At 59.6% G+C, this 55,913-nt stretch carries 54 protein-coding genes and 2 pseudogenes (2 of these 56 cut by a window edge); 21 read left to right on the top strand and 35 right to left on the bottom strand.

Annotation, left to right across the window (positions count from 1 at the left end; all coding sequences use genetic code 11):
• A protein-coding gene (locus AB4N43_RS23905; RefSeq protein ID WP_027923889.1) for a multidrug/biocide efflux PACE transporter crosses the window boundary here: on the bottom strand, nucleotides 1–208 show its start. It extends 230 nt beyond the left edge of the window; only the first 208 of its 438 coding nucleotides appear in the window; it begins with the start codon at nucleotides 206–208; the stop codon falls past the left edge of the window.
• Nucleotides 209–298: 90 nt separating this feature from the next.
• Here AB4N43_RS23905 and AB4N43_RS23900 point away from each other — a divergent pair, with 90 nt between their 5' ends.
• Nucleotides 299–1,153, top strand: a complete 855-nt coding sequence (locus tag AB4N43_RS23900) for a LysR family transcriptional regulator (protein WP_059182283.1) — start codon at nucleotides 299–301, stop codon at nucleotides 1,151–1,153.
• Nucleotides 1,154–1,175: 22 nt separating this feature from the next.
• On the opposite strand, the gene AB4N43_RS23895 is transcribed toward AB4N43_RS23900, so the two are convergent.
• The 4 genes from AB4N43_RS23895 to AB4N43_RS23880 form a co-directional block, all read right to left on the bottom strand.
• Nucleotides 1,176–2,411 carry an RNA polymerase sigma factor gene (locus AB4N43_RS23895; protein ID WP_027923887.1) on the bottom strand — a complete coding sequence of 412 codons (1,236 nt, stop codon included), beginning with the start codon at nucleotides 2,409–2,411 and terminating at the stop codon, nucleotides 1,176–1,178.
• Nucleotides 2,411–2,854, bottom strand: a complete 444-nt coding sequence (locus tag AB4N43_RS23890; RefSeq protein ID WP_460154226.1) for an SRPBCC family protein — start codon at nucleotides 2,852–2,854, stop codon at nucleotides 2,411–2,413. The genes AB4N43_RS23895 and AB4N43_RS23890 overlap by 1 nt, the downstream gene beginning before the upstream one ends.
• Nucleotides 2,855–2,928: 74 nt before the next feature.
• On the bottom strand, nucleotides 2,929–3,273 hold the full coding sequence (locus AB4N43_RS23885) for a YciI family protein (RefSeq protein WP_194940643.1): 345 nt from the start codon (nucleotides 3,271–3,273) through the stop codon (nucleotides 2,929–2,931).
• Between the two features lie 67 nt (nucleotides 3,274–3,340).
• Nucleotides 3,341–3,766, bottom strand: a complete 426-nt coding sequence (locus AB4N43_RS23880; protein WP_460152006.1) for a YybH family protein — start codon at nucleotides 3,764–3,766, stop codon at nucleotides 3,341–3,343.
• A gap of 139 nt (nucleotides 3,767–3,905) precedes the next feature.
• On the opposite strand from AB4N43_RS23880, the gene AB4N43_RS23875 reads away from it, so the two are divergent.
• Nucleotides 3,906–4,391, top strand: coding sequence for a GNAT family N-acetyltransferase (locus tag AB4N43_RS23875; RefSeq protein ID WP_460152005.1), 486 nt, complete (start codon nucleotides 3,906–3,908; stop codon nucleotides 4,389–4,391).
• Nucleotides 4,392–4,525: 134 nt separating this feature from the next.
• Here the strand turns inward: AB4N43_RS23875 and AB4N43_RS23870 are convergent, their stop codons facing one another.
• The 3 genes from AB4N43_RS23870 to AB4N43_RS23860 form a co-directional block, all read right to left on the bottom strand.
• A complete protein-coding gene (locus tag AB4N43_RS23870; RefSeq protein ID WP_059182280.1) occupies nucleotides 4,526–5,014 on the bottom strand; it encodes a GNAT family N-acetyltransferase in 489 nt (162 codons plus the stop codon).
• Nucleotides 5,015–5,329: 315 nt separating this feature from the next.
• Nucleotides 5,330–5,818, bottom strand: a complete 489-nt coding sequence (locus tag AB4N43_RS23865; protein WP_460152004.1) for a GyrI-like domain-containing protein — start codon at nucleotides 5,816–5,818, stop codon at nucleotides 5,330–5,332.
• A 67-nt stretch (nucleotides 5,819–5,885) separates the two neighbouring features.
• Complete coding sequence (locus AB4N43_RS23860) at nucleotides 5,886–6,548, bottom strand: LysE family translocator (RefSeq protein ID WP_027923880.1); 663 nt, start codon at nucleotides 6,546–6,548, stop codon at nucleotides 5,886–5,888.
• Between the two features lie 139 nt (nucleotides 6,549–6,687).
• Between AB4N43_RS23860 and alaC the strand changes: the two genes are divergently transcribed.
• The gene (gene alaC / locus AB4N43_RS23855; RefSeq protein ID WP_194940640.1) at nucleotides 6,688–7,899 is read left to right on the top strand and encodes an alanine transaminase; all 1,212 of its coding nucleotides are present in this window, start codon (nucleotides 6,688–6,690) and stop codon (nucleotides 7,897–7,899) included.
• Nucleotides 7,900–8,054: 155 nt separating this feature from the next.
• On the opposite strand, the gene AB4N43_RS23850 is transcribed toward alaC, so the two are convergent.
• Together AB4N43_RS23850 and AB4N43_RS23845 are read right to left on the bottom strand one after the other, a co-directional pair.
• On the bottom strand, nucleotides 8,055–9,407 hold the full coding sequence (locus AB4N43_RS23850) for a GntP family permease (protein ID WP_027923878.1): 1,353 nt from the start codon (nucleotides 9,405–9,407) through the stop codon (nucleotides 8,055–8,057).
• A gap of 82 nt (nucleotides 9,408–9,489) precedes the next feature.
• A complete protein-coding gene (locus AB4N43_RS23845) occupies nucleotides 9,490–10,023 on the bottom strand; it encodes a gluconokinase (protein ID WP_027923877.1) in 534 nt (177 codons plus the stop codon).
• 214 nt (nucleotides 10,024–10,237) lie between these two features.
• Between AB4N43_RS23845 and gntR the strand changes: the two genes are divergently transcribed.
• On the top strand, nucleotides 10,238–11,269 hold the full coding sequence (gene gntR, locus AB4N43_RS23840) for an HTH-type transcriptional regulator GntR (RefSeq protein WP_027923876.1): 1,032 nt from the start codon (nucleotides 10,238–10,240) through the stop codon (nucleotides 11,267–11,269).
• 100 nt (nucleotides 11,270–11,369) lie between these two features.
• Here gntR and AB4N43_RS23835 read toward each other — a convergent pair whose 3' ends face one another.
• Nucleotides 11,370–12,245 carry a LysR family transcriptional regulator gene (locus AB4N43_RS23835; RefSeq protein WP_460152003.1) on the bottom strand — a complete coding sequence of 292 codons (876 nt, stop codon included), beginning with the start codon at nucleotides 12,243–12,245 and terminating at the stop codon, nucleotides 11,370–11,372.
• Between the two features lie 121 nt (nucleotides 12,246–12,366).
• Between AB4N43_RS23835 and AB4N43_RS23830 the strand changes: the two genes are divergently transcribed.
• The 3 genes from AB4N43_RS23830 (at nucleotide 12,367) to AB4N43_RS23820 (ending at nucleotide 14,139) form a co-directional block, all read left to right on the top strand.
• Nucleotides 12,367–12,798: a PACE efflux transporter gene (locus AB4N43_RS23830; RefSeq protein ID WP_027923874.1), complete on the top strand. Its 432-nt coding sequence runs from the start codon at nucleotides 12,367–12,369 to the stop codon at nucleotides 12,796–12,798.
• Between the two features lie 15 nt (nucleotides 12,799–12,813).
• Complete coding sequence (locus AB4N43_RS23825) at nucleotides 12,814–13,446, top strand: glutathione S-transferase family protein (protein WP_027923873.1); 633 nt, start codon at nucleotides 12,814–12,816, stop codon at nucleotides 13,444–13,446.
• A 138-nt stretch (nucleotides 13,447–13,584) separates the two neighbouring features.
• A complete protein-coding gene (locus AB4N43_RS23820; protein ID WP_027923872.1) occupies nucleotides 13,585–14,139 on the top strand; it encodes a hypothetical protein in 555 nt (184 codons plus the stop codon).
• A gap of 116 nt (nucleotides 14,140–14,255) precedes the next feature.
• Here the strand turns inward: AB4N43_RS23820 and AB4N43_RS23815 are convergent.
• Nucleotides 14,256–14,423: pseudogene (locus AB4N43_RS23815) on the bottom strand (fatty acid desaturase); the annotation flags it as partial.
• A 338-nt stretch (nucleotides 14,424–14,761) separates the two neighbouring features.
• Here AB4N43_RS23815 and AB4N43_RS23810 point away from each other — a divergent pair.
• The gene (locus tag AB4N43_RS23810) at nucleotides 14,762–15,196 is read left to right on the top strand and encodes a GNAT family N-acetyltransferase (RefSeq protein ID WP_059182273.1); all 435 of its coding nucleotides are present in this window, start codon (nucleotides 14,762–14,764) and stop codon (nucleotides 15,194–15,196) included.
• A gap of 18 nt (nucleotides 15,197–15,214) precedes the next feature.
• Here AB4N43_RS23810 and def read toward each other — a convergent pair whose 3' ends face one another.
• From def to AB4N43_RS23795, 3 genes are all read right to left on the bottom strand, one after another.
• Entirely contained in the window at nucleotides 15,215–15,754 is a 540-nt protein-coding gene (gene def / locus AB4N43_RS23805; RefSeq protein ID WP_027923869.1) for a peptide deformylase, read from the bottom strand.
• Nucleotides 15,751–16,710 carry a YihY/virulence factor BrkB family protein gene (locus tag AB4N43_RS23800; RefSeq protein WP_027923868.1) on the bottom strand — a complete coding sequence of 320 codons (960 nt, stop codon included), beginning with the start codon at nucleotides 16,708–16,710 and terminating at the stop codon, nucleotides 15,751–15,753. The genes def and AB4N43_RS23800 overlap by 4 nt, the downstream gene beginning before the upstream one ends.
• A 173-nt stretch (nucleotides 16,711–16,883) precedes the next feature.
• Complete coding sequence (locus tag AB4N43_RS23795; protein WP_027923867.1) at nucleotides 16,884–17,075, bottom strand: CsbD family protein; 192 nt, start codon at nucleotides 17,073–17,075, stop codon at nucleotides 16,884–16,886.
• Nucleotides 17,076–17,275: 200 nt separating this feature from the next.
• Between AB4N43_RS23795 and AB4N43_RS23790 the strand changes: the two genes are divergently transcribed.
• Entirely contained in the window at nucleotides 17,276–17,653 is a 378-nt protein-coding gene (locus tag AB4N43_RS23790; RefSeq protein ID WP_027923866.1) for a hypothetical protein, read from the top strand.
• A gap of 89 nt (nucleotides 17,654–17,742) precedes the next feature.
• Here the strand turns inward: AB4N43_RS23790 and fadD1 are convergent, their stop codons facing one another.
• Nucleotides 17,743–19,443 (bottom strand): long-chain-fatty-acid--CoA ligase FadD1, encoded by a 1,701-nt coding sequence (fadD1, locus tag AB4N43_RS23785; RefSeq protein ID WP_059182272.1) that lies wholly within the window; start codon nucleotides 19,441–19,443, stop codon nucleotides 17,743–17,745.
• Between the two features lie 361 nt (nucleotides 19,444–19,804).
• A complete protein-coding gene (gene fadD2, locus AB4N43_RS23780; protein WP_059182271.1) occupies nucleotides 19,805–21,493 on the bottom strand; it encodes a long-chain-fatty-acid--CoA ligase FadD2 in 1,689 nt (562 codons plus the stop codon).
• Nucleotides 21,494–21,738: 245 nt separating this feature from the next.
• On the opposite strand from fadD2, the gene AB4N43_RS23775 reads away from it, so the two are divergent.
• Together AB4N43_RS23775 and AB4N43_RS23770 are read left to right on the top strand one after the other, a co-directional pair.
• Nucleotides 21,739–22,683 carry an alpha/beta hydrolase gene (locus AB4N43_RS23775; protein ID WP_460152002.1) on the top strand — a complete coding sequence of 315 codons (945 nt, stop codon included), beginning with the start codon at nucleotides 21,739–21,741 and terminating at the stop codon, nucleotides 22,681–22,683.
• Between the two features lie 42 nt (nucleotides 22,684–22,725).
• Complete coding sequence (locus tag AB4N43_RS23770; RefSeq protein WP_027923862.1) at nucleotides 22,726–23,196, top strand: MaoC family dehydratase; 471 nt, start codon at nucleotides 22,726–22,728, stop codon at nucleotides 23,194–23,196.
• Nucleotides 23,197–23,253: 57 nt separating this feature from the next.
• Here the strand turns inward: AB4N43_RS23770 and AB4N43_RS23765 are convergent, their stop codons facing one another.
• Nucleotides 23,254–23,721 carry a ferritin-like domain-containing protein gene (locus AB4N43_RS23765; RefSeq protein ID WP_027923861.1) on the bottom strand — a complete coding sequence of 156 codons (468 nt, stop codon included), beginning with the start codon at nucleotides 23,719–23,721 and terminating at the stop codon, nucleotides 23,254–23,256.
• Nucleotides 23,722–23,925: 204 nt separating this feature from the next.
• On the opposite strand from AB4N43_RS23765, the gene AB4N43_RS23760 reads away from it, so the two are divergent.
• Both AB4N43_RS23760 and AB4N43_RS23755 read left to right on the top strand, forming a co-directional pair.
• Nucleotides 23,926–24,162: a DUF3820 family protein gene (locus AB4N43_RS23760; RefSeq protein ID WP_092278897.1), complete on the top strand. Its 237-nt coding sequence runs from the start codon at nucleotides 23,926–23,928 to the stop codon at nucleotides 24,160–24,162.
• Between the two features lie 18 nt (nucleotides 24,163–24,180).
• Nucleotides 24,181–25,362 carry an aminotransferase class V-fold PLP-dependent enzyme gene (locus AB4N43_RS23755; RefSeq protein WP_027923860.1) on the top strand — a complete coding sequence of 394 codons (1,182 nt, stop codon included), beginning with the start codon at nucleotides 24,181–24,183 and terminating at the stop codon, nucleotides 25,360–25,362.
• Nucleotides 25,363–25,364: 2 nt separating this feature from the next.
• Here the strand turns inward: AB4N43_RS23755 and AB4N43_RS23750 are convergent, their stop codons facing one another.
• From AB4N43_RS23750 to zwf, 4 genes are all read right to left on the bottom strand, one after another.
• A complete protein-coding gene (locus AB4N43_RS23750; protein ID WP_027923859.1) occupies nucleotides 25,365–26,090 on the bottom strand; it encodes an intradiol ring-cleavage dioxygenase in 726 nt (241 codons plus the stop codon).
• A gap of 213 nt (nucleotides 26,091–26,303) precedes the next feature.
• Entirely contained in the window at nucleotides 26,304–26,969 is a 666-nt protein-coding gene (locus AB4N43_RS23745) for a bifunctional 4-hydroxy-2-oxoglutarate aldolase/2-dehydro-3-deoxy-phosphogluconate aldolase (protein ID WP_007949453.1), read from the bottom strand.
• 17 nt (nucleotides 26,970–26,986) lie between these two features.
• Nucleotides 26,987–27,700 (bottom strand): 6-phosphogluconolactonase, encoded by a 714-nt coding sequence (pgl, locus tag AB4N43_RS23740; protein ID WP_027923858.1) that lies wholly within the window; start codon nucleotides 27,698–27,700, stop codon nucleotides 26,987–26,989.
• Nucleotides 27,687–29,156, bottom strand: a complete 1,470-nt coding sequence (zwf, locus tag AB4N43_RS23735; RefSeq protein WP_027923857.1) for a glucose-6-phosphate dehydrogenase — start codon at nucleotides 29,154–29,156, stop codon at nucleotides 27,687–27,689. The genes pgl and zwf overlap by 14 nt, the downstream gene beginning before the upstream one ends.
• Nucleotides 29,157–29,382: 226 nt before the next feature.
• Between zwf and AB4N43_RS23730 the strand changes: the two genes are divergently transcribed.
• Complete coding sequence (locus AB4N43_RS23730) at nucleotides 29,383–30,243, top strand: MurR/RpiR family transcriptional regulator (RefSeq protein WP_172825977.1); 861 nt, start codon at nucleotides 29,383–29,385, stop codon at nucleotides 30,241–30,243.
• A 79-nt stretch (nucleotides 30,244–30,322) separates the two neighbouring features.
• On the opposite strand, the gene AB4N43_RS23725 is transcribed toward AB4N43_RS23730, so the two are convergent.
• From AB4N43_RS23725 to edd, 11 genes and pseudogenes are all read right to left on the bottom strand, one after another.
• Entirely contained in the window at nucleotides 30,323–31,177 is an 855-nt protein-coding gene (locus tag AB4N43_RS23725; protein ID WP_027923856.1) for a D-hexose-6-phosphate mutarotase, read from the bottom strand.
• A 113-nt stretch (nucleotides 31,178–31,290) separates the two neighbouring features.
• On the bottom strand, nucleotides 31,291–32,637 hold the full coding sequence (locus AB4N43_RS23720) for a carbohydrate porin (protein WP_059182500.1): 1,347 nt from the start codon (nucleotides 32,635–32,637) through the stop codon (nucleotides 31,291–31,293).
• 123 nt (nucleotides 32,638–32,760) lie between these two features.
• The gene (locus AB4N43_RS23715; protein ID WP_460152001.1) at nucleotides 32,761–33,921 is read right to left on the bottom strand and encodes an ABC transporter ATP-binding protein; all 1,161 of its coding nucleotides are present in this window, start codon (nucleotides 33,919–33,921) and stop codon (nucleotides 32,761–32,763) included.
• Nucleotides 33,922–33,923: 2 nt separating this feature from the next.
• Entirely contained in the window at nucleotides 33,924–34,769 is an 846-nt protein-coding gene (locus AB4N43_RS23710; RefSeq protein WP_027922971.1) for a carbohydrate ABC transporter permease, read from the bottom strand.
• Nucleotides 34,762–35,670: a carbohydrate ABC transporter permease gene (locus tag AB4N43_RS23705; RefSeq protein ID WP_027922970.1), complete on the bottom strand. Its 909-nt coding sequence runs from the start codon at nucleotides 35,668–35,670 to the stop codon at nucleotides 34,762–34,764. The genes AB4N43_RS23710 and AB4N43_RS23705 overlap by 8 nt, the downstream gene beginning before the upstream one ends.
• Before the next feature lie 149 nt (nucleotides 35,671–35,819).
• The gene (locus AB4N43_RS23700; RefSeq protein WP_027922969.1) at nucleotides 35,820–37,112 is read right to left on the bottom strand and encodes an ABC transporter substrate-binding protein; all 1,293 of its coding nucleotides are present in this window, start codon (nucleotides 37,110–37,112) and stop codon (nucleotides 35,820–35,822) included.
• Nucleotides 37,113–37,229: 117 nt separating this feature from the next.
• Nucleotides 37,230–38,489, bottom strand: a complete 1,260-nt coding sequence (locus tag AB4N43_RS23695; RefSeq protein WP_027922968.1) for a D-mannose isomerase — start codon at nucleotides 38,487–38,489, stop codon at nucleotides 37,230–37,232.
• 152 nt (nucleotides 38,490–38,641) lie between these two features.
• Nucleotides 38,642–40,111, bottom strand: coding sequence for an ATP-binding protein (locus tag AB4N43_RS23690; RefSeq protein WP_027922967.1), 1,470 nt, complete (start codon nucleotides 40,109–40,111; stop codon nucleotides 38,642–38,644).
• Nucleotides 40,101–40,832 carry a response regulator gene (locus AB4N43_RS23685; RefSeq protein WP_027922966.1) on the bottom strand — a complete coding sequence of 244 codons (732 nt, stop codon included), beginning with the start codon at nucleotides 40,830–40,832 and terminating at the stop codon, nucleotides 40,101–40,103. Before AB4N43_RS23685 ends, AB4N43_RS23690 begins: the two co-directional genes overlap by 11 nt.
• Before the next feature lie 176 nt (nucleotides 40,833–41,008).
• Entirely contained in the window at nucleotides 41,009–41,959 is a 951-nt protein-coding gene (locus AB4N43_RS23680; protein ID WP_027922965.1) for a glucokinase, read from the bottom strand.
• Nucleotides 41,956–43,783 (bottom strand): annotated as a pseudogene (gene edd, locus AB4N43_RS23675) (phosphogluconate dehydratase). Before edd ends, AB4N43_RS23680 begins: the two are co-directional and overlap by 4 nt.
• Nucleotides 43,784–44,002: 219 nt before the next feature.
• Here edd and gap point away from each other — a divergent pair.
• From gap to AB4N43_RS23655, 4 genes are all read left to right on the top strand, one after another.
• Nucleotides 44,003–45,004, top strand: coding sequence for a type I glyceraldehyde-3-phosphate dehydrogenase (gene gap, locus AB4N43_RS23670; RefSeq protein ID WP_027922963.1), 1,002 nt, complete (start codon nucleotides 44,003–44,005; stop codon nucleotides 45,002–45,004).
• A gap of 17 nt (nucleotides 45,005–45,021) precedes the next feature.
• Nucleotides 45,022–45,486, top strand: a complete 465-nt coding sequence (locus AB4N43_RS23665) for a methylglyoxal synthase (RefSeq protein WP_027922962.1) — start codon at nucleotides 45,022–45,024, stop codon at nucleotides 45,484–45,486.
• A 324-nt stretch (nucleotides 45,487–45,810) separates the two neighbouring features.
• The gene (locus AB4N43_RS23660; RefSeq protein WP_027922961.1) at nucleotides 45,811–47,955 is read left to right on the top strand and encodes a methyl-accepting chemotaxis protein; all 2,145 of its coding nucleotides are present in this window, start codon (nucleotides 45,811–45,813) and stop codon (nucleotides 47,953–47,955) included.
• 111 nt (nucleotides 47,956–48,066) lie between these two features.
• On the top strand, nucleotides 48,067–49,398 hold the full coding sequence (locus AB4N43_RS23655; protein ID WP_460152000.1) for a CoA transferase: 1,332 nt from the start codon (nucleotides 48,067–48,069) through the stop codon (nucleotides 49,396–49,398).
• Between the two features lie 46 nt (nucleotides 49,399–49,444).
• Here AB4N43_RS23655 and AB4N43_RS23650 read toward each other — a convergent pair whose 3' ends face one another.
• Both AB4N43_RS23650 and arcD (AB4N43_RS23645) read right to left on the bottom strand, forming a co-directional pair.
• Nucleotides 49,445–50,308, bottom strand: coding sequence for a DNA-3-methyladenine glycosylase family protein (locus tag AB4N43_RS23650; protein WP_460151999.1), 864 nt, complete (start codon nucleotides 50,306–50,308; stop codon nucleotides 49,445–49,447).
• The gene (arcD, locus tag AB4N43_RS23645; protein WP_059182267.1) at nucleotides 50,305–51,732 is read right to left on the bottom strand and encodes an arginine-ornithine antiporter; all 1,428 of its coding nucleotides are present in this window, start codon (nucleotides 51,730–51,732) and stop codon (nucleotides 50,305–50,307) included. Before arcD (AB4N43_RS23645) ends, AB4N43_RS23650 begins: the two co-directional genes overlap by 4 nt.
• Before the next feature lie 462 nt (nucleotides 51,733–52,194).
• Between arcD (AB4N43_RS23645) and arcD (AB4N43_RS23640) the strand changes: the two genes are divergently transcribed.
• The 3 genes from arcD (AB4N43_RS23640) to AB4N43_RS23630 form a co-directional block, all read left to right on the top strand.
• Complete coding sequence (gene arcD / locus AB4N43_RS23640; protein ID WP_460151998.1) at nucleotides 52,195–53,622, top strand: arginine-ornithine antiporter; 1,428 nt, start codon at nucleotides 52,195–52,197, stop codon at nucleotides 53,620–53,622.
• 35 nt (nucleotides 53,623–53,657) lie between these two features.
• Nucleotides 53,658–54,914 carry an arginine deiminase gene (arcA, locus tag AB4N43_RS23635; protein WP_027922956.1) on the top strand — a complete coding sequence of 419 codons (1,257 nt, stop codon included), beginning with the start codon at nucleotides 53,658–53,660 and terminating at the stop codon, nucleotides 54,912–54,914.
• A gap of 81 nt (nucleotides 54,915–54,995) precedes the next feature.
• Nucleotides 54,996–55,913, top strand: partial view of an ornithine carbamoyltransferase gene (locus tag AB4N43_RS23630; protein WP_027922955.1) — the 5' portion only. 93 nt of this gene lie beyond the right edge of the window; the window shows 918 of its 1,011 coding nt (coding positions 1–918); the start codon lies at nucleotides 54,996–54,998; the stop codon falls past the right edge of the window.

Raw genomic sequence — 55,913 nt, 5'->3', positions numbered from 1 at the left:
TGTAGTGCTTGAGCACACGGTCGAACAGGCCGTTGAAGACCACGTTCCAGGCCAGGGCCAGGGCTGCAATGAACAGGGTGACCATGCCCATGTCGAGCAGCGGTTTGTCCATGATCCAGGCCAGTAACGGGGTACAGATCAGGATGGCCAGCAGTTCGAAACCAACGGCTTGGAAAATACGTTCAGTGATGGATTTGTTGGCGCTCATGGCCAGGTTCCTCTGAGTGACTGTGGTTGCCATGATCCTTCATCACATCGATACTTCATAACCAATAACCATCGATCAAGGCGATAGTTCATGGCCTCTCACGAAGTGTTGCTGGCGTTTGTCCAGGCGGCGACTCAAGGCTCGTTTTCCGCAGCGGCGCGCAAGCTGGGCCGTAGCCAGTCGACCATCAGTGCGGCGGTGGCCAGTCTTGAAATCGATTTGAATCTGGTCCTGTTCGACCGCAGCAGTCGTAAACCCAGCCTGACCCCGGCCGGGCACGTGATGCTGCAACGGGCCGAGGAGATCCTGGCCGCCACCAGCCGCCTGGAAATGACCGCCAGCCAGTTGTCACAAGGCGTCGAGCCGAAACTGACCGTGGCGATTTCCGATACCTATCAATCCGACCGCTTCGAAGCGGCGCTGGGTGCGTTTGAACAGCGTTATCCGGACCTGGAGCTTGAGTGCCTGATTGCTGAATGCGATGACTTGATTGCGCTGGTGCAACGGGGGCGGGCGCAGGTGGCGTTCGCCGAAATGCAGGACAGTTATCCGCCGGATCTGGTGAGTTCGACGGTTGAGGAGCGCACGGAAATTGCGTTGTTCGTCTCCCCGGCGCATCCATTGGCGGCGCTTCATCATATTGATCAGGATGTCCTGCAACAGCACCGGGAATTGCGCCTGGCGACCATCGTCAATCCGTATGAAAGCCGGGCGAAGGGGCGTGTGTGGTCGGCGCCGAGTTATTTGATGCTGCTGGAAATGGCTCAGGGTGGCTTTGGCTGGGCGCCGTTGCCGCGCTGGCTGGTGGAGCGGTTTGGGCCGGGGTCGTTACAGGAACTGAAAGTGCGCGGCTGGCCGAAACCAGTGTTTGTCGATGCGCTGTGGTCGCGCCAGCATCCACCGGGGCCGGCGGGGAGTTGGTTGTTGCACAAGATGCTGGAATAGCGATGGGGCCCTCCAGATCACATCACTCCAACGCCTTGATCCGCGCTTCAAGAAACCGCCGCTCCGGCATTTGCTGGGTCAACTCCAAGGCTCGCTCATACGCCGCCCGCGCCTCCTCCACCCTGCCCAACTGCCGACAAAACTCCGCCCGCGCCGAATGCGCCAGGTGGTAGTCCTGCAATTCACCTCGATCCAGAATCGCTTCAACCAGGGCCAAACCCGCCAACGGTCCATCGCGCCTGGAGATCGCTGCCGCCCGGTTCAACTCGATCACCGGCGACGGCACCACCCGCAACAGCAGGTCATACAGACCGACAATCTGCAGCCAATCGGTGTCCTGCGGTGTCGCGGCCTCGGCATGCACCGCCGCAATGGCCGCTTGCAGGCAATAAGGCCCGAAGCGCTGCCGGGTCAGCGCCTGTTCGACCAAGGCGCAGCCCTCGGCGATCATCCCGGCGTCCCACAACGAGCGGTCCTGCTCATCCAGCAGGATCAACTCGCCGGTCGCCGACGTCCGGGCCTGGCGTCGTGATTCGTGCAGCAACATCATCGCCAGCAAGCCCATGACCTCCGGCTCCGGCAGCAACTCCAGCAACAATCGCCCCAGCCGGATCGCCTCGCGCGTCAGGTCTTCGCGCGTCACTTCAGCGCCGATGGACGCCGAGTAACCCTCGTTGAACACCAGGTAAATCACCCGCAGCACGCTGTCGAGGCGCTCGGGCAGTTCCGCCAGCGTCGGCACTTGATAAGGGATTTTCGCATCACGGATTTTTGCCTTCGCCCGCACGATGCGTTGAGCGATGGTGGCCGGCGCCGACAGGAACGCCCGGGCGATTTCTTCGGTGGTCAGGTCGCAGACTTCGCGCAAGGTCAGTGGCACCTGAGCGTCGGAGGCGAGTGCCGGGTGACAGCAGGTGAAGATCAGGCGCAGGCGATCGTCTTCCACGTCTTCGTCACTCCAGTCGGCCTGCTCCAGCGCCTCCAGCTGCGCGATCAGCATCGGTTGCGAAGCAATAAAACGCGTGCGCCGACGCAAGGCATCGATGGCCTTGAAGCGCCCGGTGGACACCAGCCAGGCGCGCGGATTGGCCGGCACGCCGTCACGCTGCCAGCGTTCGACCGCGATGAAAAAGGCCTCGTGCAGGGCCTCTTCGGCGAGGTCGAAATCGCCGAGCAAGCGGATCAGCGTCGCCAGGATCCGCCGCGAGTCTTCGCGGTAAACCTGCTCGACCCGGGCCTGCACCGCCTCGCCAGGCATCAGTCCGGCATGCCTTCGGTCACCAGCGTTTCCAGGCGATCAAGGCTTTGCCCCCAGCCGTCATGAAACCCCATGGCTTCGTGGGCCTGGTGATCCTCTTGGGACCAATGCATGGCACGCGCGGTGTACAGGGTTTTGCCGTCCCGCTCTTCGAGCGTCACTTCGGCCGCCATGAACGGTTTGCCCGACGGAATCCAGCCTGGGATAAACGCGTCGGTGAACACCAGCCGCTCAGGCGCGACAATCTCCAGAAACACGCCCATCGTTGGGTACTCGCTGCCGTCCGGGGCGCGCATCAAGGTGCGAAACTGGCCGCCGACCCACAGGTCCATTTCACACTCTGGCGTGGTCATGCCGTGCGGCCCCCACCATTGGGCGAGCAAGGTCGGCTCGGTCCAGGCGCGGAAGATCTTCTGGCGTGGCGCGTCGATCAGGCGGCTGATGGATAACTCGAACTCGGCAGACTTTTTTCAGCTGATTGCGGGCTCATGCACAACTCCTTTTTGGTTGTTGTTATTCAAGGATTCAACTGACGAACGGGACGCACCTCGACGCAGCCGACCCGGGCCGCCGGGATGTTGCCGGCGACCTGGAGCGCTTCATTGAGGTCCTTGGCATCGATCAGGTAGAAGCCGGCCAACTGCTCCTTGGTTTCGGCGAACGGACCGTCGGTGATCGACATCTTGCCGTTACGCATGCGCACGGTGGTGGCGGTCTGCACCGACTCCAGTGCCTCGGCCGCGAGCATCCGGCCGCCGCTCTGGATCGACTCGGCGTAGGCCATGCACTCGGCGTCGTTCGGGCTCTCGGGCAGCGAGTGCAAGGTGTGCTCGTTGCTGTAGACCAGGCATAGGTATTTCATGTGGCTCTCCTGAATCGAACGGATCAACTATGGCTGCAGATTGACGCGTTGGCGAAATTCCCGACGATCAGGGCTCCAGATTGAACAGCGCAGCGCCACTGGCCATGTCGAACGGGGCCGACCAGTGTTCGTGGACAATCCGCCATTGCCCGGCGTCGCGACGGTAGCAAGCGGTCACGCGCATCCAGCAGGCCTGGGTTTCACCCTTGTCGTTGGTGCCGCCACAATGGGCCAGCCAATGGGCGAAGGCGATGTGCTCGTCCGCCAAGATGTTCATGTGAGCGAAGTCGAACTTATGCGGGCCCTGGCACATTTCCATGCACTCCAGCCAATGCGCGCGGTAGGCGGTTTTGCCACGAAATTGCAAGGCTTTGACCGCGTCGTAGGAGACGATGTCCTCGGCATACAGGGCCATGATTTCGTCGACATCCTTGGAGATGACGGCCTGGCGATAAGTGTTGATCAGGGTCTCGATTTCGTGAGTGGCACTCATGGTGGTTCTCCGTGTTTTTTGTGTGAAGACACCCTTAGTCGTTTGGCAAAAAGCCAAATCGACAGTCGAAATAAAAATAATCCATCGGCGCAAACTCGCTAGAATCCGAGGCTCATTCATGTGGGAAAAGGACACTCCAGTGACAGCCCGTCTCGTGCCTTACGAAAGCCTGAACGCGCGCCAGCGCCAGCAGGTCGAGGCCATCGAAGTACACAAGGAACAAATCAGGTTCAGCGGCGACATTCACGGTGCATTGCACACCTTGCTGTCCAAACCCGGCCCCGGCGTCAAAGGATTTGCGCTGCTGGTCGAGGATGCTCCGGTGGCCTTCCTGCTGCTCAAGCGCCCGCCGGTGTTACCGGCCTGGGCCGATGAACACAGCGCCACGCTGCATGCGTTGCAAGTCGATCAATGTGCTCAGGGAAAAGGCTATGGCAAGGCTTGCCTGCAAGCGCTGCCCGAGGTGGCGCGACAGGCGTTTCCGGAGATAAAGGGGCTGGAATTGTCGGTGGATGCGGACAATGAGTCGGCCATCGCGCTGTATGCAAAATTCGGCTGGGTGGATAGCGGCGAGGCCTACAAGGGCCGGATTGGGTATGAGCGGCGAATGGGCCTGGTTTTCTGAGGCTCTACTGACCCAACACCAGGCCCATGTTGGAGTGAGCCTGCTCGCGATGGCAATTTGACAGTCACCTCACTGTTGAATGTGTAGACGCTATCGCGAGCAGGCTCACTCCTACGGGGGGATCTTCGTAGGTCTTACAAATCCAGCACCATCTCATGCCACGCCATCCCGCCATGGTCCGAAGCCGACGGTTTGATGTAGGCAAAGCCAAACCCGGCATACAGCGGAACATGCCGCTCCTTGCACATCAGGTGGATATGGGTTTTGCCCAGTGCACGCATCCGCTCAATGAACTCACCCATCAACCGCTTCGCCAGCCCCTGCCCCTGATAGTCCGGGTGCACCACCACCGACATGATCACCACATGCGGGCCGGCCGGGTCGTGGCCGATCAGCTCCTTGAACGCTTCATCCGACATCTCCACCTGAAACGCCGCACCGGAATTGATGAAACCGGCTACAACGCCGTCGACTTCAGCCACGATGAAACCCTCGGGCCAGGTGGCAATGCGGGTGGCGATTTTCTCGCGGGTGGCGGCCTCGTCACCTTCGTAGGCAACGGTTTCGATGGCGTAGCAGCGGTCCAGGTCAGTGGCGGTGACGTTGCGGATGAGGGTGTTCATGGCGGCTCGGAATCAGCGTGGGAAAGGCTGCGAATCATAGTTGAATAAGGTGTTCATATCGATCACTGCCTGTGCCGTAAAGCCTGCGTATAGGCGCTTTCATTGCTCAAAGGTTCGGATTATTGATGGAGCCGGTCTCAGGACATCAATAGGGGGAACACACCATGAGCAGCGTTCAGATCGGTCTTCTTATGTTGTTGGGCATCAGCACGTTTGGCTTCATCACCTTGTCGATCGACCTGATGCGCGCGCGCCGGATGAAGCAGGGTAAATGACACGTCGAGAGGCGGACCCATGGTCCGCCCCTCGCTGTAATCATTCGGATTTGAGCGGCAGCCAGATTTCCAGCACGCCGGTGTTGAGCTTGGGGTTGAAGTCTTCGCTGTAGCGTTCGAACTCCGGGGCGTCCGCCGCCTCTTTGCCGGACTGCGGCAACCAGGTTTTCCAGATGTACTGAAAGGTCTGGGGCAAGGTATCCAGCGATCCCTTGTGCTCGAATACGGCGTAGTGCTGCGGTTGAACCTCGACCCAGCGGTACTTATCCGGCAGGTCGTCGAGCTTTTCGATTTCGACGCCGGCGATGTATTCGAATCCGCCCTTGCCATCCGGATTGCAGCAGATGCCGTAGGTCACTTCGCCTTTTTGACCGGGAATCTGGCCAATCTCGGGAATGAATTTTTCCCAAAGGTCGGGGATCTTTTTTGTCGTCTCCGCTGTAAATAGGCCACCCAGCCCTGCAATGAGCAAAAAATGCCCATGTACGAAGCGGGGCTCGGCTGGTTTCACGCCTGTTTGCTCATCCATGGCTCAACTCCTGTGGCTTAAAAATGGGTTCGGCTGGGAGTATAGAAGCCAAACCCGATTCGCCCAGTTACAGGGCGTGCAACTGTTCCACGGCCGCCGAGCCAACAAACTCGTTGTACCCCGATAGGATCACGTAGACCGCGAAATAGCAGAAGATCGCTGCCGATGCCATGTATGAGTAGCGCAGCAGTTTGTCACCCAGCAACTTGCCGCCATGGCTCGCGGCAAAGCACAAACCGGCACTCCAGAGCAGCCCGGCACAGAGGAATCCGCCGAGAAACAGCGCGGAGCTGAGCGCACCACCGCCACCGGAACGGGCGATCAGCGTGCCGCCCACCGCCGCGAACCACAGGATGGCGCTGGGCGAAGACATGGCGAGAAAGATCCCGCGGAAAAATTCTTTGCGATGGGAGTTCTGCCCCACCTCTTCGGCTTGCGCCAATGCCGCTTCGTGGTGAATCGCCGAATAGATCATCTTTGCCGCAAAATAGATCAGCAACGCCGAACCACCGATCCACAGCACCCAGCGCACGGTTTCGTATTGCAGCAAAACGGTCATGCCCGCCAGCGCCAGCACGGCGTAGATCAGGTCGCCGACACAGGTCCCCAAACCCAGCGCAAAGCCCTGAAAATAGCCGCGTTGCATGGCCAGGGTGATCATCGCGATGTTGGCCACGCCGATATCCAGGCACAACGAAAGGCTCAGCAAGAAGCCGCTGCTAAATTCCATCAACCGATTTCCTTCGGAAAAAATTGTTTACACACTCGCTGGACAGTGTGCCACGACTGCCCTTATCTTCCGCAACAGGCCACCGCAGTGGCCAGCGTCGCTCGGACGGTTCCGGGCGCTCACGTTATCCGAGGCAACAATGGCCGAACAAGGTTCGCCGCGCCGCTTTGCGCGCATAGATCGACTCCCCCCTTACGTATTCAACATCACTGCCGAGCTGAAGATGGCCGCCCGTCGTCGTGGCGAAGACATCATCGACTTCAGCATGGGCAACCCTGATGGGCCTACTCCGCCGCACATCGTCGAAAAACTGGTGACGGTTGCCCAGCGCGAAGACACCCACGGCTACTCGACGTCCAAAGGCATTCCGCGCCTGCGCCGGGCGATTTCCAATTGGTACAAGGATCGCTACGAGGTCGACATCGACCCGGAAACCGAAGCCATTGTCACCATCGGTTCCAAGGAAGGCCTGGCGCACCTGATGCTGGCCACCCTGGATCAGGGCGATACCGTGCTGGTGCCGAACCCGAGTTATCCGATTCACATCTACGGTGCCGTGATTGCCGGCGCCCAGGTGCGTTCGGTACCGCTGATTCCGGGCGTGGATTTCTTCGCCGAACTGGAACAGGCGATTCGTGGCTCGATCCCGAAACCGAAAATGATGATCCTCGGCTTCCCGTCCAACCCTACCGCGCAATGCGTGGAGCTGGACTTCTTTGAACGGGTGATCGCCCTCGCCAAGCAGTACGACGTACTGGTGGTGCACGACCTGGCCTACGCCGACATCGTCTATGACGGCTGGAAAGCTCCGTCGATCATGCAAGTGCCGGGCGCCAAGGACATCGCGGTGGAGTTTTTCACCCTGTCCAAGAGTTACAACATGGCGGGTTGGCGGATCGGTTTCATGGTCGGCAACCCGGAACTGGTCAACGCCCTGGCACGGATCAAGAGTTACCACGACTACGGCACGTTCACCCCGCTGCAAGTCGCGGCGATTGCGGCGCTGGAAGGCGATCAGCAATGCGTCAAGGACATCGCCGAGCAGTATCGGCAGCGGCGCAACGTGCTGGTCAAAGGCCTGCATGAGCTGGGCTGGATGGTCGAGAACCCGAAAGCGTCGATGTACGTCTGGGCCAAGATTCCCGAGGCGTATGCGCACCTGGGCTCGCTGGAGTTCGCCAAGAAGCTGCTGGCCGAGGCCAAGGTCTGCGTCTCGCCGGGCGTGGGGTTTGGTGAGTACGGGGATGATCACGTGCGCTTCGCGCTGATCGAAAACCAGGACCGGATTCGTCAGGCCGTGCGCGGGATACGCGGGATGTTCAGGGCGGATGGCTTGGTCACCAAAAACTAGCGCCTGACACATAACACTGTGGGAGCGAGCTTGCTCGCGATGAGGGCTTAACATTCAACGAAGAGGTTGAATGTTAGTCAGTCATCGCGAGCAAGCTCGCTCCCACATTAGTTTCGGGGTGATCACAAGAGCTGTGTCACCACCTGTGTTTTTGCTTAAACAAACATCGACAGCAGCAGGATAAAGCCCAGCGCAACCACGGACAGGATGGTTTCCATCGCGGTCCAGGTCTTGAAGGTTTCTGCCACGGTCATGTTGAAGTACTGCTTCACCAGCCAAAAACCCGCGTCGTTGACGTGAGACAGGACCAACGAACCGGCACCGGTGGCCAACACCAGCAGCTCACGGTTCACACCCGGAATCATCCCCACCACCGGCACCACAATGCCCGCGCCGGTAATGGTCGCCACAGTCGCCGAACCGGTTGCCACGCGGATCACCGCCGCCACCAGCCACGCCAGCAGGATCGGCGAGATCTGTGCGTTCACCGCCATGTGGCCGATCACGTCACCCACGCCGCTGGTCACCAGCATCTGCTTGAAGCCACCACCGGCACCGATGATCAGAATGATCGCGGCAGTCGGCGCGAGGCTCGAATCGAGCCACTTCAGAATGCGTTTCGAGTCGATGCCCTGACGGTGACCGAAGGTGTACAGCGACAGCAGCAACGCCAGCAACAGCGCCGAGATCGGGTGGCCGATCAGGTCCATGAAGGAGCGGGCGAAATTGCCTTCTGGCAGTACCACATCGGCAAAGGTCTTGAGCAACATCAGGAACACTGGCAGCAGCACAGTGATCAGCGTGATGCTGAAGCTTGGCAGGTCGGCCGAGTCAGGCTCGCGCGCCAGTTGATCCACCAGTTCCTGGTTAGGATGGCCGGGGATGTATTTGGCAATGAATGTACCGAAGATCGGGCCGGCAATGATGGCCGTTGGCAGCGCCACAATCAGACCGTAGAGAATGGTTTTACCGATGTCGGCACCGAACACGCCAATGGCCAGCAACGGCCCCGGGTGCGGCGGAACCAGGCCGTGCACGGCGGACAGACCGGCCAGCAGCGGGATACCGATCTTGATAATCGACACGCCGGTACGGCGCGCAACGATGAACACCAGCGGGATCAGCAGCACGAAACCGATTTCGAAGAACAGCGGAATGCCGACCAGGAACGCCGCGAACATCATCGCCCACTGCACTTTGTCTTTGCCGAACGCGCGAATCAGCGTCTGGGCAATCTGATCCGCCCCGCCCGACTCGGCCATCATTTTGCCGAGCATGGTGCCCAGCGCGAGGATGATCCCGACAAAACCGAGCACGCCACCGAAACCGTCCTGGAACGCTTTGATAACGGTACCGATCGGCATGCCGGAGGTCAGCCCGAGAAAGGCAGCGGCGATGATCAGGGCAATGAACGGGTGGAACTTGAACTTGGTAATCAGGAATATAAGCCCGATCACCGTGACCACTGCATCAAGCAGCAGGAACGTCTCGTGGGACATGCCAAACATTAGGGGTGTCTCCTGGTTGTTGTTGTTATTAAAGCGGGTAATTCGCGAGCCATCAGGACAGCGCTATCTTTTTTGGCAACACTCATACGGCCTGTTTCAGGCCGTGTGCCTGCCACCAGACATGCGCCTGCGACGCCAGTTGCTCGACGCTGTAGGTCGATGCATCCAGCGCCAGGGTCAACGGCTCGCCCACGGGGGATTCGAGGGTGGCGAACTGGCTGTCGATCAGGGTCGAAGGCATGAAGTGCCCTGGCCGGTGCGACACACGCTCGGCGGCGACTTCAGGGGTCAGCTCAAGAAACACGAAGCCCAGGCCCGGCAAAGCGCTGCGCAACACTTCGCGGTAGCTGTGTTTGAGGGCCGAGCAGGTCAGCACCGGGCGTTCGCCCTTGGCGTCGACGCGGCGCAGTTCATCGCACAGGCTGTCGAGCCAGCCGGCACGGTCCTGGTCGTTCAGGGGGATACCCGCGCTCATCTTTTCGATATTGGCGGCAGGGTGGAAAGTATCGCCTTCAATGGCAGTGGCGCCGCTGAGTTGGCACAAGGCCTCGCTGACGCATGTCTTGCCGCAACCGGCAACGCCCATGATGACCAGGGCGGTGATGGGATGATTCATGTAACACCTCAGCGCGCAGACAGCGCTACCTTTGACAGCTATGACACTCGATCAAAAGTAGAAGTTGCCGACGCCTTCTTGTCATTTTTGTGGGTTGCAGCATTTTCGTCCCAGTGCCAAAAAGCGAGGTTCAGGCAAAACTCGCTTACGCATTTGCAGCCGCTTCGGGACAGCGCTACCTTAGTGCCTTGAATTTTGTTTGGCAAGCCGCCCGATGACCTCCCCTAAAAACGATAAAAATACCCGCACCACTGGCCGCCCTACCCTCAATGAAGTAGCCCGACTGGCCGGGGTCAGCCCGATTACCGCCTCCCGTGCGTTGCGCGGCGTCAGCACCGTGGCCGCCGAACTGGTAGAAAAAGTCCAGAAAGCCGCGCTCGAACTCAACTACGTGGTCAACCCCGCCGCCCGCGCCCTGGCCTCGGCGCAGAGCCATTCGGTGGTGGTTTTGGTGCCATCGCTGTCCAACCTGTTGTTCATCGACACACTGGAAGCCATTCATCAGGTGCTTCGCCCCAAGGGCTTCGAAGTGCTGATCGGCAACTTCCATTATTCACGCGATGAAGAAGAAAACCTGCTGCGCAACTACATGGCCTATCAACCTCGCGGCTTGCTGCTGACCGGTTTCGACCGCACTGAAAGTTCGCGACGGATGATTGAAGCCAGCAACATTCCCTGCGTGTACATGATGGAACTGGACAGCGCGGCGGGTGTGAATTGCGTGGGTTTCTCGCAACTGGCCGCCGGCGAAACGGCGGCCGAACATTTGCTGTCCCGTGGTCGCAAGCGCCTGGCCTACATTGGCGCGCAACTGGACCAGCGCACCTTGCTACGCGGCGAAGGGTTCCGCAAAGCCCTGCAGAAGGCCGGGTTGTACGACCCGGGTCTGGAAGTGCTGACCCCGCGTGCCTCCTCCGTCGGATTGGGCGGCGAGCTGTTTCTGCAACTACTGGCCAGTCACCCCGATGTCGATGCGATCTTCTTCGGCAACGACGACCTGGCCCAGGGCGCACTGCTTGAAGCCCTGCGCCATGGCATCAAGATCCCGGAACAAGTCGCCATCCTCGGTTTCAACGACCTGCCCGCCTCGGCGCACATGGTGCCGCGCCTGAGCAGCATCAATACGCCGCGCGAGGCCATTGGCCGACGTTCGGCGGAGTTGATGTTGACGTTGCTGGCGGGGAATTCGGTGGCTAAACCGGTGCAGGATATGGGGTTTGAACTAAAAATCCGGGAAAGCACATAACCCCCCTGTAGGAGTGAGCCTGCTCGCGATGGCGGAGTGTCAATCAACAGGGATTTGACGGAGAGACCGTTATCGCGAGCAGGCTCTCTCCTACAGGGGATCAGCGTTGGCACAGCGATTCGACAAACGCCAACGCGCCTTTCTGCAACGGCTGGCTCTTGAGCCAAACGGCATGCACCGGCAACTCCAGACCATTCTCGATGTTGCGAAAGTTCAGGCGCTTGAGCCTTCCGGCATCGAGTAGCGGCTGGACCACAGACACCGGAAAGTTACCCCAACCCAATCCCGCTTCGACCATCTCCAGCGCCATCGCCAACGTGTCGGTGCGCCAGTAAGACTCGCCCACCAAGGGCCGGGTTTCGCTGATCGGCAGATCGCGGCTGGCGACGATAATTTGCCGGACATTGACCAGATCCTCGAGAAACAAATCCCGCCCTTGAAACATCGGGTTGTTCGCCGCGAGCGTGGCGATCATCCGCTCCGTGCCGACAAACTGAAACCGCTCCAGCGCATTCATGCTGAGCCCGGCGAAGGCCAGGCACACGCTGACCCGGCCGCTGTGCAGCATGGCCAACACATCATCCTGCGGCGCACTGAGCACTTCGACTTCCAGCAGTGGATGACGCTCGGCAATCACCTTGATCGCCGCCATCAAACGCCCCTTGTCGATGTCCGCCACCACGCCGATCGACAACTTGCTCTCCAGCCCCAGCGATAACTCGATCGCATGCACTTGCAGGTGTTTGAGTTGCTCGGCGATCAGTCGTGCGTGCGGCACCAGCGCACTGGCCATGGCGGTGGGCACCGGTTCGCGATGACTGCGGTCAAACAGCGGATAACCCAGTTCAGCCTCCAGGTTGGCGATGCCCATGCTCACGGCCGACGGGACTTTCCCCAGCGCCCGGGCAGCGGCTGAAAACGAGCCGCGTTCGATCACCGCAAGAAACAACTCGATGCTGTCGCTGTTGAAATTCATCCACCGTCCTATCAATAAAACTGAAAGCTACTGACTTTTTCTGTCACGACTATTGAAGCTATCTTTCGCCGCCTTCGCCAGTGCTGCTGGTTTCAAGTTCGCAAGAAAGAGGCAAATCCCCATGCAAGGCGTTAAACGCAAACTGGTCTATGTATCGTTGTATGAAGTCATCGGCATGACGTTTTCGGCACTCGGCCTGGCGCTGTTGTCCGGCACTTCCCCAGGCAGCACCGGCCCCTTGGCGGTGATCATCACCACCCTCGCCGTGACCTGGAATTTCATCTACACCTCGCTGTTCGAGCGTTGGGAAAGTCGCCAGTTATCACGCACCCGCACCGTTAAACGGCGCATCGTCCATGCCGTGGGTTTTCAACTAACCTTGATAGTGTTTCTCATCCCGTTGATTGCCTGGTGGATGAACATCAGTCTGGTGCAAGCGTTCCTGCTGGACTTGGCATTGATTATTTTCATCCCGTGCTACACCTTTGCGTTCAACTGGTTATTTGATCGCACGTTTGGTTTGCCAACGTCGGCGCTGCCGGATCCGGTTTGAAAACGGAGTAGCTCAATGGAACATGCACTGAAGATTCTCGGTAAGGCGTCGTCGATCAACGTCAGAAAAGTCCTGTGGACCTGTGAGGAACTGGGCGCTACCTACGAGCGTGAGGACTGGGGCAGCGGTTATGCGTCGACCCACACGCCGGAGTTTCTGCGCCTGAACCCCAATGCACAGGTGCCGGTGATCATCGATGAGGCAGGCGTGTTGTGGGAGTCGAATACCATCTGCCGCTACCTGGCCGGCAAACACCAAAATACCGATCTGCTGCCGCATGACCCGGCGGCGCGTGCGCGGGTGGAGCAGTGGATGGATTGGCAAGCCACCGAGCTCAACCCCTCCTGGAGCTACGCGTTTACCGCGTTGGTGCGCAAGGACCCGGAGTTTCAGGACCCGCACCGGATTGCCGTCGGCGTGCGAGGCTGGAACCAGAAAATGGCCCTCCTCGAACACCAACTCGCGACCACCAAAGCCTATGTCGCCGGGCCTCGTTTTACCCTGGCCGACATTGTCATCGGGCTGTCGGTCAACCGCTGGCTGATGACCCCGATGGAGCGGCCGGACTTCCCCGCCATCGACGAATATTTCCAACGCCTGGCACAACGCCAGGGTTTCCTGAAACACGGCTGTAACGGCTTGCCGTGACGGCGCGGTCGAACGCTGCCGCCTGACGGCAACTCCTGACCGCTATTACCCCCTCAAGCCCCGTAAATATGGGTATCAAGCGACGGCACGCTAATTGCTCCTGCCCTCCGGTCAGCAATTACCTACAGGCTATTCATCATGTTGGTCAGTGCAAAACAAACACAAATGGTCCCTCTGCCCAAGCGTCCCGGCGAAGACCCGAGTGCTGAAGCCGCCGCCGGGCTGCAAAGCGGCATGCAGGGCGCGATGCTGCAAGCGCTGCAAACCAATGTTCAGGCGCAGGTCCAGGCGTCCGCGACCCAACAAACCACGCAGCAAGTGAACGAGGCGAGCAAGATCAGCGACAACATCGATGAAGCCTTTGCCAAGACCCGCGTGGCGCTGCAAGCAGCCGATCCGTCGAAAGTGCCGGCCGACATTCAAGGCAACTCCACCGACAGTTCGGCAATGACCGACTTCAAGGACTACATGAGCAAAACGCCGGAACAGCGGCTGCGCGACAGTATTCTGAAAGACATGGGCATTACCGAAGAAGACTTGAAAGCCATGCCGCCGGAGAAACAACAGGCCATCGCGCAAGAGATTGCCGATCGCATGCAAGACAAGATGAAACTGGCGCAGGCCGAGAAAGAAACCAGCAGTAGCGAAAAAAGCGGCACTCAAGTAGTCGACAAGTTTCTGGCATCGCTTTAACCCGCGAGCATAAAAAAGGGTCCCTCTACCGGGACCCTTTTTCATTTTTACCGTGGTCAGTTCAATTGCAAGGTCGAGTTGAACTGTCTGATTGCATCGACGACATGCCGCGAGCCTACAGTGCTCAACCAGAGCCCCAATCGGTCACTGGCCAGAACAATACTGAACCAGCCGCCGTACACGCCGATCAACAACAGCCAGGTCGGCCATTCGGTGCGGGCCGTCAGGCGTTGACGCAGGGTGTCGATTTCTTCTCGGTGGGCAGTATCGAAGTAATGGGGCATGGCGTTGCTCAGATCGGGGACCAGTCCCCTTCTGTGCAGTTGCCTTGGGACATCTTGCAGATTATTCGGTTAGTTCGTTAAACCTGCAGCAGGAGCCCGATTGCCGGGCTCCCTTGTCGCGGGATCAGTGACCGAACACATCCACCTTCTTGGCCTTCTTGTCCGCGCGCTTTTCATCGGCGGTTTTCGCCGGCTTTTTCTTCGCTGCTTTCTTTGAATCCATGCCTTTGGCCATGATACGTACTCCACTCATACGGGATGTGAGATCAGGTATACACCTATCCCTGCGCGTACGTTCTTTTATAATCGCCCGCTTTGCACACCGACAGTCCAGACCCATGCCCGACACCCAGTACACCCTGCTCGACGAGCCGTTATGGCCCCTGATGAACAAATTTTATCGCGCGCACCAATCGCCGATGAAAGCCGTGCGCGATGCTCGGTTATGGGTGGCACGACGCAATGAGATTGTGGCGGCGCTGTGTTTGCGACCGGTGGCGGGCGGGTATTGGTTGACGGGGTTGTTTGTTGACCCGACCTGTCGCGAACAGGGGATTGCCGGCGAGTTGATTACGGCAGCGGTCAAGGACCTCGACCTTCCGGTGTGGCTGTTTTGCCATCCGGATCTGCGTGGCTTTTATGAACGTCGCGGCTTTACCTTCGATCCGCAGATGCCGTACGCCATGGTGGAGCGGTTGAGTCGTTATGCGCGCAGCAAGCCGATGATTGCGATGGGGCTGGAGCTAGGCAAACCGCTCATTCAAGACTTGTGAAAATCCAATGTGGTGGTCTTAGTCGTCAGCGTTCGGATCAAGGTCCGGGAACATGACTTCGGTAAACCCGAACTTGCTGAAGTCGGTAATGCGCGACGGGTACAAACGGCCGATCAGGTGATCGCATTCATGCTGCACCACCCGCGCATGGAAGCCTGAGGCGATGCGCACGATGGGTTGGCCCTTGGGGTCGACACCTTCGTAGCGAATCTGCTGATAACGGTCCACGGCGCCGCGCAGGCCCGGCACGGACAGGCACCCTTCAAACCCCTCTTCCAGCGTCGGGCTCAACGGTGTGATCAGTGGATTGATCAGGATGGTTTGCGGCACCGCCTCGGCGTCCGGGTACCGTTCACTGTGCTCGAAACCGAAGATCACCAGTTGCAGGTCGACCCCGATCTGCGGCGCAGCCAGGCCGACGCCGCCAACGCTTTCCATGGTCTGGAACATGTCGTCGATCAACTGCCACAACTCGGGGCTGTCGAACATCTCGGCCGGTACCGGCGGGGCAACGCGCAGCAGGCGCTCATCGCCCATTTTCAGAATTTCACGGATCATTTGGTGACTTCGTCAGTGGAGGGATGGACCGAGTGATCGCGCCCCAATCCCGAAACGTGGTGTTTTTGATGGTCGTGGCCGTGTTCGCCAGGAACCTTCTCGCCGGGGTCCTTGCCTTCGCTCGACATGTGCTCGATGACCGCGTTCATCTCCGCGCCGAGCAACAGCACCGCGGCGGAAATGTAGAAGTACAGCAACAGCACGATGATCGCGCCGATACTGCCATACATGGCGTTGTAGTTGGCGAACTCCTTGACGTACAGACCGAAGCCCACAGAGGCACAGATCCACACCACCACCGCCAGTACCGATCCCGGCGTGATAAAGCGAAACTCCTGTTTGACGTCGGGCATGACGTAATAAATCACGGCCACCGCGACCATCAGCAGAATCACCACCACCGGCCAGCGCACGATGGTCCAGAGGGTCACGATGAAGTCTTCGAGGCCGACCTGCGCGGCGATCCAGCCCATCAACTGCGGACCGAGCACCATCAGCGCGGCGGCGACCAGCAGCATGCCGGCGATGCCGACGGTGTAGATGATCGACAACGGGAAGCGCTTCCACGCCGGCCGGCCTTCGACCACATCGTAGGCCGCGTTCATCGCGCTCATCATCAGCCGCACACCGGCGGAGGCGGTGTACAGCGCAATCACGATACCCACCGAGAGCAATCCACCCTTGGATTGCTGGAGCTGGTCAATGACCGGGTTGACCTGTTCCAGCGCCTGGGGCGGCAAGACCAGTTCCGATTGCAGGCGCAGCCAGGAGAAAAAGTCCGGCAGGTGCAGGAAACCGATCAGGGCAATCAGGAACAAAATGAAGGGAAACAGCGAGAACAACATCTGATAGGCCAGCGCCGAGGCATAGGTCGACATTTCATCGTCGATGAACTCGGTGACCGTGCGCACCATCACACGGTGCAGGGGCAGGCCTTTCATGTCCGGGAAAATCATTAGCGTCTCCTTTCGCCGCAAGATTGGGGTTGAAGTCGTGGCGACTCAGGGGCCGTTTGCTACATCAAAGTAGCCTACTTGGCGACTTTGAAACAATTTCCGCGCTCAAGTTCAGGCTGACACAAAAACGGCCATCCGAGGATGGCCGTTCGTGATCATCGTCAAAGGCCGAATCAAGCCTTGTCGACGCCTTTCTTGATGGCGTCTTTGGCTTTGCCTATAGCTTGCTGAGCCTCGCCTTTCTTTTCCTGCACTTTGCCTTCAGCTTGCAGGCGGGTGTTGTCAGTGGCCTTGCCGACACCTTGCTTGACGTTGCCGACGGCTTCGTTGGCCATGCCTTTTACTTTATCGCCAGTGCTGCTCATGGTGTTGCTCCTGTGAACAAATCAATGAGAAAAGTCGTTACACAAGGATTGACCGGGGGCGTTTGCAGGGAGTTTCATTTATTTTGTACGGCACATTTCGTCGATCTTGGCAGGTTGGGCTTTATGTTTGCCGACCAACCCCCGAGAATGCGCAACGTATTCAGGCCATGGCGCTGAAGATCCAATCCCGTAGGAATGTTATGAAACTCGATAAAAAGCAGGCCATTGCCCGCAGAAACCAGGAACTTGGCGGTGCCGTGCTTGGCGTCAATAACTGCCATTTCACCGAATTGAACCGCAACCGCAACATCTGGTGGTTCGATATCCCGGTCGCGCGCCTGGCCATTGGTCAGTACGAATGGGTTCACTTGCTGATGCACACGCCGGACACCGACGAGCTGCTGCACCTGAAAGTGCCGACCGTGTTCCTGCGCGAGAAGCTTGAAGGCCTGGTGGTGCGCAATGAAGGCAAGCGCAAGGCGGCCTTGAGCCTGGAGCTGAGTGCCGACAAGGACTCGTTCCTGCAGGACATGCGCCCGGCGGGTACCAACGTCAATTTCGCGCCGTTCCGCCTCTGAAAGCGAAAGCCTGCTCGCGATAGCGGTCTGACAGTCAAAGAAGATTTGGCAGACAAAAAAAGCCCCGCATCTGCGGGGCTTTTTTGTTGTTACGCGCCGACCTTTTTCGCGGCGATTTTCTTCAGTTCTTCGTCGCGCAACTCGCGGCGCAGAATCTTGCCGACGTTAGTGGTCGGCAGCGCGTCGCGGAACTCGACGGCACGCGGCACCTTGTAGCCGGTGACGTTCGCACGCATGTGCTCCATCACTTGCTCTTTGGTCAGCGTCACGCCCGGTTTGGCGACGATGAAGATCTTGATCGCCTCGCCCGACTTCTCATCCGGCACACCTATGGCCGCACATTGCAGCACGCCCGGCAGGGTCGCGAGCACGTCTTCCAGTTCGTTCGGGTACACGTTGAAACCGGAAACCAGGATCATGTCTTTCTTGCGATCGACAATACGCATGTAGCCGTCCGGCTGGATCAGCGCGATGTCACCGGTCTTCAACCAGCCTTCGCTGTCGAGGATTTCATCGGTGGCTTCCTGGCGCTGCCAGTAGCCTTTCATCACCTGCGGACCTTTGACGCACAGTTCGCCGATTTCACCCAACGGTTGCTCCACGCCAGCATCGTCGATGACTTTGCAGCGGGTCGAAGGGACCGGAATACCGATGGTGCCGATCTGGATGTGCTGGATCGGGTTGACGGTGGCCACTGGACTGGTTTCGGTCATGCCATAACCTTCGCAGATGGCGCAGCCGGTGACCGCTTTCCAGCGTTCGGCGGCAGCCAGTTGCAGGGCCATGCCACCGGACAGGGTGACTTTCAGCGCCGAGAAGTCCAGCTTGCGGAAACCTTCGTTATTGCACAGGGCCACGAACAACGTGTTGAGGCCGACAAAACCGCTGAACTTCCACTTCGACAGTTCCTTGACCATCGCCGGCAAGTCGCGCGGGTTGCTGATCAGGATGTTGTGGTTGCCGATCAGCATCATCGCCATGCAATGAAAGGTGAACGCATAGATGTGATAAAGCGGCAACGGCGTGATCAGGATCTCGCAACCTTCATTAAGGTTGGAGCCCATCAGCGCCTTGCATTGCAGCATGTTTGCCACGAGGTTGCGGTGGGTCAGCATCGCCCCTTTTGCCACGCCGGTGGTGCCGCCGGTGTATTGCAGCACCGCGACATCGCTGCTGGCCGGGTTGGCTTCAGCCACTGGCTGGCCATGGCCCTTGCTCAGCACGTCGTTGAATTTGATGGCCTTGGGCAAGTGATACGCCGGGACCATCTTCTTCACGTACTTGATGACGCTGTTGATCAACAGGCGCTTGAGCGGCGGCAGCAAGTCGGCCACTTCGGTGACGATCACGTGCTTGACGCCGGTTTTCGGCACGACGGTTTCCGCCAGATGCGCCATGTTGGCCAGGCAGACCAGGGCTTTGGCACCGGAATCGTTGAACTGGTGTTCCATTTCCCGCGCGGTGTACAGCGGGTTGGTGTTGACCACGATCAGCCCGGCGCGGATGGCACCGAAGACGGCGACCGGGTACTGCAACACGTTGGGCAACTGCACGGCGATTCGATCGCCCGGCTGCAAGTCGGTATGCTGTTGCAGGTAAGCGGCAAAGGCACCGGACAATTCGTACAGTTCACCGTAGGTGAGTGTCTTGCCCAGGTTGCTGAATGCCGGCTTGTTGGCGAAGCGTTGGCAGGATTGCTTCAACACTGCCTGAATATTCGGGTACTCGTCTGGATTGATCTCGGCAGCGATCCCAGCTGGGTACTTATCCTTCCAAAAGTCTTCGATCATGGAAGCCCACTCCTCAGCAACGCGAATTCAGCACCGCATTTGATGCGATTATTATTGGTGTGTGTTTTATCGGTGAGTCTGGCTTTTTACTAGGCCGAGAAGTCACAAAGCGCGCCGAGAGTAGCAGCTTTGCCAAGGGTCGACCAGAGCCAAAAGCGGCCTCTATGGTCACAATTGTGACTCAAGAATAACCGGCAGTCATTTTAGAGCAAAAAACCTATAAAGCCTTTGAAGCCCCGAAAACAGGAGCTTTCCAGCCCCTAAAAGCATCGCGGGCAAGCCATGCTCCTACAAGGATCAGCGATGATCTTGTGGGAGCGTGGCTCGCCCGCGATCCGCGCAAAGCGCGGCCATTCAATAATTAAGCGATATCGCGCAACTCCCGCCGCAGAATCTTCCCGACCGGTGTCATCGGCAACGACTCACGCAACACGATGTGCTTGGGCACTTTGTACGCCGTGAAGTTTTCCTTGCAGTACGCCTTCAGCTCTTCAAGGCTGACCCCCGCTTCACGGGCCACTACAAACAACTTCACCGCCTCCCCCGAACGCTCGTCCGGCACACCGATGACCGCACAGTTGGCGACTCTCGGGTGAGCCATCACCACGTCTTCAATCTCGTTCGGGTACACGTTGAAACCCGAGACGATGATCATGTCTTTCTTGCGATCGACGATGCGCACAAAACCGTCCGGGTCGATTACCGCAATGTCGCCGGACTTGAACCAGCCCTCGGCATCCAGCACTTCGGCGGTGGCTTCCGGTTTCTGCCAGTAGCCCTTCATGATCTGCGGGCCCTTGATGCACAGTTCGCCGCGCTCGCCCAATGGCTGCTCGACGCCGTCATCGTTGATCACTTTGAGCGTGGTGCCCGGCACCGGCAGGCCGACCGTGCCGATCCGCGATTGATCGCCGTACGGGTTGGTACAGGCCACTGGCGACGTTTCGGTCAGGCCGTAACCTTCGGTGATGCGGCAACCGGTCATCTGCTCCCAACGCTCGGCGGTGGCCTTGACCAGCGCCGTGCCGCCGGAGTTGGTCAGCTTGAGGCTGGAGAAATCCAGGGTCTTGAAGTCCGGGTGATCCATCAAGGCAACGAACAGCGTGTTGAGCCCCAGCAACGCCGAGAACCGCCAGTTCTTCAGCTCCTTGATGAAGCCGCCAATGTCGCGCGGATTGGTGATCAGCACGTTGTGGTTGCCGGTCACCATCATGCACATGCAATTCGCCGTGAAAGCATAGATGTGGTACAGCGGCAGCGGCGCGATCATCACCTCCTGCCCTTCGCGCAGCAGCGGTTGACCGTCAGCGCCGAACTGCCCAAGGCATGCCCGCGCCTGTTGCATGTTCGCCACCAGGTTGCCGTGGCTCAGCATTGCGCCCTTGGCCAAACCGGTGGTGCCGCCGGTGTATTGCAGCACGGCGATGTCGCCGAGGCTGACTTTCAGCGGCTTGATCCCCAGGCCACGTCCCATGTGCAGCGCGTTCTTGAACGAAATGGCCTGCGGCAACGAATACGCCGGGACCATTTTCTTGACCTTGCTGACCATGGTATTGACCAGCCAGCCCTTGGCGGCAGGCATCAGGTCGCCCATTCGCGCTTCGATCAGGTACTGGATGTCAGTGTCGGGCAGCACTTCCTGGACCTTCTGCCCGAACATGTTCAGGTACACCAGCGCCCGCGCGCCGGAATCCTTGAACTGATGACGCATCTCCCGCGCGGTGTACAACGGGTTGGTGTTGACCACGATCAGCCCGGCGCGCAAGGCACCGAACACGGCAATCGGGTAATGCAGGACGTTAGGCATCTGCACCGCGATGCGATCCCCCGGCACCAGGTCGGTGTGGGCTTGCAGGTACGCGGCGAAGGCCAGGCTCTGGCGTTCCAGTTCGGCGTAGGTCAGGGTCACGCCCATGTTGCTGAAGGCCGGGCGATCAGCAAATTTCTTGCAGGAACGCTCGAACACCTCAATCACCGACTTATAGGCCCCAAGATCGATGTCCAGGGGCACGCCGGCCGGGCGTTTGTCATTCCAGAAATCAGGTTGCATTGTTCTTGTCCTCTTTACCTGAGCCTATCCGGGCCGCTTTTCTGTCACTTCTAAAAAACCTGAAGCGAAAGGCGGGGCTCCACGGACACTAGCAGTTATGGCGATTCAGGCAAATACAGCCAACGCCGTCATTGACCGCGTGAATCTTCCTGCCGTGGCGCGGCCTGATCAGACGGCAAGCGCGGGATGCGCTATACAATGCAACCACGCCCATGCCACATGCAGCCCCATGCAAAGGAATCGCCATGATCCACGACACATTCTGGCTGACCGCGAGTGACCACAGCCGCCTCTTCGTCAACCAGTGGCTGCCCGCCTCGCCGTTAAAAGCCGTGATCCTGCTGGCCCATGGCATGGCCGAACACAGCGCTCGCTACGCCCGGCTGGCGGAAAAATTCTGCGAGCAAGGCTACGGCGTGTATGCACCGGATCTGCGTGGACATGGCAAAACTGCCGAAAACGGCACGCTGGGCCATTTCGCCGATGACGATGGCTGGTGCAAAGTCGTCGGCGACCTCGCCAGCCTCAACCAACACATCGGCCAGCATCATCCTGGCGTGCCCATTGTGTTGCTCGGTCACAGCATGGGCAGCTACATCGCCCAGGCTTATCTGCTGCATCACAGCGCCAGCCTGCACGGCGCGGTGCTTAGCGGCTCGAACTTCCAGCCCGTGGCGCTCTATCGCGCGGCGCGGCAGATCGCCCGCCTGGAGAAGTTGCGCCAGGGGCCCAAGGGCCGTAGTGCGCTGATTGAATGGCTGTCCTTCGGTTCGTTCAACAAACAATTCAAACCGGCGCGCACCCGTTTCGACTGGCTCAGTCGCGACCCGGCAGAAGTGGATATGTACGCCAACGACCCGCTCTGCGGCTTCCGTTGCACCAACCAGCTGTGGATCGATTTGCTCGGTGGGTTGCAGCAAATCAGCAAAGCGTCCAATCTCGCCCAGATCGATCCGGGCCTGCCGCTGCTGGTGATTGGCGGCGAATGTGATCCGGTGAGCGAAGGCAAACGTCTGAAAGATCTGGCTGACGCCTTGCGTGCGGCAGGCAGCCAGAACCTGCACCTGACGATTTACCCGCAGGCGCGGCATGAACTGTTCAATGAGAGCAACCGCGAGGAAGTGATCAACGACGTGTTGCAGTGGATTGCCCAGGCCCTCAGCCACCGCCGGCCACCCCGGTCGGAATAGTTTTTTTGTGGATTCATTTATTCGTCACAGGAATCGAGACAGATGACCCAGGTTACCAACACCCCTTACGAAGCCCTCGAAGTCGGCCAGACCGCCAGCTACAGCAAAAAGGTCGAGGAGCGCGACATTCAGTTGTTCGCTGCAATGTCCGGCGATCACAACCCGGTGCACCTGGACGCCGAATTCGCGGCAGGCACCATGTTCAAGGAGCGCATCGCCCATGGCATGTTCAGTGGCGCGCTGATCAGCGCCGCCGTGGCGTGCGAGCTGCCTGGGCCGGGGACGATCTATATTGGCCAGCAGATGAGCTTTCAGAAACCGGTGAAAATCGGCGACACCCTGACCGTACGCCTGGAAATCCTCGAGAAACTACCGAAGTTTCGTGTACGCATTGCCACTCGCGTGTTCAACCAGAACGATGAGTTGGTGGTCGACGGCGAAGCCGAGATCCTGGCACCGCGCAAGCAGCAGACCGTGACGTTGCCGACATTGCCGGCGATCAGCATCGGCTAATCGACCAGGCATAAAAAACGCCAGACTGGCTGGCGTTTTTTGGCAGGCAACGAACGCTTACGAGCGTGCGCGAGCCTGGTTACGCAGGGCTTTCACCTGGTCATGATTACGTTGCACGCCGTGGTACTGACGTTCAACCAGATCACGAATACCCACCAGGTTGTGTTTGTTGATTTTCTCCATGGCTTCGCGGTAAGCCTTCAGCGCGTGGTCTTCACCGCGTTCGGCTTCGTTCAGAACGGCTTCTTCGTCTTTGCCGGTGAACATCGACTTCACGTCGACCCAACGACGGTGCAAGTCGCCGCTGACACTGGTAGAAGTTTCCGGATCACCCCCCATCGAACGCACGGCTGATTGCAATTCAGCAGCGGCGGTGGCGCAATCGGCAGAACGCTGAACGAACAGCGTTTTGAGTTCTGGGTGCTTGATGTCTTCAGCGCAAGTCTTGAACCCTTCCTGACCGTCTTTGCTGGTTTCAATCAGGTCGTTGAGTACAGAGATGGCTTCTTTATTCATGTCGGTCATTTTTCAATTCCTTGCGGGTTGATGAAAGATGCAATGACTGTTGCACCCTGCATGCCAGCTTCTGACCGATTATTTATTCGTTATTTTTCAATCAGTTATATAAAACAGCAAAATCTGTATCCGTTTTTTTTGCATGATCTGTCAATTGGCCTGCATGCAGAATGCCTGTATTTTCCAGACGCATAGAATCAAGACGACCCACTGATGAACCCTGAAAAACTCGAACTGCTGATCACTCGCGAAATGCCCTTCGGCAAATACAAGGGCCGGATCATTGCCGACCTGCCCGGCCAGTACCTGAACTGGTTTGCCCGGGAAGGATTTCCCCATGGCGAACTCGGTGGCTTGCTGGCCTTGATGCAGGAAATCGACCACAACGGCTTGTCGGAACTGCTAGACCCCCTGCGCGCCAAACACGGCAAACCTGCGCCCCGCCATTGATCCTGACCCGAGTAGCCCATGCCCGATAACACCCGCCGCGCCCGTGATGAATCCTTCTGGAAGACCTTTGCCGATCGCTACGCCGTCGAACCCGGCCCGATCAACCTGGAAAACGGTTACTTCGGGCGCATGTCGCGAACGGTGGTCGAGGAATACCAGCGCAACATCGAGCTCATCAATCGCAGCAACTCGGTGTATGTCCGCCAGCGCTTCGAACAGGGTGAAATCCTGCAGATCCGCGCGCAACTGGCCGAGTTGGTGGACGTGCCCGCCGAAGCCGTCGCCCTGACCCGCAACGCTTCGGACGGCATGCAATCGTTGATCCGCAACTACAACCGCCTGCAACCGGGCGATCAAGTGCTGTTCAGCGATCTGGAATACGACACCGTCAAAGGCGCGATGCGTTGGCTGGCGCGCAATCGCGGGGTCGAGGTGATCGAAATCAATCACGCCCACCCCGCCAGTTTCGACAGTTTGCTGGCCAGCTACCGCGACGCTTTTGCGCGTTATCCCAAACTCAAACTGATGGCCCTGACTCACGTCACCCACCGCACCGGCCTGGTGATGCCGGTGCAGGCGATTGCCGCCGCCGCCAAGGAACACGGCGTCGATGTGATCCTCGATGGCGCCCACGCACTGGGGCAGATTGACTTCAAGCTCGATGAACTCGGTGTCTCGTTCGCCGGCTTCAACCTGCACAAATGGATCGGTGCGCCGCTGACCCTGGGCTTCATCTACATCGCGCCCGAGCGCCTGGCCGATATCGACCCGGACATGGGCGAGGTGCATTTCCCGGTCACCGATATTCGAGCACGCACGCCGTACAGCACACCCAATATTCCGGCGCTGCTGACCTTGCCGCTGGTGTTCGAAGAACATCAGGCCATGGGCGGGTCCGCCGCCAAAAGTGCCCGGCTCAACTACTTGCGCAATCTGTGGGTGCGCGAAGTGCGCGAACTCCCGGGGATCGAAGTGATGACGCCGGATGATCCTCGCTTGTATTGCGGCATCACGTCGATGCGTTTCACCCGACAAGCCGATCAACAACCGATGGTCGAGCGACTGCTCAACGACTACAACCTGTTTACCGTCATGCGCAGCGGTGCCGCGAGTGGTCCGTGCATTCGCATCACCCCGGGCCTGACCACCACCGCCGTACACATGCAACTGCTGGCCCGGGCGCTGAGCGAACTGCGCTGAGGTCATACGGTGTACTTGTCGAAATCCTCGGGCTTGATGTGCGATGACACCGCGAAGGTGTCGATGCCAATGGTCGTGGCGCCGAAGAAGCCATCTTCATTCGAATCCCGGCTGAGGGTGTGCACGTTCAAGGTCGACGCTTCGCCGCTGTGGTGCTTGTAGTAAACGTCTTCATCGTTGGTCAGCGCCAAGGACTTGCGACCGCTGTACTCACGTGAATTGAGGACCGAGCGCGACGCCACCTCGGGCAAGTACAACTGGCCGACCCAGGCGACATGCCGTTCTTCCAGGTAATTGTTGCCGGCGGTGATGCGCACGGCGACGTGAATGTGCAGCGCACGGCCGGCGTAGAACCCCGGATAGACCGTGGTAAACCGCACGACGCCTTGCCTGTCGGTGAACTGCCCGCCTCGCAGGTAGGTGTCGTCGTCGGTGCGCGGGACCGAGCCGATGTCACCGTTGTCCACTTCCTTGTCTGGATCAATCCTGCTCCAGCCCGAATAAAACCCTCGCGCATTGCAATGCCAGATATCGACCAGCGCGCCGGTGACAGGTTGCCCGGTCATGGCATCAACGATTTGCAGGCGCAGCACCAGGGGAACACCATCGGCGCCTTCGCTGATGTTGCGCCGGATCAGTTTCGGATTGCGGAAATACGGGCCGGGGATCTGCTCAGGAGATAGCAGGTAAACCGGTGATGCGGGTGCAACTGAGGTGTTGTCGTCCATGACGTTCTCTCTTCCATAAGAAGCGTGCAGATTAACGTCGGGCGAGTGGTGAGGTGCGGTAACTATGTATCGCTCGAGGAAGACCTGTAGCAACTGCCGAAGGCCGCTATAAGGAATTTCGATGGCCAGTTTTTTGCGGGCAAAAAAAACGGTGCACCGACCAAGCGCACCGTAAAGCCGTAGAACACACAACGAAGTGTCAGGTAAAGCGGATCAGTCCAGCAGCGCCAAGGCCTCGGCGGTGCATTCCTGAATGCGGGCCCAGTCGCCGTTCTTGATCCACTCCGGATCAAGCATCCAGCTACCGCCCACGCACATCACGTTTTTCAACGCCATGTAGCTCTTGATGTTGGCCGGGCCGACGCCACCAGTCGGGCAGAATTTCACTTCGCCGAATGGACCGCCGAGGGCCTTGATGGCCGCGACGCCGCCGCTGACTTCCGCCGGGAACAGCTTGAAGCGGCGATAGCCCAGGCCATAGCCTTCCATGATGCCGGAGGCGTTGCTGATCCCCGGCAACAGCGGGATCGGGCTGTTGACGCTGGCTTCAAGCAAATCACGGGTGATGCCCGGTGTGACGATGAACTGCGAACCGGCCGCTTCGGCGGCGGCGAGCATGTGGCGATCGAGCACGGTGCCGGCACCGGTCATCAGTTCCGGACGCTGTTCGCGCAGGATCTGGATGGCCTTGAGGCCGAACTGCGAACGCAGGGTCACTTCCAGGGCGGTCAGGCCACCGGCGGCCAGGGCGTCGGCCAGTGGCAGCACGTCCTGCTCGCGAGCGATGGTGATCACCGGCAGAATCCGCGCCTTGGCGCAGAGGCTGTCGATCAGGGCAACTTTGTCCGCCATGGATACGGTCGGGGATGGGGTTGTCATAGCGGCTGTTCCTTGGCTCATGGGCACCAGTAAATCTCTAACGTAGGTTGCAAAAACGCGCGAATCGGCATGGCGGCGACATCGTCGACGGCCAATGCGGCACTCAGGGTGGTCAGCTTGGATTGACCGGAAATCGATAGCACTTTGTGTTTGGCCGAGGCCAGCAGCGCACGGCTCATGGTCAGGCGCTGATGCGGCACGGTCGGCGCCAGCATCGGGTAGCAGCGACGTGTGCCGTCGACTTTCAAGGCGTCGGCCAGGTTCGGGCTGTTCGGGAACAACGAGGCGGTGTGGCCGTCGTCGCCCATGCCCAGCACCAGCACGTCGATTACCGGCAGTTCGGACAACAAACGGTCGGCCTGCTCGGCCGCCTGTTCCAGGTTGGCGCTGGCGCTGTACAGACTCAGGAACTGAGCCTTGGCCGCCGGGCCTTGCAACAGATAACGCTTGAGCAGACCGGCATTGCTGTCGGCATGTTCCACCGGCACCCAACGCTCGTCAGCCAGGCTGACCACCACGTTCGACCAGTCCAGTGCCTGCTTGGCCAGGTGCTGGAAAAACGCCACCGGACTGCGACCGCCAGACACCACCAGCGTGGCGGTGCCCTGGGCCTCGATCGCTTCGCTCAGTTGCTTGGCCACCGACAGTGCCAGCGCTTGTGCCAACAGCACCGGGCTCTTGAACTCATGGGCGCTGACGCCCTGAGGCAGTTTCAAATCAGATATCGCCATACCACGACCTCCCGTCCCGCGTGATCAGAGCAATGGAGCTCATCGGTCCCCAGGACCCGGCCGCGTAAGGCTTGGGCGCATCACCGGATTTTTTCCACCCGGCGATCAACTGGTCACACCACTTCCACGCGGCTTCGATTTCATCTTTACGGACAAACAGGTTCTGATTGCCGCGCATCACTTCCAGCAACAACCGCTCGTAGGCATCGGGAATCCGCGCGCTGCGATAGGTGTCGGAAAAATTCAGCTGCAACGGACCGCTGCGCAGCTGCATGCCCTTGTCCAGGCCTTGTTCTTTGGTCATCACGCGCAAGGAAATGCCTTCGTCCGGTTGCAGGCGGATAATCAGCTTGTTGCTGATTTGCAGGCGCTGCTCGGGGGCGAAGATGTAGTGCGACGGTTCCTTGAAGTGAATGACGATCTGCGACAGTTTCTGCGGCATGCGCTTGCCGGTGCGCAGGTAAAACGGTACGCCGGCCCAACGCCAGTTGCGGATATCGGCACGCAAGGCGACGAAGGTTTCGGTGTCGCTCTGGGTGTTCGAATTGGGCTCTTCCAGGTAACCCGGCACCGGCTTGCCTTCGCTGTAGCCGGCGATGTATTGACCGCGCACCACCTGAGTGGTCAGGCCTTCCGGGCTGATCGGCGCAAGTGCCTTGAGGACTTTGACTTTCTCGTCGCGGATGCTGTCGGCGGACAGGTCGGCCGGTGGGTCCATGGCGATCAGGCAGAGCAGTTGCAGCAGGTGATTCTGGATCATGTCCCGCAGCTGCCCGGCCTTGTCGAAGTAACCCCAGCGGCCTTCGATCCCGACCTTCTCGGCCACGGTGATTTCCACGTGGGAGATGTAGTTCTGGTTCCACTGGGTTTCGAACAGGCTGTTGGCGAAACGCAGGGCAATGAGGTTTTGAACCGTCTCTTTGCCCAGGTAGTGGTCGATGCGATAGGTGCGGTTTTCCGGGAAAAACTGCGCCACCGCGTCGTTGACCTTGCGCGAGGATTCCAGGTCCGAGCCGATCGGTTTTTCCAGCACCACGCGGGTGTTTTCCGCGAGGCCGACTTTGGCCAGGTTCTCGCAAATCGCGCCGTACACAGCGGCCGGCGTGGCAAAGTAGGCAATCACACGCTGGGCGCTGCCGGCCATATCGGCCAGGGCGATGTAATCGTCAGCCTTGAGGAAGTCCACGTGCAGGTAGGTCAGCCGCGCCAGAAAGCGCTCGACCACGGCTTCGTCCAGCTCTTTGGCGCCCACATAACGACGCAGTTCGGCGCCGATGAATGCCAGGTGCTGCTGCTCGGTGCCGGGCTCGCGGGCCAGCGCGATAATGCGCGTATCCTCGTGCAGAAGGCCTGCGCCATCGAGTTGATAGAGGGCAGGAAACAGCTTGCGCAAAGCCAGGTCGCCGAGGGCGCCGAACAAGGCAAAGGTGCACGGTTCAACCGTAATCGAAGGCATGATGTTTGTTCTTTTATCAAGTTAAGCTACAAATACCTTTTTTTAAGGCATCGCTCAAGAGAAAATGTAGTAATAACCACAACATTTTCGCAAAATACAGAATCCGAGTGGTAGCCGGTCGGAGCCATCAGTAGGATAGGCCACCGTTTGGGGCCGCATCCAAGGCCCTTTTGGCATAGCCGAACTCTAATTTGCGCAGCTGACCCAAGGAACACATATGGACCGCGTGCGAAATTTACTGGAACAGATCCAGAATCGCCTTGAAGACCTGAACAAGGCGGAACGTAAAGTCGCCGAAGTGATCCTGCTCAACCCAGAGCAGGCCACCCGGTTCAGCATCGCTGCGCTCGCCCAGGCCTCCAAGGTCAGCGAGCCGACCGTCAACCGCTTCTGCCGCTCGTTCGGCGTCAGCGGCTACCCGGAACTCAAACTTCAGTTGGCCCAAAGCCTGGCCAGTGGCGCGGCGTATGTCAGCCGCGCGGTCGAGGCCGATGACAACCCTGAAGCCTATACAAAGAAGATTTTCGGCAGCGCCATCGCCTCACTGGACAGTGCCCTGCAGGCGTTGGACCCGAACCTGATCAGCCGCGCCGTCGACCTGTTGATCCAGGCCCGGCAGATCCACTTCTTCGGCCTCGGCGCCTCGGCCCCGGTGGCGCTGGACGCGCAGCACAAGTTCTTCCGCTTCAACCTGGCCGTCACCGCCCACGCCGACGTACTGATGCAACGCATGATTGCGTCGGTGGCGCACACCGGCGAATTGTTCGTGATCATTTCCTACACCGGCCGCACCCGCGAACTGGTGGAAGTGGCGCGCATCGCCCGTGAGAACGGTGCGTCGGTGCTGGGCCTGACCGCCGAGGGTTCGCCGTTGGCCAAGGCCAGTACGCTGAGCCTGAATATTCCACTGCCGGAAGACACCGACATCTACATGCCGATGACTTCACGCATCATCCAGCTGACCGTGCTGGACGTGCTGGCGACCGGCATGACGCTGCGTCGCGGGGTGGATTTCCAGCCGCATTTGCGCAAGATCAAAGAAAGCCTGAATGCGAGCCGGTATCCGGTTGGGGATGAGTTCAACTAACCTGGCATCTCCGCAGCCTGACAGGGCCTCATCGCGAGCAAGCTCGCGATGAGGCCAGCCGCACCACCGCAATCTTGAGCTAAACGCCAACCCGCGCCTGCAAACTCAAATGCGCCCTCTCTCCTGGCGCCAGGCTCAGGCGATGGGCGCCGCCACTCGCCGCTTCCACACACACGAATTCTGAAATCTCATTCCAGCTCACCCCCAGCAATGGCCGCGAGCCGGGATGCCAGACCACCGTGTCCGAATGGTCACCGGTATCGATGCACAATTCACGTTGCCAAGCGTGGTCCTTGAGCTGCAACTCGCCGTCGTGCTGGAACACGCGCTGGCAACCGCCATCGACCCGCAACTCCCCCTCCTGCTGGCAAACCTGGCGATTCAAGTGATCATACCCCTGCGCGCCCTCGAGCCCAGACAGCGCTACCTCACCCACGTCACCAATACGCCAGTAAGCGTGCAACGCCTGACTCAATTGGCACGGCAAGGTGTCTTGATGCTCGGTGCTCAGGCGCAAATCCATGCGTTCGCCCAAATGGGCGTGCAGGTCCACCTGCCAGTCACACAACTGCAGTTGCCAGTGCAATCGCACACCATCGTCATCGTGGCTGCTGTCGAGCAGCTTCCAGTCGATCAGCCGTGCCCAACCATGGGAAGGCCAAGCGTTTTCGCTTGGATGACGGCCATACCAAGGCCAGCACACAGGCACGCCACCACGAATCGCACCGACCTGCGGCCACTTCGCCGCGCACCAGAGCCAGGGCTTTTGACCCGCAGGCTGGAAATGCAGCAACTGCGCGCCCTGGCGACTGAACACCGCCTGACACAGCGGATGATCGATCACCAACACGTCGCGCTTCTGATAGCGCTCCCACGCAAACACCGGACGTTCGCGCAAGGATTTGAAGAAGCGTTGTAGCGGATGCTCATGCATGTGCCACGGTCCTGAAAATCATCTGTTGCCGGGGCGCGCCACCCCAAAAAAAAGCGGACAGCCTGGGCTGTCCGCAAATATGCGCACATAGAGAGGAGCTTATCGCAACAGCGTTAGAACACCGACTGAATTTTCAGGCCGGCCACCAGTGCGTTATCGACTTCATCAACACCGCCCGGGTGAGTGATGTATTGCAGGTTAGGACGCACGGTCAGCCAGTTGGTAACGTGGAAGCCGTAGTTGATTTCGTAGTTGTACTCGGTGGTCCGCAGTGGCGAGAACAGTGGGTTCTCGTAATCAGTGACATTGTTCGCCGCGTTCACCAGCTCGGCGTTTTTCTTCACGTCATCGTTGACGTGGGTGCGGGCGAAACCGATACCCATGTCATCTTTAGGACGCGCGTCGAACGGGCCCTTGTACACAAACATCAGCGACTGGTAGTTGTCGACGAAGTTGGTGTCCTTGTCGTGGAACGTGGCGTTGGCCGCAATGTTCAGACCGCGGGTCTTGTCACCGTTGTGGCTGGTGAGTTGTTGCTGTGCAACGAACCAGTAGCCGTGTTTGCTGCTGTGGCTGCGGTAGGCGTTGCCGCTGGTGGCCGCATCATTGCCGTTGTCGTCCTTGAGAACGTCATTGGCCTCAGCGGTGCTTTTGTAGTAACCGACACGGTATTCGCCCGGCAGGTTGTTAGGGTTAGGCAACCAGACCAGTTCGACCGGTAACACGGTACCGGCGGTGCCGCTGCCGCTGAGCTTGAAGCCGTTACCGTGCTCAAGTTGCGACGGGTTCTGGTTGTACGCGCCGATCTGCGCATAGAACTCAGGCGAGATGTTGTACTTCACGCGGACCGCTGCCTGCATGACTGGCCAGTTGTACCAGATGTTGGTGGCCCAGTTACCCACCTGGGAACCGCAGAACGCCAGGTTCTGGAACTCGCACGGGAAGGTGTTGAAGTCTTCGCCTTCGCCGAAGTAACCGGCCTTGACGTCCAGTTTGCCGTCGAGGAACTGGTGCTTGATCCACAACTGGGTCAGACGAACCATGTGGCCACGGCCGTAGACTTCCTGCGAGGAACTCAAGGTGCCGGCACGCGGATCGCCTACGCGGTCGTTGGAGATGTTCTCTCCGTTACGGTTGGTGAGCTGGATCTTGGCCTGGGTGTTATCCCAACCAAACAGTTTTTCCAGGTCCAGCGCCGCCCCCAGGCCGAACTGGTCCGCGTAACGCGCGGTTTTGTCGTTGTTGTAGCCACCGTGGAGGTTGCCGCCGACTTCACCGACGTAATCCATCTTGATGTCGATGCCTTGCTCGATCAGCTTGGTCCGCTCGCCACCCCAATCACCGGTCATCCATTCGGAGTCAGCGCTGAACGCGTCAGCCGCGTGCACACTACCGGCCAGCATCATGGCTGCAACTGCTGACAACTGGCAGATAAGCTGAGCGTTGTTGTTCTTCTTCATCCCTACATCCTCGTTTTATTGTTATTAACTGTGTTCTAACGCGGTTACATCAGGCGCGAAGAGCGACAGGCCGCTCACCGCATATCCCCCTGTGGGAGCGAGCGCGCCCCCACATTTTGTTCTTCATCGGCCTTTGAATTGGGCCACGTTGGCGCTGTGCGCCTCGGCTTTTGGTTCGCCAGCCACACCCAACCGCTCCCCGGTCTTGGCATCGAACAGCAACACTTTCGACGGATCGAATTGCAGGGTCAGGGTTTCGCCCGGGGCCGGTGCAACATCGGGTGCCAGACGGCAGCAGACTTTGGTTTCATTCAGATTGACGAACACCAGGGTGTCGGGACCGGTCGGTTCGGTGACCTGGACTTCCGCGCGGATGGTCGGCAAACCGTTCGGCTCGCCGTTCGACAGCACGATCTGCTCAGGGCGCATGCCGAGGATCACTTCGCGGTCTTCGAGACCGGCGTCCTGCATGCCCAGCGGCAATTCACAACGGGCCTGGCCGCTGTCGAGCAGCGCGTAGAGACGACCGTCCTTGCGCTGCAAGCGCAGGGGGATGAAGTTCATCGGTGGTGAACCGATGAAGCTCGCCACAAACAGGTTGGCCGGGTTGTTGTAGATGTCTTTCGGCGTGCCGAACTGCTGAATGATTCCGTCCTTCATGACCGCCACTTTGTCGCCCAGGGTCATCGCTTCGATCTGGTCGTGGGTCACGTAGACCGTGGTGGTTTTCAGGCGCTGATGCATCAGTTTCATTTCGGTGCGCATCTCGACCCGCAGCTTGGCGTCGAGGTTGGACAGCGGTTCGTCGAACAGGTAAATCTTCGGCCGACGCGCCAGGGCACGGCCCATGGCCACGCGCTGTTGCTGACCACCGGAGAGCTGGCCGGGCTTGCGGTTGAGCAAGTGTTCGATCTGCAACAGCTTGGACACCCGCGCCACTTCCGTTTCGATATCGGCGGCGGGCATTTTGCGAATCTTCAAGCCGAAGGCGATGTTCTCGCGCACGCTCATGGTCGGGTACAGCGCGTAGGACTGGAACACCATGGCGATGTCGCGGTCTTTCGGGCTCATGCCGCTGACGTCCTGGTCATCGATCATGATCGCACCGCCGGTGATGGTTTCCAGGCCGGCGATGCAATTCATCAGAGTCGATTTGCCGCAACCCGAAGGTCCGACCAGGATCAGGAACTCACCGTCCTTGATCGACAAATGAATGTCCTTGAGGGTGTCCGGCAAGCCGGGGCCATAGGTCTTGTTTACATTGCGAAGTTCGAGCGTAGCCATGATTACCCCTTGACTGCGCCGGCCGTCAGCCCGCGCACGAAATACTTGCCTGCGACCACATAGACCAGCAGGGTCGGCAGCCCGGCGATCATCGCCGCCGCCATATCAACGTTATATTCCTTGGCCCCGGTACTGGTGTTGACCAGGTTGTTCAGCGCGACCGTGATGGGTTGCGAGTCACCGCTGGAGAACACCACACCAAACAGGAAGTCGTTCCAGATCTGAGTGAACTGCCAGATCAGGCAGACCATGATGATCGGGGTGGACATCGGCAGGATGATCAGGCGGAAGATCGTGAAGAAACCCGCGCCATCGAGCCGCGCCGCCTTCACCAGCGCATCGGGAACGCTGACGTAGTAGTTACGGAAAAACAGCGTGGTGAACGCCAGGCCGTAGACAACATGGACGAACACCAGGCCCGTGGTGGTGCTGGCCAGGCCCATCTTGCCGAGGGTGAACGAGGCTGGCAGCAGGACGGTCTGGAACGGCAGGAAGCAACCGAACAACAGCAGGCCGAAGAACAATTGCGAGCCGCGAAAGCGCCACATCGACAGCACATAGCCGTTCAGTGCACCGATGGCGGTGGAGATCAACACCGCCGGGACGGTGATCTTGATCGAGTTCCAGAAATACCCGTCGACGGTGCCCCAGGCCTTGACCCAGCCAATGCCGCTGACCACGGTCGGCCAGCTCAGCAGGTTGCCGGTATTGATGTCTTCCGGTGTCTTGAAGCTGGTCAACAGCATGACCACCAGCGGTATCAGGTACAGAAATACGGCGAGGATCAGCACGCCGTAAATCGCGATGCGACTCAGGCTGATGGAAGGTTTGGCAGCGAAACTAGTCATGACGCTTGGTCCTCAGCTCGGAGTACAGGTAAGGCACGATGATTGCGAGAATCGCACCGAGCATCAGAATCGCACTGGCCGAGCCCATGCCCATCTGGCCGCGACTGAAGGTGAAGGAGTACATGAACATCGCCGGCAAATCGGAGGAGTAACCCGGGCCGCCAGCCGTCATCGCCGCCACCAGGTCGAAACTCTTGATCGCGATGTGGGCCAGGATCATCACGGCGCTGAAGAACACCGGACGCAAGCTTGGCAACACCACTTTCAGGTAAATGCGCGGCATGCTCGCGCCATCGATCTGGGCGGCACGGATGATCGATTGATCAACGCCACGCAGGCCGGCGAGGAACATCGCCATGATGAAGCCCGAGGCTTGCCAGACCGCAGCAATGACCAGGCAATACACCACGCGGTCCGGGTCGATCAGCCAGTCCAGGCGGAAGCCTTCCCAGCCCCAGTCACGCAGCAATTTGTCCAGGCCCATGCCCGGGTTGAGCAGCCATTTCCAGGCGGTACCGGTGACGATCATCGAGAGCGCCATCGGGTACAGGTAAATGGTGCGAATGAAACCTTCGCGACGAATGCGCTGATCAAGAAACACGGCCAGCAGCACACCGATCACCAGGGTGATGCCGATGAACATGCCGCCGAAAAGCGCCAGGTTCTTGCTCGCCACCCACCAACGATCGTTGTCGAACAGCCGCTGGTATTGAGCCAGGCCTGCCCATTTGTAAGTCGGCAAAAAGGTCGAACTGGTGAACGACAGAACGAACGTCCACAGGATGTAGCCATAAAAGCCCACCAGAACGATGAACATGCTCGGCGCCAGCACCAGTTTAGGTAGCCAGCGTTGCAATGCATCGAACGGCGAGGCCTTGCTGAACACAGCAACAGAACTCATGGGGAAATCCAGTACGAGAGAAAATTTACGTTGGAAATGCTGCCCCCTTGTAGGAGTGAACCTGCTCGCGATCGCTGAGTGTCAGTCAGTGGATGTATCAACTGATACACCGCAATCGCGAGCAGGCTCGCGCCTACAGGGGCCAGGCATTACTTGGCAGACTTGACCGCGGCGCCGAGTTTCTTGGCGGCATCGGCTGGGTCGGCTTTCGGGTCGTTGATGTAGTTGGTCACCACATCAAAGAACGCACCCTGTACGGCCAGCGTGGTCGCCATGTTGTGCGCCATGCTCGGCTGCAGGCCGCCAGACTTGGCGTCTGCCAGGAAGTCCTTGGCAGCGGTCTGGGCGCAGGAGTCGAAACCGTACTTGCCCATGTCGCTCAGCATGTCGTTGCGAACCGGGATCGAGCCCTTGTTGATGCTGAAGACTTTCTGGAAGTTCTCACCCAGGACGATCTTGGCGATGTCCTGCTGACCGGCCGCAGTGCCCGCGTCTTTCTGCTTGAACACGGCCAGGGAGTCGATGTTGTAGGTGAAGGCCTTGTCGGTGCCCGGGAACGCTACGCACTCGTAGTCCTTGCCGGCGACTTTCTTGGCGGCGGTCCATTCGGACTTGGCCCAGTCACCCATGATCTGCATGCCGGCCTTGCCGTTGATGACTTTGGCCGCTTCCAGGTTCCAGTCCTGGCCTTTGCCATCGACGTCCATGTAGGTCGCGACTTTCTTCAGCTCGGTCAGCGCCTTGACCATTTCAGGACCGGTCAGCGCAGCGTTGTCGAGATCGACCAAGGCTTTCTTGTAGCCATCGACACCCATGACCGAAAGCACCACGGCTTCGAACACGGTGCTGTCCTGCCAAGGCTGGCCGCCGTGGGCGAGCGCAATGAAGCCCGCAGCCTTGAGCTTGTCGCCGGCGGCGTAGAATTCTTCGAGGGTGGTCGGGTTTTTGGTGATGCCGGCTTTCTTGAAGACTTCCGGGTTGATCCACAGCCAGTTGACGCGGTGAATGTTCACCGGCACGGCCACGTAGTTACCCTCGTACTTCACGGTATCGGAGACTTTCTTGTCGAGCAGGCTGTCCCACTTCTCCGATTTGGCAACGTCTTTCAAGACGTCGGTGTCGAGCAGACCGGTAGACGCCCATTCCTGGATGTCCGGACCTTTGATCTGCGCCACACCTGGCGGGTTGCCGGCAACGGCGCGGCTCTTGAGCACGGTCATGGCGGTAGCACCGCCACCACCGGCAACAGCGCCGTCCTTCCAAGTGAAGCCGTCTTTTTCGACTTGGGCCTTGAGCACATCGACCGCTGCTTTTTCACCACCCGACGTCCACCAGTGAACCACTTCCACGGAACCTTTGGATTCGGCGGCAAGCACACTGAGAGGGAGCGCAGACAGGGAGGCGAGAGAAATGACAGTAGCGAGGCGAGAAATCGCATTCATCTAGAAGTACCTTTCTTGTTGTTATGCATGCAAGTCTGGTGCTTGCGCTGCATAGGATTTTAAACAGGAGTTATCCCCTCGCAGGTAACGAAGGGACGCTTGAATGTCACCACATGGTTACACAGGAGCGCTCTGGGACAACCTCGTCAGAGCCGTGGCCATGCTGGGCGCCAGGGGCAGTCGTGGAATCAGTACGGCTTGCCAGGCGTGATACAGATCAGGTTTACCCGCCCAGATATCGGCACTTGGGCGATTCTGCGGATCCAGTTCGTGATGCCAGCTGCCGTCGCAATGGTCGATGAAATGAGTGTCACAAAATTCCCAGAACAGCCGGTACCAGCGTTCGTATTGCTCATCGCCCGTGCGTTTGAGCAACGCGCTGGCGGCAGCGCTGGCTTCGCAATGGGTCCAGTGCAGACGGTGACGAACCACTGCGCGGTTGCCCCAATCGAGGGTGTAGACAATCCCGGGCAGCCCGTCGATATCCCAGCCATGACGGCAGTTGTGGTCGAAAAGTTTTTGCGCGTCAGTAGCCAGCCACCCCGGCGTCAGCATGCCGGCCTGAACCCGCGCTGCTTCGAGGTGCAGTAGCAGGCGTGCCCATTCAAAACCGTGGCCCGGTGTGGTGCCGTAGGGGCGAAAACCGTCGGCCGGGTTGTCGTGGTTGTATTCGCGTAGCGGCTGCCAGTCGCGGTCGAAATGTTCGACCACCAGATAATCATTAGCGGCGGCGTGACCGTGGATCACCCGCTCGACGATGCGCTGTGCGCGACATAGCCAACGACTTTCTTCGGTGACATCGGCCAGCGCGAGGAACGCTTCGGTGGCGTGCATGTTGCTGTTGGCGCCGCGGTACGCTTCTTCTTCGCTCCAGTCACGATTGAAGGATTCGCGCAGGGCGCCCTCCTCCTCGCTCCAGAAATGCGTGTCGATGATGTTGATCGCGTCATCGAGCAAGGCGTGTGCGCCGGGACGTTGCGCGACCACGGCCGAACTGGCGGCCAGGGCCACGAAGGCATGCAGATAAGCCGCCTTGCCGGTGTTGTCATCCAGCGCATGAGCGACGGCAAACCAACCGCCATGCTCGGCATCGCGCAACGGGCCGCTGAGGGCCTGGACACCGTGATCCACCAACTCGGCAAACCCCGGCAAGCCTTGAATATGGGCCATGGCGAAGCTGTGCGTCATGCGCGCGGTGTTCATGGTTTCAGCGCGAGCGTTGGCCGGGAGATGGCCTTTTTCATCGAGATTGCCGAAGCCGTCAGGAAGCTTTGAAGCCTTGGCGAACGCCAGCAGGCGCAGGCCTTCGGCGGCGAGCCATTGCTGGTGGGCAGGCGCGTTCAGCCAACTGCTGAAGGCCGGTTGGAAGGTGTCCATGGGGTGCCTTTTTTGTTGTTTTGACTGAGGGCAGTCTAAACAACGGGCGGGGACGGGCTTGTAACGAAAGGGGCGAGTTATGTCACTGATTTGTGACATTAGCTAAATGATGTGTTGAAAATCTGCTCGCGAAGAACGATGACGCGGCATTACTAATCAACACTACGAGGCAACTGCAACGTCACCCGCAACCCACCCTCACGCAGGTTTTGCAGACTGACCTCGCCACCATGACTGTGCGCAATATTGCGCGCAATCCCCAACCCCAGCCCATATCCCTGCTGCTGCCCGGCCAGGCGGAAGTGCGGTTCAAACACCTGCTCCAGCCGTTGCTCCGGCACGCCCGGCCCTTCGTCATCGACGTGAAGGATGAACGCGCTCTCGTCGTCATCGATGTGCAAATGCGCGTTCTGTCCGTATTTCAGGGCGTTGTCGATCAGGTTGCCAATGCAGCGCTTGAGCGCCAACGGTTTGCCCGGATACGCCGCCAACGCCCGGCCCTGCTGGGTCACGCGGCCATTGCCGTTAGGTGCCAGGTACGGTTCCACCAGGCAATCGAGCACGTGGTTGAGGTCCACCGGCTCGATGTTTTCGTGAATGTCGGTGTCTTTCACGCATTGCAACGCGCCTTTGACCAGCAACTCCAACTCATCCAGATCACGCCCGAACTTGGCTTGCAGCTTCTCGTCTTCCAGCAATTCCACGCGCAGGCGCAAACGGGTAATGGGCGTGCGCAGGTCGTGGGAAATCGCACTGAACAACTGACTACGCTCCGTCAGGTAACGGCTGATCCGTTCGCGCATGGCGTTGAACGCGCGCCCCACTTCGACCACTTCACTGCCGCCACCCTCGGCCACCGGTTGCACATCAGCCCCCAGCGACATATCGCGCGCGGCCCGTGCCAGGCGCTTGAGCGGACGGCTTTGCCAGTGCACCAGCAAGCCAATGAACAACAGCAAGAAGCTGCTGGTGAGGACGATGAACCAGACCTGTTGCGCCGGCAGGCCTTGCTCTTCAAGACTGGTGTAGGGCTCGGGCAGCAATGACGCGATGTACAGCCATTCTCCCGGCGCCATCTGGATTTGCGTGACCAGCACGGGTGGATTGACCGGTTCGAGGGTCAATGCGTAATGCGCCCAGGAGCGCGGCAACTCATCGAGTTTCAGCCCGCTGTTGAAGATCCGCAGGTCTTCAGGACTGACGAAAGTCACCGAGATATCCGTGTCATGGCCCAGGGATTCGCGCAGCACCTGGTCCACCGCTTTGAGTACGGCCTCCTTGCGCGGGGTGATCGGCAGCACTTCCATGCCCAGGGGTTTGTCGTTGAGCGTCACCACGAAACGGGTGCCGCCCATGCTGCGCAACTGATCCAGTACCAACGGCCTGAAAGCGACGGGCAATGAGCGGAAGTAACTGACGCTGGCCGTCATCGAATGCGCCAGGCTGCGGGCAGCAGTGACCAGGCCTTCAAGCTGCGTGGCACGCAATTGCGAGACCCAGATCACGCTCGACAACGTCTGCGCAAACAGCACCGCCAACAACGTCAGCAGCAACATCCGCCCGAGCAGCGAACGGGGCACCGGCACGCGGGCGGCGAGCTTGCGCAGAAACTCAGTGGCCATTGCTGGCAACCACATTGGCTGCCAGTTGGTAGCCGCTGCCGCGCACGGTGCGGATCAGACGTGGCGGCTTTTCGGTGTCACGCAGGCGTTGACGCAAGCGGCTGACCGCCATGTCGACGATGCGGTCCAGCGGCATCAGATCGCGCCCGCGGGTGGCGTTGCCGATGGTGTCACGGTCGAGGATTTCCTGCGGGTGATCGAGGAACAGTTTCAGAAGCGCGAAGTCGGCGCCGGACAGAATCACTTCTTCGCCATCGGTGTGGAACAGCCGATGGCTGACCATGTCCAGGCGCCAGTCGTCGAACGCCAGCACTTCTGCGCCATTACGCTCCTGGCCAAATTGCGCACGGCGCAACAGGGCTTTGATGCGCGCCTGCAATTCTCGTGGGCTGAACGGTTTGCCGAGGTAATCGTCGGCGCCGAGCTCCAGGCCGATGACGCGGTCAGCTTCGTCGGAGCTGGCGGTGAGCATGATGATCGGCACCTGCGCCTGACGCGGGTGCTGGCGAACCCAGCGGCAGAGGCTGAAGCCGTCTTCGTCCGGAAGCATCACGTCGAGGATCACCAGATCGCTCGGGGCCTCGTTCAGAGCCTGGCGAAAACCGGCGCCATCGGGCGTGGTGCGGACCTGGAAACCGGCGCGAGTCAGGTAGGTATCCAGCAACTCGCGTATCTCTTGATCGTCATCGACCAACAAAATCGACTTGTTGACTGAGCTCACGGGGCGGCGTCCTTGTTGTTTGAATTGGGCGGATTATGCCTGATGAACCTTGAAAATTTGTTGCCTGATCTGGCCTCATCGCGGGCAAGCCCGCTCCCACAAGGTTACGCACACATCTTCAGAATGTAGGAAATCCTGTGGGAGCGTGGCTTGCCCGCGATGAAGACGACGCGGTTTCAAGCCTGTTCCAGCGCCACGCCCGCCCCCATCAGGCCGGAATACGGCGCTGTCACCAACCACACCGGAATGCCCTTGAAGTAATCGCTCATGCAACCCTTGTCGGCGAAGCACCGGGCGAAACCGCTCTCAAGGAAGAAATCGGCAAACCGTGGGATAACACCACCAACGATATACACGCCACCGCGCGCGCCAGTGGTCAGCACGTTGTTGCCGGCCACGCGGCCGAGCCAGCAGCAGAACTGCTCCAACACTTCGAGGGCAATCGGGTCGCCCGCGAGCCCGGCAGCGGTGATTGCTTCCGGTGTTTCGAGCACCGGCGTGTGGCCGTCGACTGCACAAATCGCCCGGTAAACCCGAGGCAAGCCGCCGCCGCTCAACGCCGTTTCAGCACTGACATGGCCAATCTCATTGAAGATGTGTTGCCACAATTGAGTTTCCCGCGGGCTGCTCAGCGGCAAATCAACATGACCGCCCTCCCCCGGCAACGCGGCAAAACGCCCTTCACCAAAATCCAGCAAGGTGCCGACGCCAAGGCCGGTGCCCGGCCCAATCACGACCGCTGGCCGCAACGGTTCCGGGGTGCCTTCGCAGACCACGCGAAACTCGCCCGGCTGCAAACGGGTCATGCCCAGCGCCATCGCCGAGAAGTCGTTGACCAGCAACAGTTGCTCGACCTGCAAGGTCTTGCAGAAACCCTTGCGGCTCAGGCGCCAGTGATTGTTGGTGAACCTGAATTCATCGCCACTCACGGGACCTGCCACCGACAGGCATACCGCGCCGATCGAACCCAACGCCAGACCGAGCCCGCTCAAGTAGAGGGCAATCGCCTCTTCCGGGCTGGCGTGGTCGGCCGTCGCCAGCACCTGGACCGACTCCAGCTGCTGGTTTTTCCACAACGCGAAACGAGCGTTGGTCCCACCGATGTCACCGACCAAAGCCAGTTTCAATTAAGCGTCTCCAGGGCAGAAGTAAAGGCGCTGGCGCCCTGCTCTGCGGAGCTGAAGGCCATGCGCATGAAACCAAACAGCTCGCGTCCGCTGCCAATGTTGTTGCCCAACAGGCCTTTGGCAGGTTCGCGCGCCGCGAATTCGTCGGCGTCCACCTTAAGCTCCAGGGTGCCTTTGACGCCATCGACGCGAATGATATCGCCCTCTTGCACTCGCGCCAAAGCACCACCGACATACGCTTCGGGGCTGACGTGGATCGCCGCCGGGATTTTCCCCGAGGCGCCGGACATGCGTCCGTCCGTGACCAATGCCACTTTGAAACCGCGATCCTGCAGCACGCCAAGGAACGGCGTCATCTTGTGCAGTTCCGGCATGCCATTGGAACGCGGGCCCTGGAAGCGCATCACGGCAACAAAATCCTTCTCCAGCAGACCGGCCTTGAAGGCGTCTGCCAGATCCTGCTGATCCTGGAACACCATGGCCGGTGCTTCGACGATCTGGTTTTCCAGCGCCACAGCCGAGACTTTCATCACGCCGCGACCGAGGTTGCCTTCCATCACGCGCAAACCACCCTCTGGCGAGAACGCGCGAGCGACCGGGCGCAGGATGCTTTCGTCGAGGCTGTCGGTCACGCCTTCGCGCCAGACCAGTTCGCCGTTATCGAGGAACGGTTCCATGGTGTAACGGCGCAGGCCATGACCCAGCACGGTGTTGACGTTTTCGTGCAACAACCCGGCGTCCAGCAGTTCGCGGATCAGGAACGACATGCCGCCCGCCGCCTGGAAGTGGTTGATGTCGGCTTTGCCGTTCGGGTAGACGTGGCTCAGGGTCGGCACGACTTCGGAGAGGTCGGCCATGTCCTGCCAGGTCAACTGGATGCCCGCCGCCATGGCGATGGCCGGCATGTGCAAGGTGTGGTTGGTCGAGCCACCAGTGGCGTGCAGTGCCACGATGGAGTTGACCAGCGAACGCTCGTCGACGATTTCGCCGATCGGCATGAAGTCGCCGTTCTGCTTGGTCAGGCGCGTGACCTGATGCGCCGCTTCGCGGGTCAGGGCATCGCGCAACGGCGTGTTCGGGTTGACGAAGGACGCGCCCGGCAAGTGCAGGCCCATCACTTCCATCAGCAATTGGTTAGTGTTGGCGGTGCCGTAGAACGTGCAGGTGCCAGGGCTGTGGTAGGAGTTCATTTCCGATTCCAGCAGCTCTTCGCGACTGGCCTTGCCTTCGGCATAGCGCTGACGCACATCGGCTTTCTGCTTGTTGGAAATGCCCGAGACCATCGGCCCGCCCGGCACAAAAATCGTCGGCAGATGGCCGAAACGCAACGCGCCCATCATCAGGCCCGGCACGATCTTGTCGCAGATGCCGAGCATCAGCGCGCCGTCGAACATGTTGTGGGACAACGCCACAGCGGTGGACATCGCGATCACTTCGCGGCTCGGCAGGCTCAGCTCCATGCCGGGTTCGCCCTGGGTCACGCCATCGCACATGGCCGGAGTGCCGCCGGCGAACTGGCCGACCGAACCGATCTCGCGCAGCGCCTCGTTTGATCTGCTCCGGAAAGACTTCGTACGGCTGATGCGCCGAGAGCATGTCGTTATATGACGAAACGATGGCGATGTTGGCGGAGTTCATCATCCGCAGGCTGTTCTTGTCTTCGGTGCCGCAACCCGCCACGCCGTGGGCGAAGTTGGCGCATTGCAGCTTACCGCGCATCGGACCGTCGCTGGCCGCACCGCGAATCAGTGCAAGGTAGGCCTCACGCGTGGCGCGGCTACGGGCGATAAGCCGTTCAGTGACCTCAAGGACGCGGGGATGCATGTGTAGAACTCCAGGCTAACGGATAGGGCGACCTGATTGTCTATGCTGAACAAGGACCGTTGTGATTGGGATGACAGACGGTTTTCTTGATCGGTCGGACCAGTTGATTCAGGTCACTCGTTGTAGATTGAACAAAATATTGCCATTAAAAAGGCTTGTTTTCTATTTTTATGCGAATAATCTTGTAATTCCAACAACAAAACGACGGCGGCGCTGTAAATGACTCTTCGAATCGCAATCAATGGTTTTGGCCGGATCGGCCGCAACGTCCTGCGCGCACTGTATACCCAAGGCTATCGCCAGGATCTGCAGATCGTGGCCATCAACGATTTGGGAGACAGCGCGATCAACGCTCATCTGCTCAAGTACGACACTGTTCACGGCACGTTCGACGCCGATGTCCAGCACGACCAGGAGAGCCTGACAGTCAATGGCGACCGTATTGCGGTCAGCGCCATTCGCAACCCGGCCGAACTGCCTTGGGCTGCGGAAAAAATTGATGTGGTATTTGAATGCACCGGTCTGTTCACCGACCGCGCCAAAGCCGCCGCGCATATTACGGCCGGCGCACGCAAAGTCATCATCTCGGCACCGGCCAAGGGCGCCGACGCCACCGTGGTGTACGGGGTCAACCACGACATCTTGCGCCAGCACCACCAAATCATTTCCAACGCATCGTGCACCACCAACTGCCTGGCACCGGTGGCTCAGGTGCTGCACCGCGAACTGGGGATCGAAAGCGGTCTGATGACCACGATCCACGCCTACACCAACGACCAGAACCTGACCGACGTCTACCACACCGACCCGTACCGCGCCCGCTCCGCCACGCAGAACATGATCCCGAGCAAGACCGGTGCAGCTGAAGCCGTTGGCCTGGTGCTGCCGGAACTGGCGGGCAAACTGACTGGCATGGCCGTGCGCGTTCCCGTGATCAACGTGTCGCTGGTGGACCTGACCGTGCAACTGAAACGCGAAGCGTCGGCCGAAGAAGTGAATGCGCTGCTGAAAGAAGCCAGCCAGCATTCGAAAATTCTCGGTTACAACACCCTGCCGCTGGTTTCCAGTGACTTCAACCATAACCCGCTGTCGTCGATCTTCGACGCCAACCACACCAAGTCCAGCGGCAAGCTACTAAAGGTGCTGGCCTGGTACGACAACGAATGGGGCTTCTCCAACCGCATGCTCGATAACTGCCTGGCGTTGTGCAACGCAGAATGATCGTGGAGCAGCAACCGATGATCGGTATCAGCTTTATGCAAAAGACCATGGCGGCGCGCAAGCGTGTTGCCTTGGTCGCCCACGACCACTGCAAGGTGTTTTTACTGGACTGGGCCGAGCGGCAGAAAGACAGACTCGCACAGCATGAATTGATCGCCACCGGCACCACGGGGTTGTTGTTGCAACAACGCCTGGATTTGCCAGTGGAGAGCATGATCAGCGGTCCGTTGGGCGGCGACCAGCAACTCGGGGCGCAAATCGCCGAGCAGCGGGTCGACATGCTGGTGTTCTTCTGGGACCCGTTCGAACCACAGCCTCACGACCCGGACATCAAGGCGTTATTGCGCGTCGCGGCGGTCTGGAACATCCCGGTGGCCTGCAACGAATGCAGCGCCGATTACCTGCTCAGTAGCCCCATGATGGATCAGGCACACGAACATCGAATACCCGATTACTCGAAATATCTGCTTGGCCGCGCCTGAAGCTTCAACCTGTTTGCGGAACAATCTTGAGTCTGCATCCTGGATGCCCGCCTGACTTAAAAGCGCCCCACCTGCGGGCGCTTGTTTCAGCAGCCCCCCTGCCTCCCCCTGCCGCGCGCCCGGAATCACTGCCGAGAATGTCTTGAATTCCCGGCCATTTCAGGGCTTTTTCCTGCGCAAACGTTCACCTGCTACCGTTCGTCGGCATCCGTTCATGCAATCGTCACACGGCGCCGATGTGCATTGAATGGCGCTAAATGGATTTGGCGTACCGAGTCGATCTCGACTCCTTGCCAACACCTCATCCATTTGTGAGTTCGCCCTATGTTCGACTCTCTCTCTATCCGTCTGAAAATCGTTTTGTTGTCCGGTCTGTGTCTGCTCGGCGTGGTCGCTCTGATCGTCGGCATGAACATTTACCAGACCAATCAGAACGATGATCTGGTCAACGCCTCCAGCAGCAAGATGCTCACCGACAGTGTGCAGAACCTGCTGCAAGCCAAGGCGGCGGAACAGGCCGTGCGAGTGCAGAAGACCTTCGGCGAAACCCTGACGGTGGTGACCGCCCTGGCGGACCAGATCAAGGACATGCGCAACATGGCCGCCAAGCGCTCGCTGGAGGCGGGTGCGTTGCGTGAAGAGTTGAACCAGAGCATCAAGACCGCGTTCGAGCGCAACGCAAAAGTATTGGGCGTCTGGCTGGCGTTCGAGCCTAACGGGCTGGATGGCAAGGACAGCGAGTTCGTCAATGATGCGGTCCGCCAGTCCAACGAAGCCGGGCGTTTCGCCACGTACTGGAGCCGCGCAGGGGGTGAAGTGCTCAACACCGTCATGGTCGAAGAAGACATGACCAAAACCACCCTGAACCTCAGCGGCACGCCCTACAACGTCTGGTACACCTGCCCGCGCGACAGCAAGCGTACCTGCCTGCTCGACCCCTACGCCGACACCATCGGCGCTAACAAAACAGAAGTGTTGATGACCACCATTTCCGTGCCGCTGCTGGTGGATGGCAAGTCCATTGGCGTGGTCGGTATCGACATTGCCCTCGATGCGCTGCAAGCGGCGGCGGTCGACTCCCAGCGTGAACTGTTCAACAGCGCCGGGCACATGCTGATCGTCTCCGGCACCGGCGTGCTGGCGGCTAACAGTGTCGACGCCGGTAAAGTCGGCAAGCCTATCGGCGAAACCCTGGGCGCGGACGGCAAGGACATCCTGCAATTGCTCAGCGGTGGTGCGCCGAAGATTGTGCAGCAAGGCGACCTGATTCGCGCGGTGTACCCGGTCAGCCCGATTGCCGATGCGAAGGCCTGGGCTGTGGTGATCGACCTGCCTAAACAAGTGTTGCTGGCCGACTCGGTAAAACTGCAAGCGGTGCTCGATGACGCCCAGCAAAGCGGCACGATTAAAACAGTGCTGGTCGCCGTGATTGCCGGCCTGGTCGGTTTGCTGCTGACCTGGCTCACCGCCTCGGGCGTCACCCGGCCGATCAACAGCGTGGCCCAGATGCTCAAGGCGATTGCCAGCGGCGACGGCGACCTGACCCAGCGTTTGCACTACAGCAAGAAAGACGAATTGGGCGAACTGGTCAGCTGGTTCAACCGCTTCCTCGACAAGCTGCAACCGACCATCGCGCAGATCAAGCAAAGCATCACCGACGCCCGCGGCACTGCCGACCAGTCTTCGGAAATCGCCCGTCAGACCAGCGAAGGCATGCAGGTGCAGTTCCGCGAAATCGACCAGGTCGCCACCGCGTCCAACGAAATGAGCGCTACCGCCCACGACGTTGCCAACAGTGCCTCGAACGCAGCCAACGCCGCCAAAGGGGCCGACCAGTCGGCACGCGATGGCATGCAGATCATCGAGCGCAGCACCCGCGACATTAATCAACTGGCCGACGAAGTCAGCAAAGCCGTGACGGAAGTCGAAGCGCTGGCGGTGAACAGCGAGCAGATCGGTTCGGTACTGGAAGTGATCCGCAGCATTGCCGAGCAGACTAACCTGCTGGCGCTCAACGCCGCGATTGAAGCGGCGCGTGCCGGCGAGAGTGGGCGCGGCTTTGCGGTGGTGGCCGATGAAGTACGCAACCTGGCCAAACGCACCCAGGACTCGGTGGAAGAAATTCGCCAGGTGATCGAACGCATCCAGAGCGGCACACGCGGCGTGGTCGCCACCATGCATTCGAGCCAGACCCAGGCGCACAACAACGCCGGGCAGATCCAGCAAGCGGTGCAGGCCCTGGGCAAAATCAGTGACGCGGTGACGGTGATCAGCGACATGAACCTGCAAATCGCCAGCGCCGCCGAACAGCAAAGCGCCGTGGCCGAAGAGGTCAACCGCAACGTCTCGGCGATCCGTACCGTCACCGAAACCCTGACCGGCCAGGCCACCGAATCGGCGCAGATCAGCAGCCAGCTCAACTCGCTGACCACCCACCAGATGAAACTGATGGACCAGTTCCGGGTTTAAGGCTTCACCTCGCTCCTACAAGGGGGGGCAGTGTTGAGGCTGACATCATCGTTTCATCCGGCCAGCCAGTTTTTTGAACTATGATCGGGCTCTCGTTCCGGAGGGCCTTCGATGACTGATCTACTCACGTCCATTCAAACCGCACTCGGCTTGCCCCACACCCCAATTCCCTTCACGTCGAGCGGCGCCCTGCCCTCGGCGTTTGCCGTGACCGACCTTGCCTGCGCCAGCATTGCCGCAGCCGGGCAGGCGGTCAGCGAATTGCTGCAGCAGCACACCGGTCGCTTGCCCGGGGTTGAAGTCGACCGCCGCCTCGCGTCGTTCTGGTTCGCCACCTCGATCCGCCCCATCGGCTGGAGCGTTCCGCCGCTGTGGGACCCGATTGCCGGTGACTACGCGACGAAGGACGGCTGGATCCGCCTGCACGCCAACGCGCCCCATCACCGCGCCGCGGCTGAAAGCGTGCTCGGCACCTGCGCCGACCGCGCGGCGATGGCGAGCAACGTGGCGCAATGGGCCAGCAGTGGTCTGGAACAGGCCGTGGTCGACGCAGGAGGATGCGCCGCCGAGATGCGCACTTGGGCGCAATGGCAGCAACACCCACAAGGTATGGCCGTGAACACCGAGCCGTTGATTCAGTTCAGCGGCGACCAAGGGCAACCGGCGAAACCGTGGCAAGGTTCCGTGGCTCAGCCGCTGGCCGGGCTCAAGGTGCTGGACCTGACCCGCGTGCTGGCCGGTCCGGTCGCCAGCCGTTTTCTCGCCGGCCTCGGGGCGGATGTTTTGCGCATCGACCCACCGACCTGGAACGAACCCGGCGTGGTGCCGGAAATCACCCTGGGCAAACGCTGCGCGCGCCTGGACCTGCACAACAACGATGATCGCGCGGTGTTCGAAACGCTGCTCAAAGAGGCTGACATCCTCCTGCACGGCTACCGCGCCGATGCGCTGGAACGCATGGGTTACGGGGCTGCTGAACGCCGGAGGCTGGCACCGGGGCTGATCGATGTCAGCCTCAATGCGTACGGCTGGAGCGGACCGTGGCAGAACCGCCGTGGTTTCGACAGTTTGGTGCAGATGAGCAGCGGGATTGCCGAGGCCGGGATGCACTGGAAAAACGCGGACAAACCAACGCCGTTGCCAGTGCAGGCACTCGACCACGCGACCGGGTATTTGATGGCGGCGGCAGCAATCAGGTTGTTGGGGCGCGGGGGTTCGGCGCGGCTTTCGTTGGCGCGTACAGCAAAGTTGCTGATTGAAAATGGCCCGGGAACGGCCGAGGCATTACGAGCGGAGGATGACAACGACCAGGGGCTGGTGGTTGAGCAGACACCTTGGGGACCGGCGCATCGGCTGCATGTGCCGCTGAGAATAATCGGTACTCCGTTGCAGTGGGCACTGCCGGCAACTGAATTGGGTTCCCATCGCGCGCAGTGGGGGTGATTGCTCGCGATGAGGCCAGCAGAATCAATACAAATCCCGGATCAGCTCAATCCATTCGGCTCAGCGATGTCCAAAGCAACTGCGCCGCATACCCTCGACAAGGTCGCCACGCCTCGGCGCGCAACAGCAGTTCGCGCGCCGTCACCGGCCTTTGCTCGAGTGCCGCCAACGCCTTGATCAACCCCACATCCCCGGACGGAAACGCATCCGCCTCACGCAACTGACGCAAGGCAATGTACTGCGCCGTCCAGTCACCAATCCCGTGTAACGCCAACAACCGCGCCACACCGCCCTCCCGCCCCGGCGCAAACAACAGCGAATCATCCAGCAGCGCCTGAGCCACGCCGGACAAGGTCCGCCCTCGGCTTTTCGGCATGCCCAACCTCGCCAGATCCGCCTGCGCCAACACGACAGGCTCAGGAAAAACATGGCTCAAACCCGCCAGCGGCGAGGAAAAGGGCGCACCATACTGCGCGACCAATTTACCCGCCAACCGAATCGCCGCGCCCACGGTAATCTGCTGCCCCAGCACGGCCCGAATCGCCAGCTCCAGCCCATCCCAGGCCCCCGGCACCCGCAAGCCCGGACGCTCGGCCATCAAGCGCGCCATCAACGGGTCCCGCTTCAACTGCCGATGAATCGACGGCAAATCCGCGTCCAGATCAAACATCCGTCGCACGCGCGCCACGATCTCGGGCACCGCCGACTCCTGCGCAAAATCCAGCGTCAGCTCAAGCGCATCACCGCCCGCCGGCCCGATCGAAAACGTACCGCGAACACCGTTAAACCCGATGCTGCGCGAGTACACCCCATCGGTCACGATTTCCATACCGGCCACCGCCCGCGCCGACAAGAACTGCAACATCGCCGCCCAGTCATACGGCGGTTGATACGCCAGCAGCAACCTCATAACGACAGCAAACCGCTGTACAACCCATATGCGGCCAACCCGGCACCAATCAGGACACCGGTAAAAATGCCCTTCTCTACATGAGTGAACAACGGCTCGCCCTGCTCGTGCTTGGCCTTGGCAAACAGAATCACCCCCGGCGCATACAGCAGCGCCGACAGCAGCAGGTATTTGACCCCGCCGGCATACAGCAACCACACCGCATACCCCAGCGCGACCCCACCGATCATCAGGTCTTTGGTGCGCTCGGCACTGGCGTGTTCGTAGGTTTCGCCGCGTCCGCTCAACAATACCGCGTACGCCGCCGACCACAGGTACGGCACCAGAATCATCGAGGACGCGAGGTAGATCAGGCTGGTGTAAGTGCCGGCGGAAAACAGCGTGATCAGCAGGAAGAGCTGGATCATCACGTTGGTCAGCCACAGGGCGTTGACCGGCACATGGTTGGCGTTTTCCTTCTTCAGGAAAGCCGGCATGGTCTTGTCCTTCGCCGTGGCGAACAGGATCTCGGCACACAGCAGCGCCCATGACAGCAACGCCCCCAACAGCGAAATCGCCAGGCCGATACTGATCAGCAACGCGCCCCAAGGCCCGACGATATGTTCCAGCACCGCTGCCAGTGACGGGTTTTGCAAGTTGGCCAGTTGCGGCTGGCTCATGATCCCCAGCGACAACACGTTCACCAGCACCAGCAATGCCAGCACCCCGAGAAAGCCGATGACCGTCGCCCGGCCCACGTCCGAGCGTTTCTCCGCACGCGCCGAATACACACTGGCACCTTCAATGCCGATAAACACGAACACCGTCACCAGCATCATGTTGCGCACCTGGTCCATCACTCCGCCGAAACTCGGGTTGCTTCGGCCCCAGATGTCGCGGGTAAAGACGTCAGCCTTGAAAGCGACGGCGGCAATGACGATGAACATGATCAGCGGCACGATCTTGGCCACGGTGGTCACCTGGTTGATGAACGCCGCCTCCTTGATCCCGCGCATCACCAGAAAATGCACGGCCCACAGCAGCACCGAGGCGCAGCCAATAGCAGTCGGCGTATTGCCCTGGCCAAAGACCGGAAAGAAATAACCGAGGGTGCTGAACAGCAGCACGAAATAACCGACGTTGCCCAGCCAGGCACTGATCCAGTACCCCCACGCCGACGAGAACCCCATGTAGTCACCGAAGCCGGCCTTGGCGTAGGCGTACACCCCGGAGTCCAGTTCGGGTTTGCGATTGGCCAGGGTCTGGAAGACGAACGCCAGGGTCAGCATGCCGACAGCAGTAATGGCCCATCCGATCAGCACCGCCCCCGCGTCGGCCCGCGCTGCCATGTTCTGCGGCAACGAGAAAATCCCGCCGCCAATCATCGACCCCACCACCAGGGCGATCAGTGCGCTCAGGCGTAGCTTTTGCGTGGGTTGTGACATTCCAGCATCTCCATTTTTGTCCACAGTCGGCCAAGGGCTGTCATGGTTTTGAAACCTTCAAGGGGTTGGCTTAACTAAATAGATACAGCGTAATAACGTTTATTAGATAAAGCCATTTCGGGCGCGGTTATTTATAACCGATCACTCTATAGGCGTCATGGCAAAGAGCGAATTTGTCGATGAATCCCAATAAATCAAATCCACACTGGAAACGACTGCCAAATAGTTGCGGAAACGCCAAAACGAACTAATTTAAAGATCGCCAGCCAAGCTCTCTTATTTCGGATAGCTCTGAGCGAGCCGTCTGGAATAGGCTTCTGCGGCAATCCGTGTGTGGCCGGAGCAACATCCAAAAGTCTTTATTTAACAATGGAATGTGCCAATGCACTGATCTAAGTCAGATGTTTGAACAGCTAACAGAACTACTCTGTTGTCTCTCTTCTCCTGCACTGGAGTCATGCGATGTCTGAATCCCCCGGAAAACTGAAACTCGGCGCATTGGTTGCGCTGGTTGTTGGCTCAATGATTGGTGGCGGGATCTTTTCCTTGCCACAAAACATGGCCGCCAGTGCGGACGTTGGCGCGGTCCTGATCGGCTGGGCCATTACCGCTGTCGGCATGCTCACGCTGGCCTTCGTCTTTCAGACCCTGGCCAACCGCAAGCCTGATCTGGATGGCGGGGTGTACGCCTACGCCAAGGCCGGTTTCGGCGACTACATGGGTTTCTCTTCCGCCTGGGGGTACTGGATCAGTGCCTGGCTGGGCAACGTCGGCTACTTCGTTCTGCTGTTCAGCACCCTCGGCTACTTCTTCCCCATTTTTGGCGAGGGTAATACGGTCGCAGCCATCATCGGTGCATCGGTCCTGCTCTGGGGTGTGCATTTCCTCGTGTTGCGCGGGATCAAGGAAGCGGCGTTCATCAACCTGGTGACCACGGTCGCCAAAATCGTGCCGCTGCTGCTGTTTGTGCTGATCGCGATTTTCGCCTTCAAACTGGACATCTTCACCGCCGACATCTGGGGTTTGAAAAACCCGGACCTGGGCAGCGTGATGAACCAGGTGCGCAAAATGATGCTGGTCACCGTCTGGGTGTTCATCGGCATCGAGGGCGCGAGCATTTTCTCGGCCCGCGCAGAAAAACGCACCGACGTCGGTAAAGCCACCGTCATCGGTTTCATCACCGTGCTGCTGTTCCTGGTGCTGGTGAACGTATTGTCCCTGGGGATCATGACCCAACCGGAACTGGCCAAGCTGCAGAACCCGTCGATGGCGGCCGTGCTGGAGCATGTGGTCGGTCATTGGGGCGCGGTGCTGATCAGCGTCGGTCTGGTCATCTCGCTGCTGGGGGCCTTGCTGTCGTGGGTACTGCTGTGTGCGGAGATCATGTTCGCCGCCGCCAAGGACCACACCATGCCGGAGTTCCTGCGCAAGGAAAACGCCAACCACGTGCCGGTCAACGCCCTGTGGCTGACCAACGCAATGGTGCAGCTGTTCCTGGTCATCACCCTGTTTTCGGCCAGTACTTACCTGTCGCTGATCTACCTCGCCACTTCGATGATCCTGGTGCCCTACCTGTGGTCGGCGGCTTACGCACTGTTGCTGGCGGTACGCGGTGAGAGCTACGAAATCGACAAGGCCGATCGTTCCAAGGACCTGCTCATCGCCAGCATTGCGGTGATCTACGCCGTCTGGCTGGTCTACGCCGGCGGCACCAAATACCTGCTGCTGTCCGCCCTGCTCTATGCGCCCGGCGTGATCCTGTTCGCCAAGGCCAAGCGAGAACTGGGCAAACCTGTTTTCACCAACGTCGAGAAGCTGATTTTTGCAGCCGTGATCATAGGTGCCGTAGTGGCGGCCTATGGACTGTATTCCGGCTTCCTGACTCTGTAACACCTGAATAATTTGTCATCTGGAGGATCACTGTAATGACCACGGAAAAAGTTAAGTACGGCGTGCATTCCGAAGCCGGCAAACTGCGCAAAGTCATGGTTTGCTCCCCCGGCCTGGCCCACCAGCGGCTCACCCCGAATAACTGTGACGAGCTGCTGTTTGATGATGTGCTGTGGGTCGCCCAAGCCAAGCGTGACCACTTCGACTTCGTCACCAAGATGCGCGAACGCGGGATCGACGTTGTGGAAATGCACAACCTGTTGACCGACATCGTCGCCATCCCCGAAGCGCTGGAATGGATTCTGGAGCGCAAGGTCACCGCCGATTCGGTGGGTTTGGGCCTGATCAATGAAGTGAAATCCTGGCTGCTCAGCCTGGAGCCACGTCATATCGCCGAGTTCCTGATTGGCGGTGTCTCCGCCGATGACCTGCCGGACAGCTTCGGTGGCAAAACCATCCAGATGTTCCGCGACTTCCTCGGCCATTCCAGCTTCATTCTGCCGCCACTGCCCAACACTCAGTTCACCCGCGACACCACGTGCTGGATCTACGGTGGCGTGACCCTGAACCCGATGTACTGGCCGGCACGCCGTCAGGAAACCCTGCTGACCACCGCCATCTATAAATTCCACCCGCAGTTCACCAACGCCGAATTCGAGATCTGGTACGGCGACCCGGACCAGGATCACGGCAGCTCCACCCTTGAGGGCGGCGACGTGATGCCGATCGGCAACGGCGTGGTGCTGATCGGTATGGGCGAGCGTTCGTCGCGCCAGGCCATCGGTCAATTGGCGCTGAACCTGTTCAAACACAAAGCCGTGGAAAAAGTCATCGTCGCCGGCCTGCCAAAATCCCGCGCCGCGATGCACCTGGACACCGTGTTCAGCTTCTGTGACCGCGACCTGGTCACTATTTTCCCCGAAGTCGTGAACCAGATCGTCGCCTTCACCCTGCGTCCGGACGAAAAGAAACCGGGCGGCATCGACATCCGACGCGAAGACGGCACGTTCCTCGACACCGTGGCCAAGGCACTCAACCTGAAAGCGTTGCGGGTCGTCGAAACCGGCGGCAACAGCTTCGCCGCCGAACGCGAACAGTGGGATGACGGTAACAACGTGGTGGCCGTGGAGCCGGGCGTGGTCATCGGTTATGACCGTAACACCTACACCAACACCTTGCTGCGCAAGGCGGGTATCGAGGTCATCACCATCAGCGCCGGCGAACTGGGGCGTGGACGTGGGGGCGGCCACTGCATGACCTGCCCGATCATTCGCGACCCTATCGACTATTAATCTTTGAGCCCTGGCCGCTGCTGCCCTCTACCCGAAGGCAAGCACGGCCAGGGGGATAACCGACATCTAAGGAGATCCATCATGGCTTTTAACATTCACAACCGTAATTTGCTGAGCCTGGAACACCACACCCCTCGTGAATTGCGTTATCTGCTCGACCTGTCCCGCGACCTCAAACGCGCCAAGTACACCGGCACCGAGCAACAGCACCTCAAAGGCAACAACATCGCGCTGATCTTCGAAAAAACCTCGACCCGCACCCGTTGCGCCTTCGAAGTCGCCGCTTATGACCAGGGTGCCAACGTCACCTACATCGACCCGAACTCTTCGCAGATCGGCCATAAAGAAAGCATGAAAGACACCGCCCGCGTGCTGGGGCGCATGTACGACGCTATCGAGTACCGTGGCTTCAAGCAGGAAATCGTTGAAGAACTGGCCAAGTTTGCCGGTGTGCCCGTGTTCAACGGCCTGACCGATGAATACCACCCAACGCAAATGATCGCCGACGTGCTGACCATGCGCGAACACGCCGACAAGCCGATCCACGACATCAGCTACGTCTACCTGGGCGACGCCCGCAACAACATGGGTAACTCGCTGCTGCTGATCGGCGCCAAGCTGGGCATGGACGTGCGCATCTGCGCGCCAAAAGCCCTGTGGCCGCTGGACGATCTGGTTGAGCGTTGCCACAAATATGCCGAAGAAAGCGGCGCGCGCATCACCCTGACCGAAGACACGAAAGTCGCGGTCAAAGGCGTGGACTTCATTCACACCGACGTGTGGGTCTCGATGGGTGAACCGGTCGAAGCCTGGGCTGAACGTATCCAGCAACTGCTGCCGTATCAGGTCAACGCCGAACTGATGAAAGCCACCGGCAACCCACGCACCAAGTTCATGCACTGCCTGCCGGCCTTCCACAACAGTGATACCAAAGTCGGCAAACAGATTGCCGAGCAGTACCCGAACCTGAAGAACGGCATCGAAGTGACTGATGACGTG

The organism is Pseudomonas sp. S2_B07 (assembly GCF_054668435.1).
This window is presented reverse-complemented; position numbering and strand designations above follow the sequence as displayed.

Bases quoted from the DNA above. Each gene is read 5' to 3' on its own strand.
- AB4N43_RS23900 (WP_059182283.1), top strand. From the start codon at position 299: ATGGCCTCTCACGAAGTGTTGCTGGCGTTTGTCCAGGCGGCGACTCAA.
- AB4N43_RS23895 (WP_027923887.1), bottom strand. From the start codon at position 2,411: ATGCCTGGCGAGGCGGTGCAGGCCCGGGTCGAGCAGGTTTACCGCGAA.
- AB4N43_RS23885 (WP_194940643.1), bottom strand. From the start codon at position 3,273: ATGAAATACCTATGCCTGGTCTACAGCAACGAGCACACCTTGCACTCG.
- AB4N43_RS23880 (WP_460152006.1), bottom strand. From the start codon at position 3,766: ATGAGTGCCACTCACGAAATCGAGACCCTGATCAACACTTATCGCCAG.
- AB4N43_RS23870 (WP_059182280.1), bottom strand. From the start codon at position 5,014: ATGAACACCCTCATCCGCAACGTCACCGCCACTGACCTGGACCGCTGC.
- AB4N43_RS23865 (WP_460152004.1), bottom strand. From the start codon at position 5,818: ATGGATGAGCAAACAGGCGTGAAACCAGCCGAGCCCCGCTTCGTACAT.
- AB4N43_RS23860 (WP_027923880.1), bottom strand. From the start codon at position 6,548: ATGGAATTTAGCAGCGGCTTCTTGCTGAGCCTTTCGTTGTGCCTGGAT.
- alaC (WP_194940640.1), top strand. From the start codon at position 6,688: ATGGCCGAACAAGGTTCGCCGCGCCGCTTTGCGCGCATAGATCGACTC.
- AB4N43_RS23850 (WP_027923878.1), bottom strand. From the start codon at position 9,407: ATGTTTGGCATGTCCCACGAGACGTTCCTGCTGCTTGATGCAGTGGTC.
- AB4N43_RS23845 (WP_027923877.1), bottom strand. From the start codon at position 10,023: ATGAATCATCCCATCACCGCCCTGGTCATCATGGGCGTTGCCGGTTGC.
- gntR (WP_027923876.1), top strand. From the start codon at position 10,238: ATGACCTCCCCTAAAAACGATAAAAATACCCGCACCACTGGCCGCCCT.
- AB4N43_RS23835 (WP_460152003.1), bottom strand. From the start codon at position 12,245: ATGAATTTCAACAGCGACAGCATCGAGTTGTTTCTTGCGGTGATCGAA.
- AB4N43_RS23830 (WP_027923874.1), top strand. From the start codon at position 12,367: ATGCAAGGCGTTAAACGCAAACTGGTCTATGTATCGTTGTATGAAGTC.
- AB4N43_RS23825 (WP_027923873.1), top strand. From the start codon at position 12,814: ATGGAACATGCACTGAAGATTCTCGGTAAGGCGTCGTCGATCAACGTC.
- AB4N43_RS23820 (WP_027923872.1), top strand. From the start codon at position 13,585: ATGTTGGTCAGTGCAAAACAAACACAAATGGTCCCTCTGCCCAAGCGT.
- AB4N43_RS23810 (WP_059182273.1), top strand. From the start codon at position 14,762: ATGCCCGACACCCAGTACACCCTGCTCGACGAGCCGTTATGGCCCCTG.
- def (WP_027923869.1), bottom strand. From the start codon at position 15,754: ATGATCCGTGAAATTCTGAAAATGGGCGATGAGCGCCTGCTGCGCGTT.
- AB4N43_RS23800 (WP_027923868.1), bottom strand. From the start codon at position 16,710: ATGATTTTCCCGGACATGAAAGGCCTGCCCCTGCACCGTGTGATGGTG.
- AB4N43_RS23795 (WP_027923867.1), bottom strand. From the start codon at position 17,075: ATGAGCAGCACTGGCGATAAAGTAAAAGGCATGGCCAACGAAGCCGTC.
- AB4N43_RS23790 (WP_027923866.1), top strand. From the start codon at position 17,276: ATGAAACTCGATAAAAAGCAGGCCATTGCCCGCAGAAACCAGGAACTT.
- fadD1 (WP_059182272.1), bottom strand. From the start codon at position 19,443: ATGATCGAAGACTTTTGGAAGGATAAGTACCCAGCTGGGATCGCTGCC.
- fadD2 (WP_059182271.1), bottom strand. From the start codon at position 21,493: ATGCAACCTGATTTCTGGAATGACAAACGCCCGGCCGGCGTGCCCCTG.
- AB4N43_RS23775 (WP_460152002.1), top strand. From the start codon at position 21,739: ATGATCCACGACACATTCTGGCTGACCGCGAGTGACCACAGCCGCCTC.
- AB4N43_RS23770 (WP_027923862.1), top strand. From the start codon at position 22,726: ATGACCCAGGTTACCAACACCCCTTACGAAGCCCTCGAAGTCGGCCAG.
- AB4N43_RS23765 (WP_027923861.1), bottom strand. From the start codon at position 23,721: ATGACCGACATGAATAAAGAAGCCATCTCTGTACTCAACGACCTGATT.
- AB4N43_RS23760 (WP_092278897.1), top strand. From the start codon at position 23,926: ATGAACCCTGAAAAACTCGAACTGCTGATCACTCGCGAAATGCCCTTC.
- AB4N43_RS23755 (WP_027923860.1), top strand. From the start codon at position 24,181: ATGCCCGATAACACCCGCCGCGCCCGTGATGAATCCTTCTGGAAGACC.
- AB4N43_RS23750 (WP_027923859.1), bottom strand. From the start codon at position 26,090: ATGGACGACAACACCTCAGTTGCACCCGCATCACCGGTTTACCTGCTA.
- AB4N43_RS23745 (WP_007949453.1), bottom strand. From the start codon at position 26,969: ATGACAACCCCATCCCCGACCGTATCCATGGCGGACAAAGTTGCCCTG.
- pgl (WP_027923858.1), bottom strand. From the start codon at position 27,700: ATGGCGATATCTGATTTGAAACTGCCTCAGGGCGTCAGCGCCCATGAG.
- zwf (WP_027923857.1), bottom strand. From the start codon at position 29,156: ATGCCTTCGATTACGGTTGAACCGTGCACCTTTGCCTTGTTCGGCGCC.
- AB4N43_RS23725 (WP_027923856.1), bottom strand. From the start codon at position 31,177: ATGCATGAGCATCCGCTACAACGCTTCTTCAAATCCTTGCGCGAACGT.
- AB4N43_RS23720 (WP_059182500.1), bottom strand. From the start codon at position 32,637: ATGAAGAAGAACAACAACGCTCAGCTTATCTGCCAGTTGTCAGCAGTT.
- AB4N43_RS23715 (WP_460152001.1), bottom strand. From the start codon at position 33,921: ATGGCTACGCTCGAACTTCGCAATGTAAACAAGACCTATGGCCCCGGC.
- AB4N43_RS23710 (WP_027922971.1), bottom strand. From the start codon at position 34,769: ATGACTAGTTTCGCTGCCAAACCTTCCATCAGCCTGAGTCGCATCGCG.
- AB4N43_RS23705 (WP_027922970.1), bottom strand. From the start codon at position 35,670: ATGAGTTCTGTTGCTGTGTTCAGCAAGGCCTCGCCGTTCGATGCATTG.
- AB4N43_RS23700 (WP_027922969.1), bottom strand. From the start codon at position 37,112: ATGAATGCGATTTCTCGCCTCGCTACTGTCATTTCTCTCGCCTCCCTG.
- AB4N43_RS23695 (WP_027922968.1), bottom strand. From the start codon at position 38,489: ATGGACACCTTCCAACCGGCCTTCAGCAGTTGGCTGAACGCGCCTGCC.
- AB4N43_RS23690 (WP_027922967.1), bottom strand. From the start codon at position 40,111: ATGGCCACTGAGTTTCTGCGCAAGCTCGCCGCCCGCGTGCCGGTGCCC.
- gap (WP_027922963.1), top strand. From the start codon at position 44,003: ATGACTCTTCGAATCGCAATCAATGGTTTTGGCCGGATCGGCCGCAAC.
- AB4N43_RS23665 (WP_027922962.1), top strand. From the start codon at position 45,022: ATGATCGGTATCAGCTTTATGCAAAAGACCATGGCGGCGCGCAAGCGT.
- AB4N43_RS23660 (WP_027922961.1), top strand. From the start codon at position 45,811: ATGTTCGACTCTCTCTCTATCCGTCTGAAAATCGTTTTGTTGTCCGGT.
- AB4N43_RS23655 (WP_460152000.1), top strand. From the start codon at position 48,067: ATGACTGATCTACTCACGTCCATTCAAACCGCACTCGGCTTGCCCCAC.
- AB4N43_RS23650 (WP_460151999.1), bottom strand. From the start codon at position 50,308: ATGAGGTTGCTGCTGGCGTATCAACCGCCGTATGACTGGGCGGCGATG.
- arcD (WP_059182267.1), bottom strand. From the start codon at position 51,732: ATGTCACAACCCACGCAAAAGCTACGCCTGAGCGCACTGATCGCCCTG.
- arcD (WP_460151998.1), top strand. From the start codon at position 52,195: ATGTCTGAATCCCCCGGAAAACTGAAACTCGGCGCATTGGTTGCGCTG.
- arcA (WP_027922956.1), top strand. From the start codon at position 53,658: ATGACCACGGAAAAAGTTAAGTACGGCGTGCATTCCGAAGCCGGCAAA.